This is a genomic window from Arthrobacter stackebrandtii, assembly GCF_017876675.1.
Lineage (GTDB): Bacteria > Actinomycetota > Actinomycetes > Actinomycetales > Micrococcaceae > Specibacter > Specibacter stackebrandtii.
The window spans coordinates 3,322,920-3,380,437 of sequence record NZ_JAGIOI010000001.1; the positions used below are offsets into that span (position 1 = coordinate 3,322,920).

Annotated in this window: 54 protein-coding genes (1 of these 54 only partly in view); 43 read left to right on the forward strand and 11 right to left on the reverse strand. The window is 67.1% G+C overall.

What is annotated here, in order from left to right:
- Positions 1-55 precede the first annotated feature (55 nt).
- From JOF48_RS14445 to JOF48_RS14475, 7 genes are all read left to right on the forward strand, one after another.
- Positions 56-706: a class I SAM-dependent DNA methyltransferase gene (locus tag JOF48_RS14445; protein WP_209681766.1), complete on the forward strand. Its 651-nt coding sequence runs from the start codon at positions 56-58 to the stop codon at positions 704-706.
- 58 nt (positions 707-764) lie between these two features.
- The gene (locus tag JOF48_RS14450) at positions 765-1,781 is read left to right on the forward strand and encodes a thiamine-phosphate kinase (protein WP_209681767.1); all 1,017 of its coding nucleotides are present in this window, start codon (positions 765-767) and stop codon (positions 1,779-1,781) included.
- A 40-nt stretch (positions 1,782-1,821) separates the two neighbouring features.
- Positions 1,822-2,760, forward strand: coding sequence for a DAK2 domain-containing protein (locus tag JOF48_RS14455; RefSeq protein WP_209681769.1), 939 nt, complete (start codon positions 1,822-1,824; stop codon positions 2,758-2,760).
- Positions 2,750-5,080 carry an ATP-dependent DNA helicase RecG gene (locus tag JOF48_RS14460; protein WP_209681775.1) on the forward strand — a complete coding sequence of 777 codons (2,331 nt, stop codon included), beginning with the start codon at positions 2,750-2,752 and terminating at the stop codon, positions 5,078-5,080. Before JOF48_RS14455 ends, JOF48_RS14460 begins: the two co-directional genes overlap by 11 nt.
- A 90-nt stretch (positions 5,081-5,170) precedes the next feature.
- A complete protein-coding gene (rsmD, locus tag JOF48_RS14465) occupies positions 5,171-5,767 on the forward strand; it encodes a 16S rRNA (guanine(966)-N(2))-methyltransferase RsmD (protein WP_209681782.1) in 597 nt (198 codons plus the stop codon).
- Between the two features lie 423 nt (positions 5,768-6,190).
- Positions 6,191-7,615, forward strand: a complete 1,425-nt coding sequence (locus tag JOF48_RS14470) for a flotillin family protein (RefSeq protein ID WP_209681783.1) — start codon at positions 6,191-6,193, stop codon at positions 7,613-7,615.
- On the forward strand, positions 7,608-7,898 hold the full coding sequence (locus JOF48_RS14475; RefSeq protein WP_209681785.1) for a hypothetical protein: 291 nt from the start codon (positions 7,608-7,610) through the stop codon (positions 7,896-7,898). The genes JOF48_RS14470 and JOF48_RS14475 overlap by 8 nt, the downstream gene beginning before the upstream one ends.
- 43 nt (positions 7,899-7,941) lie before the next feature.
- Here the strand turns inward: JOF48_RS14475 and JOF48_RS14480 are convergent, their stop codons facing one another.
- Positions 7,942-8,793, reverse strand: coding sequence for a phytanoyl-CoA dioxygenase family protein (locus JOF48_RS14480; RefSeq protein WP_209681787.1), 852 nt, complete (start codon positions 8,791-8,793; stop codon positions 7,942-7,944).
- A gap of 85 nt (positions 8,794-8,878) precedes the next feature.
- On the opposite strand from JOF48_RS14480, the gene JOF48_RS14485 reads away from it, so the two are divergent.
- The 4 genes from JOF48_RS14485 (at position 8,879) to JOF48_RS14500 (ending at position 12,756) form a co-directional block, all read left to right on the forward strand.
- Positions 8,879-9,697: a helix-turn-helix domain-containing protein gene (locus JOF48_RS14485; protein ID WP_209681789.1), complete on the forward strand. Its 819-nt coding sequence runs from the start codon at positions 8,879-8,881 to the stop codon at positions 9,695-9,697.
- An 84-nt stretch (positions 9,698-9,781) separates the two neighbouring features.
- Positions 9,782-10,789 (forward strand): Gfo/Idh/MocA family protein, encoded by a 1,008-nt coding sequence (locus JOF48_RS14490; RefSeq protein WP_209681790.1) that lies wholly within the window; start codon positions 9,782-9,784, stop codon positions 10,787-10,789.
- Between the two features lie 65 nt (positions 10,790-10,854).
- Positions 10,855-11,595 (forward strand): hypothetical protein, encoded by a 741-nt coding sequence (locus JOF48_RS14495; RefSeq protein WP_209681792.1) that lies wholly within the window; start codon positions 10,855-10,857, stop codon positions 11,593-11,595.
- 258 nt (positions 11,596-11,853) lie between these two features.
- Entirely contained in the window at positions 11,854-12,756 is a 903-nt protein-coding gene (locus JOF48_RS14500) for a hypothetical protein (protein ID WP_209681793.1), read from the forward strand.
- A gap of 56 nt (positions 12,757-12,812) precedes the next feature.
- Here JOF48_RS14500 and JOF48_RS14505 read toward each other — a convergent pair whose 3' ends face one another.
- Together JOF48_RS14505 and JOF48_RS14510 are read right to left on the reverse strand one after the other, a co-directional pair.
- Positions 12,813-13,586: a spermidine synthase gene (locus JOF48_RS14505; RefSeq protein WP_209681796.1), complete on the reverse strand. Its 774-nt coding sequence runs from the start codon at positions 13,584-13,586 to the stop codon at positions 12,813-12,815.
- The gene (locus JOF48_RS14510; RefSeq protein ID WP_209681797.1) at positions 13,586-14,782 is read right to left on the reverse strand and encodes an aminotransferase class I/II-fold pyridoxal phosphate-dependent enzyme; all 1,197 of its coding nucleotides are present in this window, start codon (positions 14,780-14,782) and stop codon (positions 13,586-13,588) included. Before JOF48_RS14510 ends, JOF48_RS14505 begins: the two co-directional genes overlap by 1 nt.
- A 149-nt stretch (positions 14,783-14,931) precedes the next feature.
- On the opposite strand from JOF48_RS14510, the gene coaD reads away from it, so the two are divergent.
- On the forward strand, positions 14,932-15,447 hold the full coding sequence (gene coaD / locus JOF48_RS14515; RefSeq protein WP_209681799.1) for a pantetheine-phosphate adenylyltransferase: 516 nt from the start codon (positions 14,932-14,934) through the stop codon (positions 15,445-15,447).
- 72 nt (positions 15,448-15,519) lie between these two features.
- On the opposite strand, the gene JOF48_RS14520 is transcribed toward coaD, so the two are convergent.
- Positions 15,520-16,152 (reverse strand): hypothetical protein, encoded by a 633-nt coding sequence (locus tag JOF48_RS14520; protein ID WP_209681800.1) that lies wholly within the window; start codon positions 16,150-16,152, stop codon positions 15,520-15,522.
- Positions 16,153-16,518: 366 nt separating this feature from the next.
- On the opposite strand from JOF48_RS14520, the gene JOF48_RS14525 reads away from it, so the two are divergent.
- From JOF48_RS14525 to mutM, 4 genes are read left to right on the forward strand one after another with little or no spacing between them, the layout of a single operon-like run.
- Positions 16,519-16,998, forward strand: a complete 480-nt coding sequence (locus tag JOF48_RS14525; RefSeq protein WP_245346986.1) for a YceD family protein — start codon at positions 16,519-16,521, stop codon at positions 16,996-16,998.
- Positions 16,999-17,056: 58 nt separating this feature from the next.
- A complete protein-coding gene (gene rpmF, locus JOF48_RS14530; protein WP_044579357.1) occupies positions 17,057-17,260 on the forward strand; it encodes a 50S ribosomal protein L32 in 204 nt (67 codons plus the stop codon).
- Between the two features lie 60 nt (positions 17,261-17,320).
- Entirely contained in the window at positions 17,321-18,169 is an 849-nt protein-coding gene (gene rnc, locus JOF48_RS14535; RefSeq protein WP_209681804.1) for a ribonuclease III, read from the forward strand.
- Positions 18,170-19,132, forward strand: a complete 963-nt coding sequence (gene mutM, locus JOF48_RS14540; RefSeq protein ID WP_209681806.1) for a bifunctional DNA-formamidopyrimidine glycosylase/DNA-(apurinic or apyrimidinic site) lyase — start codon at positions 18,170-18,172, stop codon at positions 19,130-19,132.
- A gap of 164 nt (positions 19,133-19,296) precedes the next feature.
- Here mutM and JOF48_RS14545 read toward each other — a convergent pair whose 3' ends face one another.
- Entirely contained in the window at positions 19,297-19,959 is a 663-nt protein-coding gene (locus tag JOF48_RS14545; RefSeq protein ID WP_209681807.1) for a FadR/GntR family transcriptional regulator, read from the reverse strand.
- Between the two features lie 244 nt (positions 19,960-20,203).
- Between JOF48_RS14545 and JOF48_RS14550 the strand changes: the two genes are divergently transcribed.
- On the forward strand, positions 20,204-21,406 hold the full coding sequence (locus JOF48_RS14550; RefSeq protein WP_209681809.1) for an MFS transporter: 1,203 nt from the start codon (positions 20,204-20,206) through the stop codon (positions 21,404-21,406).
- Positions 21,399-22,193: an ABC transporter ATP-binding protein gene (locus JOF48_RS14555; RefSeq protein WP_209681811.1), complete on the forward strand. Its 795-nt coding sequence runs from the start codon at positions 21,399-21,401 to the stop codon at positions 22,191-22,193. The genes JOF48_RS14550 and JOF48_RS14555 overlap by 8 nt, the downstream gene beginning before the upstream one ends.
- A gap of 101 nt (positions 22,194-22,294) precedes the next feature.
- Here the strand turns inward: JOF48_RS14555 and JOF48_RS14560 are convergent, their stop codons facing one another.
- From JOF48_RS14560 to JOF48_RS14570, 3 genes are read right to left on the reverse strand one after another with little or no spacing between them, the layout of a single operon-like run.
- Entirely contained in the window at positions 22,295-23,332 is a 1,038-nt protein-coding gene (locus tag JOF48_RS14560; protein WP_342591253.1) for an NAD-dependent epimerase/dehydratase family protein, read from the reverse strand.
- On the reverse strand, positions 23,329-26,019 hold the full coding sequence (locus JOF48_RS14565) for an alpha/beta fold hydrolase (RefSeq protein ID WP_342591254.1): 2,691 nt from the start codon (positions 26,017-26,019) through the stop codon (positions 23,329-23,331). Before JOF48_RS14565 ends, JOF48_RS14560 begins: the two co-directional genes overlap by 4 nt.
- Positions 26,013-27,038, reverse strand: a complete 1,026-nt coding sequence (locus tag JOF48_RS14570) for a 3-oxoacyl-ACP synthase III (RefSeq protein WP_209681813.1) — start codon at positions 27,036-27,038, stop codon at positions 26,013-26,015. Before JOF48_RS14570 ends, JOF48_RS14565 begins: the two co-directional genes overlap by 7 nt.
- A 253-nt stretch (positions 27,039-27,291) precedes the next feature.
- On the opposite strand from JOF48_RS14570, the gene JOF48_RS14575 reads away from it, so the two are divergent.
- Positions 27,292-30,972: an AAA family ATPase gene (locus tag JOF48_RS14575; RefSeq protein WP_209681814.1), complete on the forward strand. Its 3,681-nt coding sequence runs from the start codon at positions 27,292-27,294 to the stop codon at positions 30,970-30,972.
- Positions 30,973-31,331: 359 nt separating this feature from the next.
- On the opposite strand, the gene JOF48_RS14580 is transcribed toward JOF48_RS14575, so the two are convergent.
- Together JOF48_RS14580 and JOF48_RS14585 are read right to left on the reverse strand one after the other, a co-directional pair.
- Positions 31,332-32,708 carry a sugar porter family MFS transporter gene (locus JOF48_RS14580; protein WP_209681815.1) on the reverse strand — a complete coding sequence of 459 codons (1,377 nt, stop codon included), beginning with the start codon at positions 32,706-32,708 and terminating at the stop codon, positions 31,332-31,334.
- A gap of 601 nt (positions 32,709-33,309) precedes the next feature.
- Positions 33,310-34,560, reverse strand: coding sequence for an MFS transporter (locus tag JOF48_RS14585; protein WP_209681816.1), 1,251 nt, complete (start codon positions 34,558-34,560; stop codon positions 33,310-33,312).
- Positions 34,561-34,654: 94 nt separating this feature from the next.
- On the opposite strand from JOF48_RS14585, the gene ftsY reads away from it, so the two are divergent.
- From ftsY to JOF48_RS14605, 4 genes are all read left to right on the forward strand, one after another.
- On the forward strand, positions 34,655-35,848 hold the full coding sequence (gene ftsY, locus JOF48_RS14590; protein WP_209681817.1) for a signal recognition particle-docking protein FtsY: 1,194 nt from the start codon (positions 34,655-34,657) through the stop codon (positions 35,846-35,848).
- Positions 35,849-36,380: 532 nt separating this feature from the next.
- Entirely contained in the window at positions 36,381-37,046 is a 666-nt protein-coding gene (locus tag JOF48_RS14595; protein WP_209681818.1) for a response regulator transcription factor, read from the forward strand.
- Between the two features lie 316 nt (positions 37,047-37,362).
- The gene (locus JOF48_RS14600) at positions 37,363-38,718 is read left to right on the forward strand and encodes an ammonium transporter (protein ID WP_209681819.1); all 1,356 of its coding nucleotides are present in this window, start codon (positions 37,363-37,365) and stop codon (positions 38,716-38,718) included.
- The gene (locus JOF48_RS14605; protein ID WP_209681820.1) at positions 38,715-39,053 is read left to right on the forward strand and encodes a P-II family nitrogen regulator; all 339 of its coding nucleotides are present in this window, start codon (positions 38,715-38,717) and stop codon (positions 39,051-39,053) included. The genes JOF48_RS14600 and JOF48_RS14605 overlap by 4 nt, the downstream gene beginning before the upstream one ends.
- Positions 39,054-39,267: 214 nt before the next feature.
- On the opposite strand, the gene JOF48_RS14610 is transcribed toward JOF48_RS14605, so the two are convergent.
- Positions 39,268-40,758, reverse strand: a complete 1,491-nt coding sequence (locus JOF48_RS14610; protein ID WP_425353722.1) for a glucose-6-phosphate dehydrogenase — start codon at positions 40,756-40,758, stop codon at positions 39,268-39,270.
- A gap of 302 nt (positions 40,759-41,060) precedes the next feature.
- Between JOF48_RS14610 and ffh the strand changes: the two genes are divergently transcribed.
- From ffh to JOF48_RS14710, 20 genes are all read left to right on the forward strand, one after another.
- Positions 41,061-42,632, forward strand: a complete 1,572-nt coding sequence (ffh, locus tag JOF48_RS14615) for a signal recognition particle protein (protein ID WP_209681822.1) — start codon at positions 41,061-41,063, stop codon at positions 42,630-42,632.
- 169 nt (positions 42,633-42,801) lie between these two features.
- The gene (locus JOF48_RS14620) at positions 42,802-43,497 is read left to right on the forward strand and encodes an alpha/beta fold hydrolase (RefSeq protein ID WP_209681824.1); all 696 of its coding nucleotides are present in this window, start codon (positions 42,802-42,804) and stop codon (positions 43,495-43,497) included.
- Between the two features lie 29 nt (positions 43,498-43,526).
- Complete coding sequence (locus JOF48_RS14625) at positions 43,527-44,087, forward strand: GNAT family N-acetyltransferase (RefSeq protein ID WP_209681825.1); 561 nt, start codon at positions 43,527-43,529, stop codon at positions 44,085-44,087.
- A gap of 131 nt (positions 44,088-44,218) precedes the next feature.
- A complete protein-coding gene (locus JOF48_RS14630; RefSeq protein ID WP_209681827.1) occupies positions 44,219-45,106 on the forward strand; it encodes a VOC family protein in 888 nt (295 codons plus the stop codon).
- 49 nt (positions 45,107-45,155) lie between these two features.
- The gene (locus JOF48_RS14635) at positions 45,156-45,608 is read left to right on the forward strand and encodes a hypothetical protein (protein ID WP_209681829.1); all 453 of its coding nucleotides are present in this window, start codon (positions 45,156-45,158) and stop codon (positions 45,606-45,608) included.
- Between the two features lie 540 nt (positions 45,609-46,148).
- A complete protein-coding gene (gene rpsP, locus JOF48_RS14640) occupies positions 46,149-46,556 on the forward strand; it encodes a 30S ribosomal protein S16 (RefSeq protein ID WP_209681831.1) in 408 nt (135 codons plus the stop codon).
- Position 46,557: 1 nt separating this feature from the next.
- Positions 46,558-46,800: an RNA-binding protein gene (locus JOF48_RS14645; RefSeq protein WP_038463025.1), complete on the forward strand. Its 243-nt coding sequence runs from the start codon at positions 46,558-46,560 to the stop codon at positions 46,798-46,800.
- A 127-nt stretch (positions 46,801-46,927) separates the two neighbouring features.
- Positions 46,928-47,533 carry a ribosome maturation factor RimM gene (gene rimM / locus JOF48_RS14650; RefSeq protein WP_209681833.1) on the forward strand — a complete coding sequence of 202 codons (606 nt, stop codon included), beginning with the start codon at positions 46,928-46,930 and terminating at the stop codon, positions 47,531-47,533.
- A complete protein-coding gene (gene trmD, locus JOF48_RS14655; RefSeq protein WP_209681834.1) occupies positions 47,533-48,339 on the forward strand; it encodes a tRNA (guanosine(37)-N1)-methyltransferase TrmD in 807 nt (268 codons plus the stop codon). Before rimM ends, trmD begins: the two co-directional genes overlap by 1 nt.
- Positions 48,340-48,549: 210 nt before the next feature.
- Entirely contained in the window at positions 48,550-48,909 is a 360-nt protein-coding gene (gene rplS, locus JOF48_RS14660) for a 50S ribosomal protein L19 (protein WP_209681835.1), read from the forward strand.
- Between the two features lie 13 nt (positions 48,910-48,922).
- Positions 48,923-49,573 (forward strand): signal peptidase I, encoded by a 651-nt coding sequence (gene lepB, locus JOF48_RS14665; protein ID WP_209681837.1) that lies wholly within the window; start codon positions 48,923-48,925, stop codon positions 49,571-49,573.
- Positions 49,574-49,605: 32 nt separating this feature from the next.
- Positions 49,606-50,460: a signal peptidase I gene (gene lepB / locus JOF48_RS14670; RefSeq protein WP_209681838.1), complete on the forward strand. Its 855-nt coding sequence runs from the start codon at positions 49,606-49,608 to the stop codon at positions 50,458-50,460.
- A complete protein-coding gene (locus JOF48_RS14675; protein ID WP_209681840.1) occupies positions 50,460-51,134 on the forward strand; it encodes a ribonuclease HII in 675 nt (224 codons plus the stop codon). The genes lepB (JOF48_RS14670) and JOF48_RS14675 overlap by 1 nt, the downstream gene beginning before the upstream one ends.
- Before the next feature lie 56 nt (positions 51,135-51,190).
- The gene (locus tag JOF48_RS14680) at positions 51,191-51,523 is read left to right on the forward strand and encodes a DUF2469 domain-containing protein (protein WP_203313411.1); all 333 of its coding nucleotides are present in this window, start codon (positions 51,191-51,193) and stop codon (positions 51,521-51,523) included.
- A 221-nt stretch (positions 51,524-51,744) separates the two neighbouring features.
- Positions 51,745-52,101, forward strand: a complete 357-nt coding sequence (locus tag JOF48_RS14685; protein ID WP_209681842.1) for a YraN family protein — start codon at positions 51,745-51,747, stop codon at positions 52,099-52,101.
- On the forward strand, positions 52,101-53,648 hold the full coding sequence (locus JOF48_RS14690; RefSeq protein WP_209681843.1) for a YifB family Mg chelatase-like AAA ATPase: 1,548 nt from the start codon (positions 52,101-52,103) through the stop codon (positions 53,646-53,648). Before JOF48_RS14685 ends, JOF48_RS14690 begins: the two co-directional genes overlap by 1 nt.
- A gap of 133 nt (positions 53,649-53,781) precedes the next feature.
- Positions 53,782-54,942 carry a DNA-processing protein DprA gene (gene dprA / locus JOF48_RS14695; RefSeq protein ID WP_209684589.1) on the forward strand — a complete coding sequence of 387 codons (1,161 nt, stop codon included), beginning with the start codon at positions 53,782-53,784 and terminating at the stop codon, positions 54,940-54,942.
- 104 nt (positions 54,943-55,046) lie between these two features.
- Positions 55,047-56,081 (forward strand): LCP family protein, encoded by a 1,035-nt coding sequence (locus tag JOF48_RS14700; protein WP_209681845.1) that lies wholly within the window; start codon positions 55,047-55,049, stop codon positions 56,079-56,081.
- 63 nt (positions 56,082-56,144) lie between these two features.
- Positions 56,145-57,080 carry a tyrosine recombinase XerC gene (locus tag JOF48_RS14705; RefSeq protein WP_209681846.1) on the forward strand — a complete coding sequence of 312 codons (936 nt, stop codon included), beginning with the start codon at positions 56,145-56,147 and terminating at the stop codon, positions 57,078-57,080.
- A 204-nt stretch (positions 57,081-57,284) separates the two neighbouring features.
- Positions 57,285-57,518: the beginning of a DUF3145 domain-containing protein gene (locus JOF48_RS14710; protein WP_209681847.1), read on the forward strand. 270 nt of this gene lie beyond the right edge of the window; the window shows 234 of its 504 coding nt (coding positions 1-234); its start codon is at positions 57,285-57,287; its stop codon lies off the right edge, out of view.

Consider the following 57,518-nt stretch of genomic DNA (forward strand, 5'->3'; position numbering starts at 1 on the left):
TTGGGTAGGTAGACCAGTCTACCTATCTTTGCGGGCGGTGGCTAGGATTGCCGGCATGGGTGAACCTCTTGACGTTTCCGAGACCAGGGCCGCGTATGACAGTGTTGCCGCCAGCTACGGCCGGATGCTGCGGGGGCTCATGGCGGAGAAGCCGTACGACCGCGCCATGCTGGGCTCGTTTGCCGAACAGGTCATGGCCACGGGCAACCGGGCCGTGCTGGACGCGGGCTGCGGCACGGGCAGGATCGCCGGGCACCTGGCCGCGCTGGGACTGGAGGTGGCCGGCGTCGACCTCTCTGCCGGGATGGTCGAGGTGGCGCGGGCGGAGCATCCGGGCCTTGAGTTTTCAGTCGGGTCGCTGGAGGAACTGGACCTGGCAGCCGGAACCCTGGGCGGCATCGTGGCGTGGTATTCGCTCATCCACACGCCCCCGGAACGGCTTGCGCCCGTCCTGGCCTCCCTCGCCGGGACCCTGGCCCCGGGCGGCCTCCTCCTGCTGGCCTTCCAGGCCGGGAACGGGCGCCGGCACATCGGGCACGCCTACGGCCACGACGTCAGCATGCACGCGTTCCTCATGGATCCGGACGCCGTGGCGGCCCGGCTCGAGGAGGCCGGGCTGGCGGTGGAGGCCCGGCTGCTCAGGGCGCCGGACGCCGACGAGCGGACACCGCAGGCGTACTTGATGGCGCGAAAACCCCGGGGGTAGGCTGCCCGGCCTCCGGCGCGAAGCCAGCAATGTCGGCCCCCTCCGCTACGGTTAATCCATGACCCTCACCGTGGCGCAACTTTCCGAATCCGAGCTCCTGGCCCGCATCTTCCCGCGCCTCCATGCCGGCACCACCACGCTGCTCGGCCCCGGCGACGACGCCGCCATCATCGCCGCCCCCGACGCCCGCACGGTCATCTCCATCGACACCCAGGTCCAGGACAAGGACTTCCGCCTCGCCTGGCCCAACGGCACCGCCTCCACCGGCTTCGACGTCGGCTGGAAGGCCGCCGCACAGAACCTCAGCGACATCAACGCCATGGGCGCCAGCGCCACCGCCATGGTCGTCAGCCTCACCCTGCCAGGCACGACGCCGGTGGGCTGGGTTGAGGACTTTGCCGACGGCCTGAGTGCCGCGATCGTTGCGCTCGGGGCGCCCCAGTGCTCGGTCGCCGGCGGGGACCTCTCCGGCGGCAGTGAAATTGTTGTCACCGTGGCCGTCACGGGCTCCCTTGAAGGGCGCGACCCCGTCCTGCGCAGCGGCGCCAAGGTGGGGGACCAGGTGGCTGTCTGCGGCAACATGGGGTTCGCCGCGGCCGGCTGGGCCCTGTACGAGAGTTCAATTCTCCCGTCCGGGCACACCGGCGCCATGGCCGATGCCGCCACGCTCTTCGCCCGGCCGGTCCCGCCCCTGGCTGCCGGCCCCGCGGCCGCCATGGCCGGTGCCACGGCCATGATGGACATTTCCGACGGCCTCCTGCGCGACTCCCAGCGCCTGGCCGCAGCGAGCGGGGTCTGCCTGGACCTCGACTCCGCCGTGCTTGCGGCCCAGGCACGCAAACTGGAGGAAACCGCCGTCGTGCTTGGAGAAAACCCGCTCCACTGGGTGCTGACGGGAGGCGAAGACCACTCCCTGTTGTCCACATTTCCGGACGGCTACAGCCTCCCGGACGGCTTCGTTAGGATAGGCTCGGTAGTGTCCATGGGCGCGCCGGAAGCGGCCGTGACCGTGGACGGACAGAATTTTGAAGGCGCCGCGTCAGGCGCCCTGGGATGGGATCATTTTGCAGTCTAAGATCACCGCAACTGCACCCGTAGTCCGCCGTTGGCTGGCCATGGCGGAACAAACACTGGCAAACCACAGCGACCGGCTCAACGCCATCAACATTTACCCGGTGGCGGACGCTGACACCGGCACCAACCTGTACCTGACCATTCGGGCGGCGTCGCAGGCCGTGGCCGAATCGGAGCCTGCAGACGTCGGGGCAACCCTCGCCATCGCCGGGCGCGGGGCCATGGAACAAGCCCGGGGCAACTCGGGGACCTTGATCGCGGTGTCGATCTCCGCCATGGCCGAGCCCCTGCTCGGTGCCCAGCGCATGAGCGGTCCGCTGCTTGCCGCCGCCTTGCACCGCGCGCAGCTGCGGGCGTGGAGCGCCTTGAGCGAACCCATGCCGGGAACCATCCTCTCGGTGCTGGAGGCAGCCGCGAAGGGCGCCACCTCCGCTGAATCCGCACTCAACGGTGACGAGTCCAACCAGGCCCTCGCGGAGACCATCAACGGCGCTGTCTGGGCCGCCCGGGCCGCCGTTGAACTGACAGAATCCCAGCTGGACCCGCTGACCCGGGCCGGCGTTGTCGACGCCGGGGGAGTCGGGCTGCTGCTCATCCTCGACTGCCTGCGCGCCGTGATCTTGGGTGAATTCCTGCAGGAGGACCTGCTCGACGGGCTCTCCGGCTACAAGGTCCAGGACCCCAACATTGCACTGGAAATGCCTGAGCAGGAGGGCGTCGAGGTCATGTGCACCATCTCGCTGACGCCGCTTGCCGCAGCCGGGCTCCGGCTCGAGCTGGACGGTCTGGGTGATTCCGTCATCATGAGCGCGGTCACCGAGGAGGCGGATCCCACGGGGGCCTACCCGTGGCGGCTGCACGTCCACGTGCCCTCCGCCGCGGTCGCCCTTGACGCCATCCACGCTGTGGGTGATCCAAGCAATGTGAGCATTTCTGCGTTGACCGCCTCGGTTTCCGAAGATCTCCACGATGTCCTCTGAACCAGCCTTCGACCCGCCGCCCGGGCCGCGACCCGTCCCCTACGCGGACCTGCGCCTGGAACTGTCGCGGCTGGTGGGAGCGCCGTCGGCCAAACCGGTCGCCAAGGCACTGGACATCCACACCGTGGGACAGATGCTCCACCAGTTCCCGCGGCGCTACATCCCGCGTGGTGAGCTGACACAGTTGAACCTGCTGGACCTGGACGACTACGCCACCATCCTGGCCCGCGTGGTTGACCAGAACACACGCAAGATGCAGACCCGCAAGGGCTACATCACCGACGTCTACATCACCGACAACTCCGGCGCCGGAACCACCATGACCATCAGCTTCTTCAACGGCTTCAAGGCCCAAAAGGAACTGCTGCCCGGCGTGCTGGCGTTGTTCTCCGGAAAGGTCTCCTCCTACAGGGAGAAGCTGGTCCTGACCAACCCCGAATACGACATGCTGCCGGACCACGAGCTGACAGAGCATGAGGCCGAGCTGCAGGCCGCGCGGCCCATTCCCGTCTACCCGGCCACGGCCAAGTTCCCCAGCTGGAAGACCCGGCTGGTCATTGAGGCGCTGCTGCCCACACTCGACCTCACCCGCATCCCGGACCCTGTCCCGGCTGCCATTGCCCGGCGGGAGAGGCTCATGCCCCTGGCCGAGGCCTACGAGCAAATCCACCAGCCGTCCTCCATCGAGTCCTGGCCGCGCGCCCGCAAGCGCTTCCGCTTCCAGGAGGCCCTGGCCCTGCAGACCTCCCTCGCGCAGAAGCGCCACGAGGCATCCCAGCAGGATGCCACCGGCAGGCCCCGCATCACCGGCGGCCTCCTTGACGCCTTCGACGCCCAGCTGCCCTACACGCTGACTGCCGGGCAGGCGGACATCGGCGGGCTCATCTCCGACGAAATTGCCGGCGCCCACCCCATGCACCGGCTGCTCCAGGGCGAGGTCGGCTCCGGCAAGACCGTCATCGCCCTGCGCGCCATGCTGCAGGTGATCGACGCCGGAGGGCAGGCCGCGTTTCTGGCCCCCACCGAGGTGCTCGCCGCCCAACACCTGCATTCCATCCAGGCACTCCTCGGCTCCCTCGGCGAAGGCCGCCTGCTGGGCGGTCCGGTCGCCACCCAAGTGACGCTGTTGACCGGCTCCATGCCCACGGCGGCACGCAAAAGGTCGCTGCTGGCGGCCGTCTCCGGGGAGGCCGGGATCGTCATCGGCACCCACGCCCTGTTGTCCGACAACGTGCACTTCGCCGACCTTGGCCTCATCGTCGTGGACGAGCAGCACCGCTTCGGCGTGGAGCAGCGTGACGCCCTGCGCTCCAAGGCCCTCAAGCCCCCGCACCTGCTGGTCATGACGGCCACCCCCATTCCGCGCACCGTGGCCATGACAGTTTTTGGCGACCTCGAGGTTTCCGAACTGACAGAGCTGCCTGCCGGCCGCGCACCCATCAAGACGCACCTGGCCCCGCTTGCCGAGCGCCCGCAGTGGTTCAACCGGGTCTGGGAGAGGTCCCGGGAGGAGATCGACCGCGGCCACCAGGTCTATGTGGTGTGCCCCAAGATTGGCGACGGCGACGAGCAGTTGTTCGAAGGCGGATCGGCACTGGGCGGGCCGGGCGAGGGCGGCACCCTGTTCGGCACTGACGACGGGAGCGTGCTGTTCGGTCCGGATGACTCGTACGCGGAGTCTGCCGGCGGCGACGGCGACACACGCCCCATGGCCGGGGTGCTTGACGTCGTGCAGATGCTGCGGGGCCTGCCGGTGCTGGCGGACAAGCGGATCGAGCCGCTGCACGGCCGGCTGGACTCGGCCCTCAAGCAGGGCACCATGGCGGCGTTTGCGGCTGGCGAGATCGACGTGCTTGTCTCCACCACCGTGATTGAGGTGGGCGTGGACGTGCACAACGCCACGCTGATGGTGATCATGGATGCCGACCGCTTCGGCATGTCGCAGCTCCACCAGCTGCGCGGGAGGGTGGGGCGCGGAGGCCACGACGGCACCTGCCTGCTCGTCACAAACCTGGAGCCCGGACACCCCAGCCGCAAGCGCCTCGAAGCCGTGGCCGCCACCACCGACGGATTCGTGCTGGCCAGGGAGGACCTTGAGCTGCGCCGCGAAGGCGACATCCTCGGCGCCAAACAGTCCGGCGGCAGCAGCGGCCTGCGCATGCTCAGCGTGCTGCGCGATGAAGACTTGATCGACCGTGCGCGCGAGGATGCCACCGCGATCGTGGCGGAAGATCCCCTGCTGGAGCGGCATCCTGCCTTGAAACTTGAAATTGAGATGTACCTGACCGAACAGAATGAGGCCTTCCTTGAACGTGGCTAAGAACTTGCGTACGGCCCTCCATGCCGGCGCATCCGGAACGCGGCAGTGCGCTGCCCTGCCGGCACGGACCCAGCCCGAAGGGCGAGGCGCATGAGCCGCATCATTGCCGGCGCCGCCGGCGGCAGCCCGCTCGTGTCCGTGCCCGGCGACGGCACCCGGCCCACCACGGACCGCGTCAAGGAAGCACTGTTCTCCCGCCTGGAAGCCATGAACATGCTCTCCGACACCCGCGTCCTGGACCTCTATGCAGGGTCCGGTTCACTCGGTGTTGAAAGCGCCAGCCGGGGTGCCAAGTCGGTTGAGCTCGTCGAGTTCAACGACAAGGCCGCCGCCGTGTGCCAGCGCAACGCCGAGCTCGTCAACAAGGTGGCGGGTTCCAAGGTCGTCACCGTGCAGCGCTCACGCGTGGAGTCCTTTCTGGCGCGCGTGGCAGAGGCCGGCGTCGACCAATGGGATCTTGTGTTCATCGACCCGCCCTACCCGCTCACTGAAATCGAGCTTGCGCTCGTGCTGGAACTGCTGGCACCCCGGCTGAGCCCGTTCGCCGTGGTGGTGGTGGAACGCTCGGCCCGCACGCCGCAGCCCACATGGCCGGCCGGCCTGGCACTGTTCGCCGACAAGAAGTACGGCGAAACCCGGCTCTGGTTCGCCGAGCCGGCAGGGGACCCAACCAACCCCAGCGTCTGAGATCCCCGCCCCACGTCTGGGCTCCATCATCGTTCAGAGCAGTCAGGGCTCCATCATCGTCCGGGGCCGTCCTGGCGGCACTCAACCTCCTCCGGCTTCGTCGCGGCTTCCTCTGCCGCCCCTCTCGGTCTATGACGCAGTAGGTGCAGCAAAAGTGCCGAAGAAAGCGCTTTCCACTGCAACAACTGCGTCATGGATGAGCCGGCGGAGTCGCTGACGGCATGGACCTGGGGCCTCGCGGAATCTGACACAAAAATGCACGGCCCATGCCAAGGAATGGCGAGTATTTTGGTGGTAGGAACTTCGCACGTCGCAGCTCCTGCCACAGCGTGGCCCACAACTGAATATTCAGGCCGTTGAGATCGTCCCGGGATGGGGAAGATGCATCGCTGCGACCATTCCCCCTTGGAAAGGACCGGGGTCATGCAATTTCTTCTCCCATATTTACCGCTTGCCGTCCTGATCGTTGTTGTGGCCTTCGTGGTCCTGGTGGTCCGCGGCGCAGTGAAATTGATGTGGCAGGTGGCTGAACCCAACGAAGCACTCATCATTTCCGGCTTCACCCGCGGCAGCGCCGGCACCACGGACGGCATGGACTTCAAGATTGTCACCGGCAAGGGGGCGTTCGTCATCCCCGGCCTGCAAACCGTGCGGACCCTGTCGCTGACCCTGAACGAGACCGAGCTGCAGGTCAACTGCGTCACCTCCCAGGGCATCCAGGTGGTGGTGCAGGGTGTGGTGATCTTCAAGATTGGGGATTCGACGCCGTTCATCGCCAATGCCGCCCGGCGCTTCCTGGGCCAGCAGCCCAAAATGGAGAGCCAGGTCTACAACGTCTTCGAGGGCCACCTGCGCTCCATCATCGGCAGCATGACCATGGAGGAGATCATCCGGGAGCGCGACAAGCTTGCCTCCCAGGTGCGCAGCGCCAGCGGCGTTGAAATGGAAAAGCTGGGCCTGGTGGTTGACTCCCTGCAGATCAAGGACCTGGAAGACCCCACCGGATACATCCAAAACCTGGCCAAGCCGCACATCGCGCAGGTCCAGATGGAGGCGAGGATCGCCGAAGCCACCCGGAACAGGGAGGCGTCCGAGAAGGAAGCCGAAGCGGCGTCCATGATCGCCGACGCGCAGAGCATCTCCGCCATCAAGCAGTCCGCGGCCCAGGCCAACGCCGAAACGGCCAGGGCCAACGCCGCCCAGGCCGGTCCGTTGGCCGACGCCACGGCACGCCAGAAAGTGGTGGTCCAGGAAACCGAGGTGGCCAAGCTCGAGGCGGACCGGGAGGAACAGAAACTGCAGACCACCGTCCGGAAGCCTGCCGACGCCAAGGCATACGCCCAGCGCACCGAGGCCGAGGCGCAGAAGGCGGCTGACATCAGTGCTGCAGAGGCCCGTGCCCGGAAGACCGAGCTGGAAGCACAGGCCAACGCGACGGCCGCGGCAGCCACGGCAGGCGCCACGCGCGTCACGGGCGAGGCCGAAGCGGCGGCGACGAAGGCGCGCGGGGAGGCAGCGGCGTCGTCCATCAAGGCGAAGGCCCTGGCCGAGGCCGACGGCATCAAGGCCCGCGCCGAGGCGTTGGGGGCAAACCAGGAAGCTGTCATCTCGCAGCAGCTGGCCGAGAACATGCCGGCGATCGTGGCGGCGGCCGCCGAGCCGTTTGCGCACGTGGGCCAGATGACGGTGCTTAACGGGGGAGAGGGCATCAACAAGATGGTGGGCGGCGTCCTGTCCCAAGTGGGCAGCTACCTGCCGGCCCTGACGTCCGCGCTCCGGGACGGCAAGGCCAAGGGCGGGGCGGCCGGGGCCGGGAAGGCTGCGCCACAGGAGCCGCCGCATGCATAGGGGCGCGGACAGGAGCCTGACCGGGAAGATCGGCCGGGTCACCGGGGCGGTCGGTCCCGGCACGCTGGGCGAAGTGATGCTGGAGGTTCGGGGCGGGACGGCGGCGTACTTCGCGCGCCCGTACGACGGCGCGAGCACCTTCCCTGTCGGCGCACGGGTCCTGGTGATGTACCTGGACCCGCCGCAGACCGTCTACGTCGAACAGCTGCCCGGATTCCTGCAGGATCATGCTGGGGATGCTGGGGAAGCCGGCGCGGGCAGTGCGGACGCAGGCACCCCCTGACCCCGCCAACCCGACGCGGCATCACTTTTCCGGGTTGTCCGGCTCAGAGCCCGTCGTCGAAATTCCAGTGCTCCTGCCAGCGCCAGTCGATGGGTTCGGTCTTGCGCTGGTACCGGATGTCGGTGGACAGGCGCAGTTTGTTGGCAGGGTCCACGTTGTCGGTGGAGGCGTGGACTATGTGGGCCGAGTGGACCACAACGTCCCCTGCCTCGTAGTCGGTGACGAGCCAGCGGGTGTTGTGTGTGTCCGCCAGGCCGGGCAGGTCCGCTGTGATGGAGACGGCCGGGCGCTGCAGCGTGCCCTCCCGTTCCTGCGCCATGACCCAGTGGTGGCTGTTCTCCAGGTAGGCCAGGCCGCCGCGCTCCAAGGGGCAGTCGCCGAGCGGGATCCACATGGACAGGACCTTGTCGCTGCCTTCCCGCAGGTAAACGAGGTCGTAATGGGCCTGGGTGGCAGTGCCGATGCCTGCCTCGCCGGGCTTGGTGTGCCGGATGATCTTGCGCCGGTGCAGGTGGACGTCGTCCTCGAGGAACCATGCGAACCAGTCGGCGATGGCGGGGTGTTCGCACAGCTGCTGGTATTCGGGCCCTGGGACGACCGTGCCGAACAGTGCCTCCCGCATGGAGGCGCGGTCCACTGCCTCCGGGGTGCTGATGCCCAGCCCCGGATCCGTGCCTGGCTCCGTGACGTTGGCGCCGTCCAGGGACTGGAAGTAGTAGCCCCGGAATCCGTTGACGGTTTCGGGGGAGAGATGGCCCTTCAGGTATAGGTAGCCGTCGCGGCGCAGACGGGCCCAGAGGGCGTTGCGGTCGTGGCGTTCGCCGTCCGGAACCGGCTCCAACAAGCCCAGGCGCCGCTCGTTTTCTTCCAGGACGTAGCCGTTTGAGGTGATCATGAATCCATCCTGCCCATTGCAGCTCGCATTTCCCATGGACTCCGGTAATGTCTATTTGGACTTTTTGCACACGGATCGGAGGGCGATGGAATCCTGGGCGAGGTACCGCGGCGCAGCACAAGCACTGCGCAACCTGGGCATGGCATGTGTCGGCGCGGGCGAACAGGAAGGCGCCCTGACGCCCTTTGAAAACAGGAAACTCAATGTCCATGCACTGGTGCTCGTGTCGGAGGGGAACGGCTGGTTGAAGTACGCCGGCAAGCGGCGGGCAGTCCGTGCCCCTGCGCTAATTTGGATTTTTCCGGGCGTGGAACACGGCTACGGGCCGGATGCCGGCGGCTGGTGTGAGCACTGGGTACTGTTCACCGGAAGCGGGGCCCGGGCCTTTGAGGAAATGGGCTGCTTCAGCAAGGACATCCCCTTGGTGGCGGCGGACGGGCAGCTTGACCTGGCACAGTTCCCGGTGCTTCGGACGGCGTTGGAGGAAGGGGGTCCGCACGGGGACCTTGCCGCCTCGGCCGCTGTGCAACAGCTGTTGGTGGAGGCCGGGCGGCACGGGCGCCACCACGTCGTGGACGGCGGGGAATCCGTGGCGGAACGGCTTCGGGGGATCGCCTGCCTCCCGCTGGGACTGGCCGAACAGGCCCGGCAGCTGGGATGCACGCCGGCCGAGCTGCGCCGCCACGTGAGGCGGGAGGCCGGTGTCAGCCCCAAGGAACTCGTGCTGCAACACCGGATTTCGAGGGCGCAGGCGCTGCTCGCCGGAACCGACCATCCGGTGGAACGCGTGGGCCGGATGGTGGGCTATGACGACGGCGCCTACTTCAGCCGGCTGTTCTCGCAAAAGGTGGGCCAGGCGCCGTCGCACTTCCGGGCGGCACACAGGCGGGCCGGGGAAGCATAGGTGAGTGCCGGCGTCGTGCGCAAAAATGTGCGGCGGCCCACAGTAGGGTGGAGGCAGCGAATTCCCACGGTGAAGGATGGTTTTGTGACGCAGCTGCGAATTGGTCTCATTGGTGCCGGCGGAATTGCTGGTGTGCACATTGCCGGTTGGCAGGCCTTGGGCGCCCACGTCACCATTTATTCGCGATCCGGGGCGGCAGGGTTGGTCGCCGATCATGGGATCGATGAGGTTCTCACGCTTGCTGAGCTGCTCGAGGCGTCGGATGTGGTGAGTATTTTGACGCCCACACCCTCGCACCATGAGTACGCCATGGCTGCCATCGCTGCGGGCAAGGACGTCATGTGCGAGAAGCCGCTCGCAGAGACCGCCGTCCGGGCAGCGGAGATTGCCAATGCTGCGGGCGCGGCCGGAGTTCGGCTGTTTCCGGCCCACGTAGTGCGGTTTTTCCCGGAATATGCCCAGGCTCGCAAGACGCTGGACGACGCAGGGACTGCACCAGCCGAGCTGCATCTGAGCCGTGCCAGCGCTGGCCCGGCCGATGGTTCCTGGTTCTATAATGAGGCGCTGGGTGGTGGCATCATCCGCGACCAGATGATTCACGACATCGACCAGGCCCGCTGGCTCGCAGGTGAGGTGGCCCGGGTGTCGGCGGTTCAAGACCCGCCCAGCGTTGATGGCATCGTGCCCCGCCCTGTGCGCGCCACCGTTTCCCTGACGCATGAAAACGGGGCCGTCAGCCACCTGTCGGGGGAGTGGGGGCCGGACGGCCAGGCATTCAGCACCACCTTGGACATCGCTGCCGCGGACGGCAACACAATTTTCTACTGGCCCCAGTACGGTGCTCCCAGCCCGGCCAATGAGCCCGGGGATTACCTGCCCGTCCAGGACGTTGCGACAAGTCCGTACACCCTTCAAATTGCCGAGTTTGCGGCGGCCCGTTCCTCCGGGGGTCCTGCCCGTGTTTCCGCGTACGACGGCGTCATGGCAGTTGCGCTGGCAGAGGCCGCCTATGCGTCGCTCGCCACGGGTGCACCGGTGGAATTCTCAGCTGCAGCGGTGCAGGCCCTGCTTCCGGACGCCGGTCCGCGCTAAGCGGCCGAGTAGGGCTGGGGGTGCGCGGGGCTGGGCTGGGTTGGGCGGGGGGCAGAATATAGGGCATGAGAAATTACGGAACGGGACGAGAGTACGGCAGGACGGCGCGCTACGAATCGTACCGCCACCGATTGTTGGCTGAAGCCGAGGGAACAGGGCGGCTCAGCGCGGTTGACCAACGCGCCGCCGAGGGCGACCAGGAACTTATCACGAAGCACCTGATGACCGGCGAGTACGACGTTCTGCTGGACGACGGACAGTTGGAACAGTGGCCGGCGGCCCTGGGCCGGCTGTCGGAAGCCGTTTCCGAGGAAATCTTCTACCAAGGAAAGATCGACGGTCGCGTGTTGCGCCGCCAAGTTGGTTTGCAGTTGCAGTTGAAATTTGGGCTCAGGCCGCATGCAGATTTAGGGAGCCGGGACTATCTGCGTTTCCGGGATTACATTCAGGCCTGTGGTGAGTTGGGAGATCTTGGTTGGTGGCGGGACCACAGGGCCGCAAACGTAGGAAAGGCAATGGCTGTCTTCCGTTCGGAACGGGGGTCGCGGACGCTCAGCCTGCATTGGAAACTGCAGCACATGCATGCCACGTTCTTGGTTGGCGGCCGAGGGGTGCCCTCGCGAGCCGTTCTCTTTACGCTCTCCACGCAAGGTGCCTTGGTGGCGGTTGACGGGCCGCTTCCTGACGGCTTTGCTCTCAGCCGGAACGAATGGGATGCGTTGGGGCGCATTCTGGTGGCGATGGTCGGGTTGCAGACTGATTTTCAACAGCAGGCCTATCAAATGGCCATGGACAAAAGCCATTGAGCAAGTGGCCGCCAACATAGGAACCGCAGGGCCTGCGGGAATCGTATAGGTTGCTCCTCCAACAGTTCGGCGCTGCGCATTCTCAGGTCACCGCGGACCTCGACGTGGAACACGAAAAGATACTCCCATCCCAGCTCAACTCGCCGGTTAAGGAGTGGCCGGGATGTTCTGCGGTTGCGAAGAAGAGTTCGTTGACAGTGCCGTACCCACAGCATAAGTTCAGAGAACTGCACTCTCGCCGACCCTAAGGCTGGAATCATGCGCACCAGGACCATCCCCTGTCTACTGGCACTCAGTTCACTTCTTTTGGCGGGCTGCGGCGGGGAGGCTCCGATTGCATCCACCACGGATTCTCCCAGCACCCAGAAAGCCTTGTCCGAGACGGTGTCACCCGAGACCGTGCCATCCCCCGAAGCGCCTGCGGCGGCGGACATACGGGTGGTGGACCTGGGGGCGGCGGAGTGGCTCTATTCAGCCGGAGGCTTTGATCTTCCTGTAGCGGTAAAGCTGGCGGGAGGAACGGCAACAGCCGAAGTCGACGGCCTCCCCGTCACTTACACCCTGGGAGAGGTGAGTTATGGAGATGTCGATGCGGACGGCGATGACGACGCGGTGGCACGCATCGACCGTGCACAGGACATGGGCTTTGAAGGCCTCTGGTACGTATGGCTTGCCGAAGGTGAAACGGCGGTTCAGCTGAAATATCCCATTGCCCGGACCAGCCGGTGCGGCACCTACGTGGAGTCCGTCGTCGTTGGTGCAGGTGCGGTCGACCTCACCGAATATCATCGGATTCCGGGACTCGACGATGCCATACCGTGTTCTGATCCTGGGACGGGCTTGAAACAGCGCACGATTGCAGTCCACGCCGAAGCCGAGGAGGCGTGGCCGGTCCAGACAGCACCACTTCCCGCATGGGGTGGGCTCTGTTCGGGGCCCAAATGGCCGGATTCGGCACCCGGACTGGTCGGTTTGTTGGCAGCCCCTGCCGACAACGCTCCGGTTGTTGCAGGTCCATCACCCGATGGTGGTGCCATTTTCGAGCAGAAGGACGCCCCGCTCACGCAACGGAACGGCTGGGCGCTGGTTGGATTCCGCATCTTTGGTGTCGAATCGGATCTTGGCGGTGCCGACATGTCCTGCGCCTGGGCACGGAACTGATACGGCGCCGGGATTGCGGGCGCCACCGGTGATACGGCGTCGGGTTGGTGGGGAAGTCAGCCGGTGAGGTCGTCCAGCTCTACACCCGTCAGGACAGTCGCCGGGTGCGGGCCGGCCGCCACGAGCGACTGCGCCCAACCCTCAGGCCACGGCGTGTTCTTGCCCATCAGAATGATGTTGCCGGGATAACGACGACTAAATAGCATGCTCGTGCCATATGCCGCCACGCTGTCCATGGCCTCCTGCAGTGCCTTCGTCTGGCTCGTGACCAGCGTGAAGCCGGGCTCGTCGCCCACGTTGACCGCCAGGATTCCTCCCGGTGCCAGCACCGCCGCGGCCTCGCGATAAAAGTCCGCGCAGGCCAGGTGTGCCGGCGCTTCTGGCCCGCTGAAAATGTCCAGGATGACCACGTCGAACTTTAGTCCGTCGGGAAGCGCCGCCAGTTCCTCGCGGGCGTCGCCAACATGGCTGGTCAGGTCGGTGCCCGCGGGAAGCGGCAGCTGCTCCAGCACAAAGTCCAGCAGTTCACGCTCCAGCTCCACGGCGTGCTGCACGGAACCGGGCCGGGTGGCCTGAATGTAGCGGGCCAGGGTCAGCGCCCCGGCGCCCAGGTGCAGTGCCGTGACCGGCTCGCCGGCGGGCTTGAGAAGATCGATCGCATTGGCAATGCGGCGCAGGTACTCGTAGAACACCTCCTGCGGCTCGGCCAGGTTCACGTGTGACTGCTCGGCATTGTCGATGCTCAGGACAAAGGCGTTGGCGTGCCAAGGATCAGGTTCGATGGTTGCGTGGACGCCGCTGGTCCGCAGGTAGCGGCTGCGCACCGCCATTAGAGCCTGCCCTGAAGCGTGGCGAGGCGTTCTGCGGCCTGCTCCAGCAGTGGCACCTGCTTGCAGAACGCGAAGCGCAGCAGCGAGCGGGTGCGCCGGGCGCCGTCGGGATGGCAAAACACCGGCACCGGTATGGCCGCCACGCCCACCAGTTCGGGCAGGCGGCGGGCCAGCGCAGTGGCGTCGGTGATGCCCAGTGCGGAGGTGTCGGCGTTGATGAAGTAGGTGCCCTGCGGCAGGTAGACGTCCATGCCCGCGGCGCGCAGGCCGTCGGCGAGGATGTCGCGCTTGTGAGCCAGGGTGTTGGCGGCGTCGGTGAAGAAGGAGTCGTCCATCCGCAGGCCGGCGGCGATGGCGCTCTGGAACGGCGTTCCGGAGGAGTAGCTCAGGAACTGCTTGACGGTGCGTGCGGCGGCCACGAGCTCCGCCGGGCCCGACAGCCAGCCGATCTTCCAGCCTGTGAAGGAGAACGTCTTCCCGGCCGAGGAAATGGTGAGCGTGCGGTCCGCGGCGCCCGGAAGCGTGGCCACGGGTATGTGCCGGGGACCAAACGTGAGGTGCTCGTAGACCTCATCGGTGAGGATGACGGCGTCGTACTTGATGGCGAGGCGTACCACCTCGGCGAGCACCTCCACCGGGAACATGGCGCCCGTGGGGTTGTGCGGGTTGTTGATGATGACCATTTTGGTGCGCGGGCTAAAGCTCTCCTCGAGCGTGGCCAGGTCCGGCATGAAGTCCGGCGCCAGCAGCGCGGCGGTGGTGTGCGTGGCGCCGGTGAGGCCGATCATGGCGCCGTAGGAGTCGTAGAACGGCTCGAAGGTGAGGACCTCATCGCCCGGGCCGGTCAGTGCCAGGACCGCGGCGGCGATGGCTTCGGTGGCGCCGGTGGTGATGATGACCTCGTGTTCCGGGTCCAGCTCGAGGCCGTAAAAGCGCTGCTGGTGCTCGGCCACGGCCTGGCGCAGGTCAAGGATGCCCTTGCCCGGCGCGTACTGGTTGTTCCCGCTGGCGATGGCCTCCCGGGCGAGGCGGCTGAGCTCGGCCGGGCCGTCCTCGTCGGGGAAGCCCTGGCCCAGGTTGATGGCCCCGTGGCGGCCCGCGAGGGTGGTGATCTCCTCGAAGATGGTCACGCCGAGGGATCCGTCGGGGCCCAACAGGTTGGCGCCTTGCGCGGTACGGTGCCAGGGCGTGCTCATGGTTGCTCCTTATGTAGTGCGGGTTCCCCCGCAACGTTACCGGCGAAGGCGCCCCCACCCCAACGCCTGCCGGCCGGTGGCCCGGAAACACGGGGCAAAACGGGCCGCGGTGGTGGCAACGGTGCATGGAAGTCGGTACATTCATGGGTATGCGACGCGCCGTATGCCCCGGATCCTTTGACCCCATCCACAAGGGCCACATTGAGGTGATCGCCCGCGCTTCGGCCCTCTTCGACGAGGTCATCGTCGCCGTCTCCACCAACTACGCCAAGAACTACCGCTTTACGCTCAACGAGCGCCTCGACATGGCCCGCACCACGTTCTCGGCGCTGTCCGGCATTGTGGTGGAACCCATGGGGGAGGGCCTGCTCTCCGACTACTGCCACGCCCGCGGTGCCTCCGCCATCGTGAAGGGCCTGCGCTCCTCCTCGGACTTCGACTACGAACTCCCCATGGCCACCATGAACCGCCAGCTCTCCGGCGTCGAAACCGTGTTCCTGCCCGGCGACAGCCGCTACCTGCACCTCTCCTCCACGCTCATCAAGGAGGTCCACACGCTCGGCGGCGACGTGGCCGACTACGTCCCCCGCGCCGTCCTGCGCCGCCTCCAGGGCGATGTTGGCCCCGACACCCGCCCCGTCACGATCGTCCCGCCCAGGCAGTAGACCGGCGCTCCGGTCAGGCGTGCCCCGGATGCTGAGGTGTGGCCCCGGATGGTGAGGCACGACGCCGGACAGTCACCTTTGCGCATTTGGCCCTCCTTTTGCAGGCCTGCTTTGTGTATGCGCAAGAGTCGGGTGGCAGCACGCGCACAGGCAAAGTTCTTTGGCGTATGCGCCGGGTTTGGGATCAACGTTGCGCATGTCCCAATCTGACTTTGCGTATGCGCATGGTCGCCCGGTCAATAGTGCGCCAGTCGAAGAGCTGCGCCACTTAGGGGCCCGTATCGTGCGCACGGCCAAAGTGTGTTTGCCTATGCGCATGGTCCGGCAGTAATGGTGCGCATAGGCTGCATTTGGCGCACGTGCCCTATTTTCCGGCTCAGACTCAGGATCGGCATATGGATCCGGCAGGGGAGTGCTGCTGGGATCCAACACGGTTCCCGACAGCGGGGCGTAGGCAAAAAAGCTGCCGCCATCCTCCCTTACGAATGCCTCGAGCCGCGCCAGTTCCGCCTCCTCGCGTCCCGTAATGCCGTGGAATGCGATCGCAGCAGCGGTGGTATCCCGGCCAAAGCTGCCATAGCCCGTTCCCGGTTCCCTGGTGTCGGTGTGAACAAGAAGGACGTGGCTAAACGCCATGCCAACCACAATCCGCTCGATGTCCCCGTTGCCTGTTTGCCAGTCCGATACGTAAACAGGAATGATCAAGATGACTGAATATGCCGCAGGCGGCGTCCGGAAGGCAGCCCTGAACGGGCCGGCGCAACACGCCAAACCCAGCCATCCGGCGTCGTGCAATACGGCGTGAAGCAGGGCAAACGGCAGCACCGCAGGCCTGAGAGTTACATCACGCCGCCAGGTTCGCCGCAACGGGCGGGGCTGTCGTAGACTGGATAAGGCCAATTTGGTCTGGTTCGCCCCGTTTTGATGCCCGCGTAATTTCGGGCTAAGATGGTGCGTCGGTCATATGTTTTTACAGGAGTTCTCATTAGCGAAACCACGTTGGGCAGCAAGTCCAACCATGGCACGCCCCTCACCATTGGTGTCAGGGAGCTTGGGCGAAGCCCGGGCAGCATGTGGAAGTTCCAGGAACGTGTACCTGTGCCGGAGGATTTTGGCACCCCGCTCATCAGCGTGACGCCCGGAACCGATTTGGATCTGGAACTCCGCTTTGAGGCCGTCCATGAAGGAATTCTGGTGTCGGGCAATGTGCTTGTCGATGTGACAGGCCAGTGCTCCCGGTGCCTGGAGAACTTCGAGGATGACCTTGAAGTTGATGTGCAGGAACTTTTCTTCTACGAGGAGCCGTCCGCGGACCACCTTGCGGAAGAGGAAGATGAGCAACGTTGGGTCGAGCACGATTCTATCGATCTTGAACCGGTGTTGCGGGACGCAGTGGTAACCGCCCTGCCGTTCCAGCCGGTGTGCCGGGAAGACTGTGAGGGTCTGTGTTCCGAATGTGGAATACACCTTGCAGATGAGCCGGGGCACCATCACGAGGTAGTTGATCCTCGGTGGGCTGCCCTACAGGGCTTTACCGGCGAAGAAAACTAGCAAAAAAGTTTTACTTTCGGACATGAGTCCGTGAGTTATCGAGAGAAAAGAGTTTGCCGTGGCTGTTCCCAAGCGGAAGATGTCCCGTGCCAATACGCGCGCACGCCGTTCCCAGTGGAAGGCCACCGCGCCTGCTCTGGTCAAGACCATCGAAAACGGCCAGGTTGTTTACAGCCTCCCGCACCAGGCCAAGGTCGTCACCGACTCGGCCGGCACCGCGCTGTTCCTTGAATACAAGGGCCGCAAGGTAGCCGACGTCTAAAGACGTCCGTGCGGCCAACAGGTCCGTATCGATTCTGAATAATACTTAGCAGGAGTGGCCATGTCCGCAGATCTTCCATCACCGGAGCTCACGGACGGACACAAACTGCTTATGAAGCGTCTCGGTGTCAGTATTGATGCCGGGACGCTTCGTCTTGCCCTCACTCATCGCTCCTATGCGTATGAGAACGGCGGCATCCCCACCAACGAGCGCCTCGAGTTCCTCGGCGACTCCATCCTTGGCTTCTCCGTCACGGACGCCCTGTACCGCGACAACCCCACCCTTCCCGAGGGAGACCTGGCCAAGCGCCGCTCCTCCGTGGTCTCCACCCGCGCCCTCGCCTCGATCGCCCGTGACCTGGGCGTCGGCGAATTCATCTACCTCGGCCACGGCGAACGCATTACCAAGGGCCGCAACAAGTCCTCCATCCTGGCCGACACCATGGAAGCGCTCATCGGCGCCACGTACCTTACGCACGGCATCGAGACCGCCCGCGAGCTCGTGATGCGCCTGGTGGGGCCGCTCCTCGCGGATGCGGATGTCCTCGGCGCCGGCACCGACTGGAAGACCAACATCCAGGAAATCTCCGCCGCCCGCCACCTCGGCACCATCGTCTATGACATCACCGGCACCGGCCCCGACCACGCCCGCAGCTTTTCCGCCGCCTTGGTCATCGGCGGGCGCCACTACGGCACCGGCACCGGCCCCTCCAAGAAGGAGGCCGAGCGTTCTGCCGCGGCCGCCGGGTGGATTGAGCTGCAAAAGAAGTACGGCCCGGGTGAAGATGCGTCTGCGGCCACTGCTGCCAAGCACGACGGCGCGCCCTCCTCCGCGGCAGGCTCACCCGCCGTTTCTTCCGCGGCTTCCGGCGCGAACGCCGCCCGTTCCGGCGCCAAGCAAGCGAAGTAAATGCCCGAGCTGCCCGAAGTTGAGGTCGTTCGCCGCGGTCTTGAGCGCTGGGTTGCCGGACGCCGCATCTCTTCCGTCGCTGTGCCCGACCCCCGCTCCATCCGCCGCCACGCCCTGGGCGTTGAAGACTTTCGCGGCAACCTCGAAGGCGCCACGGTGAGTTCCGTGGTCCGCCGCGGCAAGTTCCTGTGGATGCCGCTGAGCGACTCGTCCCTGCCCGGTGCCGGCACGGACTCCGGGGATGCCGGCCCCGAAGCCGTCCCACACACGGCACTGGTGGCCCACCTTGGCATGAGCGGGCAGCTGCTGGTGGAATCGCCTGAACAGCCCCACGAAAAGCACCTCAAGGTGAGGCTGTCACTGGAACCCAGGGGCGATGAGCCCGAGGAACTGCGCTTCGTGGACCAGCGCATCTTCGGCGGCCTGTTCGTCACCTCCCTGCAACCCACCGCGGACCACATGCCGGGCGGGGCCGGCTCAGCATGGGACCTCATCCCGGACGAGGCCGCACACATTGGCCGGGACCCTCTGGACCCCCACTTCGACCTTGAAGCACTGCACCAGAAACTGCGGTCACGCAAAACTGGTTTGAAGCGTGCCTTGCTGGACCAGTCCCTGGTCTCCGGCATCGGCAACATCTACGCCGACGAGGCCCTGTGGGCGGCAAGGATGCACTACGCCCGCCCCACGGACACCATGCGCCGCCCGGACACCGAACGGATCATTCACGCCGCGCGCGACGTCATTGCCCGGGCCCTCGACGCCGGCGGCACCAGCTTCGACTCCCTGTACGTCAACGTCAACGGCGCCTCCGGCTACTTCGCCCGCTCGTTGAACGCATACGGCCGCGAAGGCGAGCCCTGCCCGCGCTGCGGAACCATGATCCGGCGGGACACTTTCATGAACCGCTCGTCCTACAGCTGCCCCGTCTGCCAGATGAAGCCGCGCAACGCACGGATGTAGTTGGCACGTTGTCCCTCGACATGCAGGGCGGTTGCCGAGTCCAGTGGAATCCCCGTTGAGGCATCCGACAGCGTCACGGCTGCGTAGAATGCCGGGCCGTGAAAGAGCCCATTTGCAGCCAGCCGCGTCAATGCGGAACGTCGGCAGGGTATTGGGGCCTTTCTTTAGCCCATCTTGAGGGTGCTCAGGTGCTCCCTGGCAAGCACGGCGGCTGCCGGTCCATCGCGGTCGGCGATCGCATCGACGATGCGGGTGTGTGCGTGCTGGTCAGCGTCGCTCCCGAATTCGCCTTGCAGGCGCAGAAGGTCGATCATCGCTTGGCGGCTGCGTGGGGTGAAGCTGTCGAACAGGTCGACAAGGATGGGGTTGTGCGCCGCGGCCACAATGGCACGGTGGAAGGCAATGTCTGCGTCAACGTGCGCTTCGATGTCGGATCGCGCAGCGTCGCGCTGGTCCCCCGCTCTCCTGATTGCACGCAGCTCGGTGGGGGATCGTCGCTCGGCTGCAAGCGCGGCGGCCTCGACCTCGATGGCGATGCGTGCCTCGATCACCGAGTTAATGTCGGCCTGCAGAAGTGCGGCACTCCAGTCTTCGACAATGTCCAGCGAGGCCACGAAGACGCCGGCACCTTGCCTGGTCGCCAGCACTCCTTGTCCTGCAAGGCTGCGGATGGCCTCACGCACCGTCGATCTGCCCACTCCGAGTTGGGGGCCGAGCGTGTTCTCGCCCGGGAGTTTCGATCCCAGCGGCCACTCGCCTGCGCGGACGCGCTCGAGAAGAAGGTCTGCTGCCTGCTCTGCCAGCGAGGTTCGTTTCACCTGTGCCATGAAGTCTCCACTTCGCTACTTGTCTGAGAAGTTGTGTATAGTCTACCGCATGCCTCAGCAACTCCTCCTTTGCTGCCGCAGCAGGTGCTGACCCGACCGGCGGGCCTGTTCGCGGTGTGACCTACCGTGCCGGTCTCCCCACCATTGCGTCCCGGATGCCTGTGGCCTTGTGCCGTGGGCACTCCCTGGCGCACGGCACCGAAAGAAGCCCATGAACACGTCCTTACCCCACACTCGAAATCGGTTGGGCCTTTGGGCCCTGACGGCAACCCACGCGGCAAACGACTTCTATACCGGCGCGGTCGCGGCGTTGCTGCCGTTCTTCGTGCTGCATGCACAGTACTCCTATGCGGCTGTTGCAGGGATCACGCTCGCTGCGACTGCATTGTCGAGCGTCGCCCAGCCGATGTTCGGATTTCTCAGCGACCGCTTCGGGATGCGCTGGATGAGCCTCGCCGGGCTGCTCGCGGCCGGTGCAGGCATCGCCCTCAGCGGCATCGTCGCCGACTCCTACGCCGCCGTTTGGGCCGTCGTGGCGATCTCGGGCATCGGTGTCGCTGCCTACCATCCGGCAGCGACGATGGAGGCCCGCGAGCTTGGCGGCGGCACCAGTGGTTCCATGAGCCTGTTCTCCGTGGGCGGGAACGTGGGTGTGGCGCTGGCCCCCTCTGCCGTGATCCTCGTGGTTGGCCTGTTCGGACTGTCCGGCTCAGCCCTGCTCATCATCCCTGCTGTGGTGCTCGGGGCGGTGTATGCCGTGGTCTCACGGCGGCACCTGTTCTCACGCGCAGCGCCCGTCGAGCGGGCGGCTGCCGCACCCAAGGCCTCCATCCCCGACGACTGGAGGGCTTTCACGTGGCTCACCGCCGTATTGGCCACCTGGTCTGTCGCCTACGTCGGCACCTCCACCTTCATCTCCCTGTACTCGATCCAGAAGTTCGACGTTGGCGCCGGTTTTGCCTCGATTGCGCTGTCCGTCTTTCCCGCTGCCGGTGCGGTCGGGACCCTCACCGGGGGCTGGCTCTCTGACCGCTTGGGGCGGCTGCGCGTCGTCCGCGCGGGATATCTGCTGGCGGCGGCGGCCACGGTCGCGATCGCATTTGCCCCTACGCCCGCGGCGGTCATCGCCGCGACGGCGGCCCTGGGGACAGGCTTGTTCCTGCCGTTCGCCGCGCAGATCACCCTGTCGCACTCCTATCTGCCGAACCGGATCGGCATGGCGAGCGGCGTCACCTTGGGACTGACCCTCTCGCTCGGAGGCCTGGTGAGTCCGCTGCTGGGATCCATCGCGGACCGGGCAAGCATCCAATCGGTCTTCATGATCGTCGCCGCACTCCTCATGGCGGGCTTCGCACTTTCGTTCGTCCTCAAGGAACGCCGGCCCGGCTCCCCGCAGATTCCCGAACCACAAATTCAGGCGACAGAACTGGACCGCATTCATGAATGACAGAGAAATCCTTCGCCTAGAGAACGTTGACTTCGTGCGAGAATCCCGGCAGATCCTCACAGACATCAACCTGACAGTGGCAGCGGGGGAGCGCTGGGCGCTGATCGGTCCCAATGGAGCCGGCAAGAGCACCATCCTGAGCATGTGTGGCGCGGTGAAACACCCCACGCGCGGCAGCGTGCACGTCCTCGGCCGCAAGCTCGGCCGTGTCGACATCCGGGAACTGCGAGAGTCCATCGGCCACGTCAATCCGCGCCACTCGCCGGGCTCCCCGCTCACCGCGCGCCAGGTCATTCTCACTGGTTCGACGGGCACGACCGAGCCCATGCCTCGCTGGAAGCCCGACGCCGCCACCCGGGCCCGGGCAGACGGGCTGATCGAGATGCTCGGAATCGCCGGGCTTGAGGCTGCAAGATGGCCGACACTGTCCCAAGGCGAACGAGGACGCGTTCTCATCGCGCGTGCACTGCTGCCCGACCCTCCGCTCCTGCTGCTGGACGAGCCCTCCACAGGACTCGATGTGGCGGCGCGCGAGAAGTTCCTGGCCACCATCGACGAGCTGCACCGGGCACGGCCAAGCCTCGCCACCATCCTGGTGACGCATCATCTGGAGGAGCTTCCGACGACAACGTCACATGCGATGCTGATCAAGGACGGCCGTCGACATGCGTCAGGGCTGGCCAGTGGGGTGCTGACGACTGAATTGGTGAGCGAATGCTTCGACCACCCGATCAAGATCGAGCACCGTGGCGGCCGCTGGCAGGCACGGGCGCATGTGGGCAACTGACGGGTTGGGTTTCAGTTTCCTGCTTCGTCGGCGGGCAGCACCGGCATGCACCCGTGGGGCAGGCCCGGCGCAGTAGGCGCATTGCGGGAAGGAAGGTGGAGTCAGCGGTTCCGGTAGTACTCGGCCAGGCGTTCCAGTCCCTGGTCCAGCGAAACGGACGGCGTCCAGTCGAGGACGGCCTGAGTGTGCCGCTGGTCGAACCAGTGGGCGGTGGACAACTGTTCGGCCAGGAAGCGGGTCATGGGCGGTTCGTCGTGCACCCAGCCTCGGGTGCCTGCAGCAGTCCACGCCTTCTCAATCACGGATCCGGCGCCGCGCGCCAGCCAGCCAGGCACGGAGTAGCCCGGCGCCGGGACACCTGCCGCGGAGCAGATGCCGGCAATCAGCTCGCCCACGGGCCGCGGCTCGCCGTTGGTCACCACGAGGGCCTGGCCGTGCGCGTGGTCCATGCGTTCGAGCCCGCGGACAATGGCCTCGGCCGCGTTGTCAACGTACGTGGTGTCAATGAGCGCCCGGCCACCGTCCAGCAGGGGAAGCCTGCCGGCCCGTGCCCTCTCCACCACTCGCTCCACGAGCTGGGTGTCGCCGGGGCCCCACACAATGTGCGGCCGGATGGCCGTGACACGGAAGGCGGGGGAGTCCTCGGCCAGGGCGATCTCTTCCGCCGCAGCCTTGGACCTGGCGTAGTGGCCGCGGGCCCGGTCGGGATCGGCCGTCCCCGCCTGTGCGCCCACAATGGAAGACCCAAAGTGCGCCACCGACGGCGAGGAGACAAAGACGAAGTCGCGCAGGCCCTCACGCTGGGCGGCCGTGATCAGCTGGCGGGTGCCCACGATGTTCGTTGCCACGAAATCGTCCCAGTCGCCGGTGAAGGACACCTTCGCCGCAAGATGCACGACGGCGTCCATGCCCGCCACCGCCTGTGCGGCAACGTCGGGGTCCACCACGGAGCCCTGGACTGATTCCCAGGGTGCCTCGACGGCCCCGCGCTGCAGCGTCCGCACCGTGTAGCCTCGGTCAAACAGCAGCTGCGCCACGGCCCGGCCCAGCATGCCGCTGGTTCCAGTCACGAGGACGCGGCGCGGTCCGGATCCCGCGGGAGCGGGGGGCACGGGCGCAGCGCCAGGTTCCCCGCTCACGGGCGCCCGGCCTTGTCGCCGGCAAGCATCCGGGCCGCCCAGCGGGACAGCGCCGCACGGTCGATCTTGGAGTTGTGCCGCACGTCCGTGGGCATGGTGTCAATCACCAGCACAGCCGAGAGCGGCAGGTCCACGCCGGCAGCGGAGACGGCAGCACGCACCGCCGCGGCCAGCCAAAACGGTGCCAGCCCGGAACGCCGTGCAGCAGGGACCGTCTCCACGATCGCCACTGCCGCCTGCGTCCCGGCGGGCCCGACGCCCACCACTGCGGCGCGGGCCACGGAGGGAAGCTGTTCGGCGGCCTGCTCGGCTGCCACCGGGGTCCGCACGCCGGAGGGGGTGGCCAGGATGTGCTCCATGCGCCCCTCAACCCACAGCCTGCCCCCGGCATCCAGGTGCCCGACGTCGCCCGTGCGGTGCCAGCCCGGAATGGAGATGCTGTGCTGCTCGGTGACCCACAGGCGGTCATAGCGGGCCTTGACATGCGGCGCACGCACCAGCACCTCGCCCGTCACGCCGGCATCAAACGAGGGCTGAAGCGCCACGGATCCGTCGGCCGCCACCGGCGCAATCGCCACGGTGGCACCGCTGACGGGCCGCCCCACGCACACGCCGTTGCCCGCGCCCGCGGCACGGATGCCCGGCAGGTCGATGTCCGTCACCGGCAGCGCCTCGGTCATGCCGTACGGGGTGTGCAGGGCGGCGTTCGGAGCCAGCGCTTGGACCTTTTCCAGCAGCGGGATGCCCAGCGGCGCCCCAGCCGAGAGGACAAGTTCGACGGCGGCCAGCGCCTTGGCCTGTCCAGCGGACAGTTGCGCTGCGGTCGCCACAACGTTGACGAGCGCGGCCGGCGAGGCAAACACCACGGTGGCGTCGATCGCGGCGGCGGCCGCCGCCAGCGCGGAAGCCGTCAGTGTGCGGGGCGCGGTGACATCCATGTCCGGGGTGACGGTGGTTGCGCCCAGGGCGGGGCCCAGCAGCGCAAACGGGGCAAAGCCCGCAACCAGCGAGGTCCCGGCGGCCAGGTTGTACGTGGCCTTGAGCGTGTCCCGCATCGCCGCGAGCTTCCGGTTGGTGTACACCACGCCCTTGGCCGGACCGGTGGAGCCGGAGGTGAACAGCACGGCGGCATCGGCGTCGGCATCCGGTGCGGTGAAGGAGGCGGCATGCCCGGCCAGGCGCATGACGCGTCCGTTGGCCATGAGCTGCGGGACCGTGGCGGCACAGCCCAGCAGCGCCATCCTGGCCGAGGCAGTGGACGGGGTGAAGTCCTCAGCAGCAATCTTCACTCCGGGCCAGCTGTACAGCCGGGCCCCCGCCAGGGCGCGTTCGATCCCCACCAGGAAGTCGGGGCGGGCGCCCTTGATGGCGCGGCTCATGCCCTTGGTGCCCAGCCCGGCGTCGGCCACAACAATCACGGCGCCCAGGCGCAGGCAGGCATAAATCAGGGTGGTCAGGTTGATGCCCGGGGGCACCAGCAGGCTGACCCGGTGCCCGGCGCGCACGCCGAGGTCGGCCAGGCCGGCGGCGAGGTCGTCCACGTCAACGGCCAGCTGCGCCCAGGACAGCTCGCGGGTGCGGCCGTCCGGCAGCATGTCCACGATCGCCGTGCCGGTGTCGCCGCGGCGGGCATCCACCTCGGCCAGCATGGGGACGTATGAACCAGCGTCCGGGGCAGCGTCCGAGGTGGACCCGCTGCCGGCATCCGGGCCGTCGGCACGGCGGGCAACGTTGCGCCCCAGCCACTCAAACGTGGGCGCGGCAATGTCCCGGTCCTCCTGGACCAGGTGGCTTGCACCCTCAAAACGGTGCACGTCGGCGTGCGGCAGCCGGGTGATGAGGTCGTTGAGGTAGCGGTCCGAGAACACGGGGTCCTTGGGCCCCCACATCATCAGCGCAGGCACCTCCAGGCTGCGGATGCCCTCCGCCACTCCCTCCAGCGCTTCCCACGACGGGTGTCCCGGGGCCGCCGGAATGTCGGCCACAAAGTTGCCCACGCCGGCACGCCGCTCCACGGAGCGGTAGGGGGCCATGAAGGCCTTGGCCACGTCGTCCGCCAAGGCGGGCTGCGCCAAACCGTGCGTCACCTTCAAAAAGGCGGGGGTCGTCGTCGTGCCCCATTGGTGCACGGCCGGGTGCAGGGCCAGCTTCAGGGCCGGCGGCAGCGCATGGCCGGCCGGGTGGACGGCCGTGTTGGTGAGCACGACGGCGGCCAGCTGGCTTGGGTGCGCCAGGGCCCAGCCGAGGGAGATGACCCCGCCCCAGTCGTGGCCCACGCTGACCACCGGGCCGGTGAGGCCCAGCTCGGCGGTGAAGTCGGAGAGGTCGGTGATGCGGTCGGGCAGGCGGCGGAAGGTTCCGGTCCGTTCGGAGAAGCCCATGTCCAGCTGGTCCACGGCGATGACGCGCCACGGTCCGCCGCCGGCGATGGCTGCGGGGGAGGTGGCGCCGGCCAGGAGCGTGCGCCACAGGTAGGACCAGGTGGGGTTGCCGTGCACGCACAGCAGGGTGCCCGCAGGTTCCATGCCGGTGGCGGCGACGTCGGACTCATTGTCCAGGTAGTGCCACTGGCGCAGGGTGCCGGGGGCGTCAACGGAGGCGGTGGACGGGACGGAGAGGGTGCGGCGCCACTGCGCGTCAACACCGGGCCAGGGCGTGGCAGTGTCCTGCGAAAGCACTGCTACCACGCAATTTCCATCATCGCGGTGTTCAGCCCGGAACCCACGCCCATGCACAGCACGCGGTCGCCGGGGCTCAGGGTCTGGGCTTCCTGCGCCAGCGTCATGGGCAGGGATGCCGGCCCCACGTTGCCCCACTTGGGGAACGTGATCGGGACCCGACCCTTGACCAGGTTGACCGCCTTGATGATGGCGTTGGTATAGGAATTCGAGACCTGGTGGGTGACGTAGCGGTCCATGGAGCGCCAGTTCCAGCCGTCGGTGTGGGCCTCATGCCAGGCGTTGGTGACAAGTTCCAGGCCGTTGTCCAGCAGGCCCTTGGTGTCTGTGAACATGCCGTCCGGACCGCCCACGCACAACTCGTGGTGTTCGGTGCCGGCACGTGAGACGCCGCCCAGAATGCGGTGCCCGCCGGGGTGCTTGTCAGCCGGGCCCATGACGGCCGCGGCGGCGCCGGAGCCCAGGGTCAGGGTGGCAAACTCGCGCAGGTAGTCGTCGCGCGTGGACGTCTCGGCGTTGAGCCGGTTGAACGTGGTTTCCTGCGTGGCCTGGGCGTCCTCGCCGGCCACGATCAGGGCGTACTGGATCTGACCGGAGTCGATCATGTTCGCGGCCAGCGTCATGCCGTTGACGAATCCGAGGCACGCGTTGGCCACGTCAAAGTTCATGGCGGAAGACGGCAGGCCCAGCCCGTTGTGCACCTTGACGGCGACGGACGGCTCCAGGTTGCGGCGCGTCACGGACGTGTTGATGAGCAGGCCCACCTGGCCGGCCTCGATCCCGGCCTCGGCCAGCGCCTTGGCACCGGCCTCAATGGCAGCGTCGTCAAAGGACGTTCCCGGCGCCCACCAGCGGCGCTCCTCCACGCCGGCCACGCGCTCCAGAAGGCGCTTGGACAGGCGGAGCCGTTTCAGGCTGGGTGCGAGGCGGGCATCAAAGTCACTGGACTTGACCACCACGGGGGCTTCCACGCTTGAGACAGCGAGCAAGGCGGTGTTGTGGTGACGAAACGTAGCGTTGCCGATCAAGTTCCAGCCTTTTTCTTGAGGTATTGTGCAAGTCATTGGGCACCGGAAAACCGGCACCCCTGCCTTGAAATACGCGGAAACAGCCTAAAACGGTCCCCCGCGGTTCAAGACCCACCCTTAACTATGCACCTTGTACCGCTGATCGTGCACATACGCCACAGTGCATATGCCCACATCCGCACCGCTCGCCCGCAGGCAATTCACGGTAGATTGGCTACTTGAGAAACAGCCCGCCGCAGGAGAAGAAACCAGTTTGCATCTAAAGAGCCTGTCCGTGCGCGGATTCAAGTCCTTCGCCTCGGCCACCACTTTCGACTTTGAGCCGGGCGTCACCGCGGTGGTGGGCCCCAACGGCTCCGGCAAGTCCAACGTGGTGGACGCCCTCGCCTGGGTCATGGGCGAGCAGGGCGCCAAGACGCTCCGCGGCGGCAAAATGGAGGACGTCATCTTCGCGGGCACCGCCGGGCGCCCCGCCCTGGGCCGCGCCCACGTGGCCCTGACCATTGACAATGCCGACGGCGCCCTGCCGATCGAATACTCCGAGGTCACCATCTCCCGCACGCTGTTCCGCGCAGGCGGTTCAGAGTACGCCATCAACGGCACTTCCTGCCGGCTCCTGGACATCCAGGAACTGCTCTCCGACTCCGGCCTGGGCCGGGAAATGCACGTCATCGTGGGCCAGGGCCAGCTGGACAAGGTGCTGCACGCCACCCCGGAGGACCGCCGCGGCTTCATTGAGGAGGCCGCAGGCATCCTCAAGCACCGCCGCCGCAAGGAAAAAACGCTGCGCAAGCTGGACGCCATGGGTGCCAACCTGGCCCGGCTCACCGACCTGACCGGGGAGATCCGCCGCCAGCTGACCCCGCTGGGCAAGCAGGCCGCCGTGGCCCGCCGCGCCCAGGCCGTCCAATTCGACGTCCGCGACGCCCGCGCCCGCCTGCTGGCCGATGAAATCGTGACCCTCTCCACCGCCGTCGAGCGGGACGAGGCGGCGGAACTGGCCCTCAAGCGCCGGCGCGAGGAGGTGGATGCGTCGCTGCAGGCGGGCCGGACCCGCCAGGCCGACCTGGAACAGGCGGCGGCCGCGGCCACCCCCGTCCTCAACGCCGCCCGCGACAACTGGTACCAGCTCAACGCCGCCCGCGAAAAGTTCAAGGCCCTGGGCGTGCTCGCCGCTGAACGCCAACGCCACCTGGGCAGCACCGACGACGTCCCCGACCCCAGCCGCGACCCGGACCGGCTGGCCCAGCAGGCCGCACGGCTCCGTGCCGAGGAAGCCGAGCTGGACCTGGCGCTGGAGGAAAAGCGGTACGGGCTCGAGACGGCCATGGAGATCAAGGATGACGCCGAGGCCGCCGTCCGTGACGAGGAACAGCGGGTCCGCGAGCAGATGCGCGCCACGGCCGACCGCCGCGAGGGCCTGGCCCGGCTGGCGGGCAAGGTGGCCTCGGCCCGGTCGCGGGTGGAGTCGGCGGAGGCCGAGATTGGACGCCTGCACCAGAGCCGGGCCGCCGGAGCCGACCGGCACAGCGCCGCGGCCGAGGAATTTGCCGCGCTGGAGTCGCAGGTGGCCGGAATCGAGGCCGGCGAGCAGCGCCTCGACGCCGGCTACGAGGAGGCCGCCGCCGCCCTTGCGGAGGTTGATGCGGCGCTCGAGGCCGCCTCGGCGGCACAACTGGCCGCCGAGCGGGAGCGCGATTCACTGACCGCCCGCCGCGACGCCCTCGCCACCGGCCTGCTCCGCAAGGACGCCGGCGCACACCTGCTCGATGCCCGCCCCGACGGCGTCATGGCCTCCATGGCCCAGCTCGTCCAGGTGGCCCCCGGCCACGAAACCGCCGTCGCCGCCGCACTGCACGCCGCGGCCGAGGGCGTGGCCGTCACCGACTTTCCCTCCGCCCTCGCCGCGCTGGAACTCATCAAGGAGCACGACGGCGGACGGGTCACCCTGGTCCTGGCCGGCGCCGGCGCCGGGGCTGCTGCGCCGGACGGCGCCGCAGGAACGGGCAGTGCCGGGCCGGCAGCTGCCGGCCCCCGGGACGCCGCCGGGCTGGCGTCATTGCAGCAGGCCGCGCAAGCTGCGGCGTGCGCGGTGCCAGGTGCCGCCGTCGCCCGTTCACAGGTGACCGGGCCGGAGGAGCTGGGGGACACCCTCGATGCACTCCTGGCCGGCGTCGTGCTGGTGCCGGATGCCGCTGCCGCACAGGATGTCCTGGCCCGCGGTGCGCAGCTGACCGCAGTGACGGCTGCCGGCGACGTTTTCACACAGTGGTGGGTGCAGGGCGGCTCGGCCGTGGCGCCGTCGCTGCTGGAGCTGCAGGCCGCCGTGGACGAGACCGAGGCCGCCCTGGCAGAGGCCGTGGCGCGCGGCGAACAGCAGCGCTTTGCCGTGGCAGGGCTCCAGGCCCGGCGCGGCCCGTTGGCACAGGAGGAAGAGGACGCCCTCGCCGCGCTGCACGAGTCCGACGCCCGGCTGGCGGCCGTGGCGGAGCGACTCGGCACCCTGGGCGCCACGCTGCGCTCCGCAGCGGGGGAGTCGGAGCGGCACGCCCAGTCGGTCGAGGCGGCCACCGCCAACCTGGGGCGCGAACAGGCGGCTCTCGAGGAGGTGGCTGGGAGGCTGGCCAAGGCGCAGGAGGCGCCGGCCGACCTCGAGCCTTCCATGGACGAGCGCGACGCACTGTCCGCTGCGGCCGTGGCGGCGCGGGCCGTCGAAATGGAGACGCGGCTGGCACTGCGCAGCACCGAGGAGGCGCTGAACACGGCGCGGACCCGGGCGGCGGCGCTGGAGCGGGCGGCCGCCACGGAGAAGCTGGCACGGGAACAGGCGGCGCAGCGGGCCAGGCGCCGGCTGTTCCAGGCGAAGAAGGCGGCCGCCGTGGCGCTGGCTGTGGAGCACATTCTGGTCCATGTCGAGGCGTCGATCGAGCTGGCCGAGCATGTCCGCGACGAGGCGGAGGAGCAGCGGGCGGGGCGCGAGGTGGAACTCATGGCGGTCCGCGGAGAGACAGCGGAGGCCGAGAAGGAACTGGCGCGGCTGACCGATTCCGTGCACCGGGACGAGATGGCCCGCACCGCCCAGAAGCTGCGCATTGAGACGCTGGAGAACAAGTCGATCGAGGAGCTGGGGCTCAGCGTCGACCACCTTCTTAAGGAGTACGGCCCTGACACGCTGGTGCCGCTGGGGCCGGGCGAGGTCACGGACAAGTGGGCTGCGCTGCGCGTGGCGGTGGACGAGTCCGGCGAGGAAGTCCGCGAGGGCACGCCGTTTGTGCGCGAGGAGCAGGAAAAGCGGCTCAAGCGCGCCGAACGCGACCTCGCCGCACTGGGCAAGGTCAACCCCCTCGCCCTGGAGGAATTTGCCGCGCTCGAGGAACGCCATCAGTTCCTGTCCTCGCAGCTTGAGGACCTCAAGGCCAGCCGCAAGGACCTGCTGGAGATCATCAAGGAGGTGGACCAGCGGGTGGAGGAGGTGTTCACGGCCGCCTACGCCGACACCGCCGCCCAGTTTGAACGCGTCTTTGGCCGCCTGTTCCCGGGCGGCGAGGGCCGGCTGGTCCTGACCGACCCCTCCGACATGCTGACCACCGGCATCGAGGTCGAGGCGCGCCCGGCCGGGAAGAAGATCAAGCGGCTTTCGCTGCTTTCCGGCGGCGAGCGGTCGCTGACTGCCGTGGCCCTGCTCGTGGCCATCTTCAAGGCCAGGCCCTCGCCGTTCTACGTCATGGACGAGGTGGAGGCGGCGCTGGATGACACCAACCTGGGCCGGCTCATCACCATCTTCGAGGAGCTGCGCGAATCCAGCCAGCTGATCATCATCACCCACCAGAAGCGCACCATGGAAGTGGCCGACGCCCTGTACGGGGTGTCCATGCGGGGCGACGGCGTCTCCACCGTCATCAGCCAGCGCCTGGACCGCGTCGCAAGCGTCTAGCAACGCCCTCCCCGACGCCGCATCAGATAATTCGGGTGGGGGCAGATAATTCCGGGCCGGGGGCAGATATCGTAATCCGCCCCCTGTCTACCTGGGGCGGATTACGATATCTGCCCCCGGCGTGAGTGGCGGGTGTGCGGAACGGCAGCAGATCGCAACTTCTGCCCCCGTCACTGAAAATGTGCCGTCACCCGCCCCGCGCGCCGTCACCCACCCCCCGCACCGCCCAAGGCGCCGGGACAGCGGAGGCCGGTACCGCCATCGTGCTTAAAAACCAACCCCGCAGTTGTGGTTGCAAAATCAGCCGCAACGGCCTGTTTGCAACCACAACCGCGGGGTCGGCTGGAAAAGCAGGAAGGCTACTTCCGGCGGGCGGCCTCACGGCTGCGCCAGTAGGCCTCGATTTCCTCGAGCGACTTGCCGGATGTCTCGGGCACGCGGCGGATCACGTAGAAGAACGCAATGGCGGAGAGCAGGGCGAACACCAGGAACACCAGCGGGCCGAACTTCTCCATGGCGGACGGGAAGGCCTGGGCGAAGATGGCGTTGAAGAGGTACTGGGTGAAGGTGATGACGCCCATGCCGATGGCACGCATGCGCAGGGGCAGCGCCTCGGGGACGTAGAGCCAGAAGACGGGGCCCAAGCCAAAGCCGAAGGAGAAGGTGTAGGCGAAAACGGCCGCGATGGTCAGGTAGCCGGACTCCGGGAACATCCACAGCACCACCATGGACACGGCCTGGCCTGCCATGCTGATGGCGAGCATTTTCACGCGGCCCAGCTTGTCGATCAGGGGCAGGGACGCGGCGGTGGAGACCACCAGGGCAATGCCCACGCCGTAGTTGGCGACCATGCCGGGGTTGGAGCCCAGCGAGGGGACGTCGGCGAAGATGATGGGTGCGTAGTAGACCACGGCGTTGATGCCCGTGAACACCTGGAAGAACGTCAGGATGAACAGCACTGACATGGCCGGGCGGGCCGACTTGAACAGGGCCGAGATGCCGGCTTCCTGCTGCTTGAGGCTGTTCTCGATGTCCTGGACTTCGGCGTTGGCGATCTCGTCCGTGGCGCGCAACTTGCGCAGCACCTTCAGTGCCTCGTCGTGGCGGCCGCGCATGATCAGCCAGCGCGGGCTCGGCGGGCTCAGCAGCATGCCCACGAAGAAGATGACGGCCGGGATGACACCGGCGCCGAGGATCCAGTTCCATGCCCCGGCGTCGTGCAGGGCGTCGCCCACAATGTAGGCGCACAGGATGCCCACGTTGACGGAGAGCTGGTACAGGGCGGTCAGCAGGCCGCGGATGCGGGTGGGCGCCAGCTCGGAGAGATAGATCAGCCCGAACATGTTGGCGATGCCCACGGCCAGGCCCAGGAAGAACCGGGCAAACATGAGCAGCGGGATGTCGGTGGCGAACAGGCAGATCAGCGAGCCGACGATGAAGATGACTGCCGCAACCAGCAGCAGGTGCCGGCGGTCGTAGCGCTTCGCGGCAAGCGTGGAGCCGATGATGGCCGGCAGGGCGCCCCACAGCAGGAGCGAGGTGATCAGGCCCTGGGCCCCGGCGTCGATGCCGAAGTCGTTGATCAGCAGCGGCAGTGCGCCGGAGATCGCCCCGGAATCGTAGCCGTACAGGAGGCCGGAGAAGCCTGCCAGGATGGCGATCAGGATGACCACCCGGGGGATGGCTTCGGTGCTGTGGTCACGCGGCTTTGTGACCTCGTTGGTGCTTTGCGTCATTGCTTCCAATTTCTGTGGCTGTTCTTGGTCAGCAAGCAGCACGGATGGGTGCGGCTGGCTGGGGCTACGGTGCCCGGGCGGCACTCCGGTGCCGGTTGGCGCGCAGTGCGTGACTGCGCCGGGCGGAGGTGCCCATGATCCATGGCTGATGCGCGTCTTCCGCGGCCGACGGCGTGCCGGTGTCCTCTGCGGAGCGGCGCCATTCGTGACCAGGACGTGCGGAACAGGGCCGACACTCGGTCACCTGGCAATTCCGGCCCTGGCAGCTGGATGTTTAGTGATTTCAGTCTAGACATCGGATGCATTAAGTGCCAACCGACACATTCCGGCGCATGGAACTGTTGTTCAGCTCACAAACATCTGATGTTATGCGTGTTGGTGCCGCGGCCACCCTTCCTGAAGCACGACGGCGCGTGCCCGGCTTTCGGCGTCCGGCCCACCCGCTGCCGGCCTGCTTTCGGATGTGCCCGCTCGATGCCTCGTTGGATACCTGCGGGCTGCGATGGCGTTGGGGAAAATTCAGCCATTGCTGCGATGGCGTCGAAGACGGAAGAGGGGAGAGGGAAGGGGGAAAGAGGGGAGGCGGGAAGAGGGGTGCCTGCTAGTGCAGGAGGTGCCGGGTGTCCTTGGCCGGCAGCCAGAACAGGAAGCTGAGGAAGGCAACGGCGGTTGCCATCAGGAATGCTGGCCCGTAGGAGAAGGCGTCGACCAGGAATCCGGCGGCAATGGGTCCGATGATGGCGCCAAAGTCCGAGGACATTTGGAAGGTGGCCAGGACCTTGCCGCCGGAACGGTCGTTGCCGATGACATCGGCCACTGCCGCCTGCTGGCCCGGCCCCATGAGGCCGCTGCCAAATCCGGCAATCGCGGAGACCAGGAAGAACCAGAATTCATTGCCGGTGAAGCCCAGCACGCCCATGGCGATGCCGTTGACCGCCAGGCCGGAGAGGATCATGGGCTTGCGCCCCCAGGTGTCGGCCAGCTTGCCGGAGAACGTCAGGGCCATGCCCGTTCCGACAGCGAACACCGCCAGCGAAATTCCCGCCACCTCCGGCCCGGCGCCGAGTGCGGCAGTGGCAAAGAGGGGAACCAGGGCCATGCGGATGCCAAACGCCGACCAGCCGTTGGCGAAACCGGAGGTCAGCACGGCCCTGTAGGCGGGGATGCCCAGTGCCTGGCGCAACGGCAGGGCATCCTTTTTCGCGGCGGGTGCGCCGGCCCCGCCGGCAGCTGAACCGGCAACACCGGATCCGGCGACAGGCTTCACGGCATGCAGCTGGGTGGCAACAAGCAGCGCCACCAGCACCAGGGCGCCGGCGTAGACGAGGAACGGCAGCTGCATGCCAAATCCGGCCAGCAGCCCGCCCACGGCGGGGCCGGCGATGTTGCCCAACAGGAAGGATCCGGCGTACAGGCTGGAGATGCGGCCCCGGGCCTCCGGCGGGGCCAGCCGGATGAGCAGGCCCATGGCGGCGACGGTGAACATGGTGGAGCCGATCCCGCCCAGGCCACGGTAGATCAGCAGCTGCCAATAGTCCTGGGCAAAGGCGCAGGCGGCGGAGGAGGCGGCGACGATCAGGATGCCCAGGATGTAGGTCCGGCGCTCGCCCATGCGCTCCACGAGCACGCCGCTCAGCGGGGCAAACACCAGCCGGGTGAACGCGAAGGCGCTGACCACCACGGCCGCGGCGGTCACGCTGACGTCGAAACTCTGGGCGAACTGCGGCAGCACGGGCGCCACGATGCCGAAGCCGATCGCGATCAGGAAGGCGGCGGCAATGAGCACCTTGATCTCACGCGGCAGCTTCACGGGTGCCGGATCAATGGCTTTCTTGGGGGCGGGGCTGGTCATGGGCATCAGCTAAGAGTTTGTCACATGCGCGCAAAACGGGCCCGGCCCGGCCCGTGGACCCGGCCCCGGCCGCCCCACATGAGAGACTGGGGGAGTGAATGAACTTCTCCCCATCATCCTGTCCATTGTTGTTGGGCTCGCCGTCATTGGCGGTCTCATCCCCGTCTTCATCAAGGCCCGGCGCAACAGCCAGAACTACACCGGCCCCCGCGACGCCAATGACCCCGCCCCCCTGGATCCATCCACAACCGGCGCCCAGGGCGGCGGCACCTTGGTGGAGGAGCGCCCCGAAACCCAGGTTCCGCCGTCGGACCTGGAAACCCTTGAGCCGGAAGCCCCTGCGGCACCGGCACTTGAGACCCCACTGCCCGTCGAGGGCCGCCTGGTGCGCCTGCGCGCGCGGCTGTCGAAGTCGAACAATGCGCTGGGCAAGGGCCTGCTGGCGCTGCTTTCCCGCGACACCATCGATGAGGATGTCTGGGAGGAAGTCGAGGAGACGCTGCTGCTGGCGGACATCGGCACTGATTCCACCATGGAGCTTGTGGACAAGCTGCGCGAGCGTGTGAAGGTGCTTGGCGTCCGCAGCCCCGAGCACGTCCAGGCCATGCTGCGCGAGGAGCTCATCGCCCTGGTGGATCCCTCCATGGACCGCAGCCTGAACATCACCCGCCATGACGACCGCCCGGCCGTGCTCATGGTGGTGGGCGTCAACGGCGTCGGCAAGACCACCACTGTTGGCAAGCTGGCGCGCGTGCTCGTGGCCGAGGAGAAGGACGTGCTGCTCGGTGCAGCCGACACCTTCCGCGCCGCCGCCGCCGAGCAGCTGGCCACCTGGGGCGCGCGCGTGGGTGTTCCCACCGTGAAGTCCGACGTCGATGGCGCGGACCCTGCCTCCGTCGCCTTTGAAGCGGTGAAGGCAGGCATCGAGCAGGAAGTCGATGTTGTCATGATCGACACCGCCGGGCGCCTGCAGAACAAGGTGGGCCTCATGGACGAGCTCGGCAAGGTCAAGCGCGTCATTGAAAAACAGGCAACCGTGGATGAGGTGCTGCTGGTGCTGGATGCGACGACCGGCCAGAACGGGCTCACCCAGGCGAAGGTGTTTGCCGAAGTTGTGAACATCACCGGCATCGTGCTGACCAAGCTCGACGGCACGGCCAAGGGCGGCATTGTCGTGGCCATCCAGAACACGCTCGGCGTGCCGGTGAAGCTGGTAGGCCTCGGCGAAGGTGCAGATGACCTGGCGCCATTCGAGGCAGCGAGCTTTGTTGACGCCCTGCTGAACTAGTTTTACCCGGCGCCGGCCGGTCCGCAGGGCCCGGCCGCCGTGGTGCCAACGCTTAGTTCCACCGCGAACGGACATCGGTAAAGAGGGATTGCCCGCTTCGGCGGCCAGTCCCTCTTTATGGTTAACGGGTTGTTCGGAAGCAGCGGTTGGCTCCGCCCGGTGGCCATGTGGGCGTTTGACGTCAGCTGACGTTGGGCGCGAGCTGCCGGCCCAACACCACATTCAAGCCTTGGGCAAGAACGCCCTCGACCATCGGCTAAAACGTACGCCCGGAAGAAAAGTAGCATGAACTTGGCAAGATTAATGCCGGGGTGCCACGTCCCGGCTGCACCTGCCTGGATGGCTGAACCGCCCAAAGACTAGCCGTTTGGACAGGGTTTTTAGTCCATTGTCCAACGCCGGTGAGATAAGATTATGACGCCTTGGGGGTGAAAGCGGGGGGTTAATATTCCATCCGCCGGTCCCGTTTGCACGGATGCCGGAAGGCGACCCTAATACGATCTTTAGCCTGAAGGAATTTGGTGGCAACACGTTGAATGCAGGAATCGCAGAGAAGACCGGCAACCTGCGCATGGCCGTCGTGGGAAGCGACTACATAACGGGACTGGGCCTCACCCAGCTCCTGGACCAGGCGCCGTTCATCACGAATGTCGGCAGTGTTGCCACCGCCGGCCAGGTGCTGGCCATGGCGGACGAGTGGCCCGTGGACCTCGTCCTGGTCGATGCAGCCATTCAGGGACAGGACCTGGCGGCAGCCTGCCGCAGCCTCATCGAGTCGGAGAATCCACCCACCGTGGTGGTCATGGGCGAGGTTCCCTTCAACGTGGCCGAGTCCCTGGTGCTGTGCGGCGTGACCGCCTTCCTTAATCCCGGACTGGTCGCCGAGGACCTGCCCGTGGCGCTGCGCCTGATCCAGCGCGGCGGTGCCATCCTGCTCAGCGATGCGGCCCGCGAGGCGCTCGTTGCCCGCGGCAGGTCCTTCGACACTGCCCACCGGAGCCGCTACGAAACCCTCAATGCCAGGGAAAAAGTCGTGGCCGAGGGCGTGGCCGAGGGCAAGACCAACCTGGAGCTCGCCGCCGACATGCATGTCAGCGAGGCCACCGTGAAGCTGCTCGTTTCCAACGTGATGAACAAGCTGGGCGTCTGCAACCGAGTCCAGGTCGCCGTCATTGCAACCAAGGCCCGCATCATCTAGGCAGGCGACCTCAGCCTCCCGATTACGACGGCGGCCGCCAGCTTGGCTGCCGCCGGCGGATCCTGTCAGAGTGGGCTCCGACCCCGGCCGTAGACCACCGGCGGTGGCGCCGCGCACCAGGGGCGGCCGCTCCGCCGTCGGCCCGAAACATGGCGGAAACATGCCCGACCCGTCAATTTAACACCGCAGCCGGCATCCGTAACTTCGCGGAAACTTCTCCCGTGCGGATGTGAAACATGGGTCGACCAGCATTGCAAGAGTACAAAGTGCACCGCACCGGCGGGCACCACACCTCCTGCAATGAAAGGCCGGTCCAATGAACACTGGCGACACGGCATGGGTCCTGATCTCGGCAGCCCTGGTGCTGCTCATGACTCCGGGACTTGCCTTCTTCTACGGCGGCATGACCCGCGCGAAGGCCGTCCTGAACATGATGATGATGAGCTTCGGCGCCATCGGCATAGTCGCGGTCCTGTGGGTCATGTTTGGCTACTCGGCAGCCTTCGGCACCGACCTTGGCGGCGGGCTGCTCGGCAACCCGCTGCAGAAGCTGGGCCTGCAGGGCGTCCTTGACACCGGCGACGGCGCCCCGCTTGTGGGCACCATCCCCGAAATCGTCTTCGTGGGATTCCAGGCAGTCTTTGCCATCATCACCGTTGCCCTCATCACCGGGGCCATCGCCGACCGTGCCAAGTTCGGCGCCTGGATGACCTTCGCCGCCGTCTGGGTCTCGCTGGTCTACTTCCCTGTTGCGCACTGGGTGTTCTCCTTCACGGAGGACGCCGACGGCAACCCGACGGGCGGCTGGATCGGCCAGGGCCTGGGGGCCATCGACTTTGCCGGCGGCACGGCCGTGCACATCAACGCCGGCGCCGCGGCCCTGGCCCTGGCCCTGATCCTCGGCAAGCGGAAGGGCTTCGGGAAGGACCCCAGCCACCGGCCGCACAACCTGCCGTTCGTCATGCTCGGTGCAGGCCTGCTCTGGTTCGGCTGGTTCGGCTTCAATGCGGGGTCGGCCCTGGGTGCCAACGCCGTGGCCGGCTACGCCTGGATCAACACCCTCGCCGCCCCGGCCGCCGCCATCCTGGGCTGGCTCGTGGTGGAGAGGCTGCGCGACGGTCACGCCACCTCGCTGGGAGCCGCATCGGGCGCCGTCGCCGGCCTGGTGGCCATCACGCCGGCCTGCTCCGCCTTGACACCCATGTGGTCCATCGTGCTGGGCGTGCTGGCCGGGGCCCTGTGTGCCTGGGCAGTTGGCCTGAAGTACCGCCTGGGCATCGATGACTCGCTCGACGTCGTTGGCGTCCACCTGGTGGGCGGCATCGTCGGAACCTTGTTCATCGGACTTGCCGCGGACCCCAACTCACCCGCAGCAGGAACGGGCCTCTTCTATGGCGGCGGGCTGGAATTGCTGGGCAAGCAGGGCATCGCCGCCGGCGCCGTCATGGTCTACTCCTTCGCCATGGCCTACGCGATCGGCTGGATCATCAACAAGACCATGGGCTTCCGGATCTCCGGGGCGCATGAATCCGCCGGGATCGACGTCTCCGTCCACGCCGAATCGGCCTACGACATCGGCGGACGCACCTCCGGCAGCTTCCACCCGATGGGCGGGCAGCCCGCCGCACACCCCAGCACCGACCGCTCCAGCGAAGAAAAGGTTGACGCATGAAACTCATCACGGCCATCATCCGGCCCGAACAGCTCGACGACGTCCGCAACGCCCTGGAGAGTTTCGGGGTCCAGGGGCTGACCGTCAGCAGCGCCCACGGCTACGGGCGCCAGCGCGGCCACACCGAAATCTACCGGGGTGCCGAATACACCGTGGACCTGCACGCCAAGGTGCGCATCGAGGTCCTCGCGACCGACGAACAGGCGTGGGACCTCGTGGACATTATCGTGGCCAGTTCCAATACCGGCAGCGCCGGCGACGGCAAGGTCTGGATGGTGGAGGTTTACGAGGCTGTCCGCGTCCGCACGGGGGAACGCGGAGTCTCCGCCATCTGAACCGCCAGGTTCCCTCCGGTTCCACACGTTGCGGAGTGACATGGCGATGCGGCGTCCTTGATAAGGAGTGGCATGGCGATGCAACGCCCCTTGAGATATGAGAAAACCCCAACGTTGATTGGGGTTTTCTCATGTCTCAACGCTGTGCCTGCATTGTTTTCTCGCATCCAAACATAGTGGGGGCGTTGTGTGCCCGCACCTCAACATTGGAGGACTATTCCTCTTGGGACGTGGTCCAGCCTTCGGGCCCCGGTGAGCCTGCGGGGTAGTCCGCCATGGGCACCTCATCGGCCTTCCACGCGGCGAACGCCGGTTCCACAATGCGCCAGCATTCCTCGGCCGTGTCCCCGCGCACGGACAACAGCGGGTCCGCCGCCAGGACGCCGTCGAGCACTTCACCGTAGGGCAGCACGGGGTTGCTGGCCAGCTCCGCCTCCAGCTGGACGCGGTCCAGGGTGAACAGGTTGCCGGGGCCGTTGACGTCAAAGTCAAGGGTCAGGGTGTCGGGGCCGAACCCGATGTGCAGGCGGGTGGGGGAGTCGGCGCCCTTGAAGCCGACCGGCAGGTGCGGGACGGGCCGGAACGTGACCACAGCCTCCTTGCGGGTCCGGCCGAGGGCCTTGCCGGATCGGAGGATGAACGGCACTCCGGCCCAGCGCCAGTTGTTGACGTACACCTCCACCTCGGCGAGGGTCTCGGTGCCGTTGGCGGGGTCCACGCCCTCTTCGTCGAGGTAGTTCGGAACCTTGCGGTCCCCGATCTCCCCGGCCGTGTACCTTGCCCGGCGGGTGTGGGCGGTGAAGTCCGACGTCCCCTGCGGGCCGATGGTGCTGGCACGCAACACGGCCGCAATGTTGGAGCGGACGTCGTTTTCACCCAGGGTGGCCGGCGGGTCCATGGCCATGATCGCCATGATCTGGAGCAGGTGGCTCTGGATCATGTCCCGCCCGGCACCGGCGTGGTCGTAGTACCGGGCCCGGTTTTCCAGGGTCAGCGACTCGTCAAAGATGATCTCCACCTTTTCAATGTGCGCGCTGTCCCACGAGTGCTCCAGCAACCGGTTGGCAAAGCGCAGCCCCATGATGTTCAGCACCGTGGACTTGCCCAGGAAGTGGTCCACCCGGTGGATGTGGTCCTCGTGCACCAGCCTGGCCAGGATCGCGTTGAGCCGCTTGGCGGAGGCGGCGCTGGAGCCGAACGGCTTCTCCATGACCAGCCGCGTGCCAGGCGGCAGCTCCTTCTTCAGCACCACCTTGCACGCCTCCTCGCTGATGGCCGGCGGCAGCGCGAAGTACAGGGCCACGGGGCCCTCCACGGTCTTGAGGAGTTCGCCCAGCGCACCCTTCGCCGTGACGTCGACCTGTTGGTAGCGACTGGCCTTCTTCATGCGGAGCAGCTCGGCGCGGCCCTCCTTGGTGGCGGCGGGGTCGTCGGTGAGGGCCTCGGCGAAGCTCTTGTCCAGGCGCTCCTGCCAGCGGGCGGCGGTCCAGTCGTCGCTGCCGGCACCCACCAGCGAGAGGCCGGACGCCCTGCCCGAGGCGATCAGGCGCGCAACCCCGGGCAGCAGGAGCCGGCCGGTCAGGTCGCCCGAGGCACCCAAAATCACCAGGGTCTTGATCCGCCCGCCGGAGCCGGGCGCGGCTGCCGGGGACCCGGCGTCGTGCGTGGAAGGGACAGGGGCGGAGGGCGCAGTGGTCTTGGTCACTTTTCCAGCATGCCACGGCTGCGGCGTGTTTTTGTGGACACAGGCCCATAAGCTCGGTAGGTTTTGTGGCAGGACAATCTATGGGCCGCGCAACTGGCAGAGCTGGGTGCCATGTGCAGCGAAGGGGCCGCGCAGTTGATACCCTTGATAGTTGAGTCCCTCAGGAAAGGGAGTGGGACGGCCCCAAAGCCGCCCGCCGGTCTCATCCTGATTAACGTATATTGCCGCGTCACGTGCGCGGCCAGGCCCATGGTCTGGCCGCGCCGGCGTTGGTGATTCCTGACGAAAGAAGTGCGCGGCGCGTGTTCAACTCCCTATCTGATCGCCTGACAGCAACTTTTAAGAATCTGCGCGGCAAGGGTCGGCTGAGCGAGGCCGACGTCGATGCAACAGTCCGCGAGATCCGCCGCGCCCTGCTGGATGCCGACGTTGCCGTGCCCGTGGTCCGCGAATTCACCGCCAAGGTCCGCGAACGCGCCCTGGGTGCCGAGGTCAACGAGGCGCTGAACCCGGCACAGCAGATCGTCAAGATCGTCAACGAGGAACTCGTCGCCATCCTGGGCGGGGAAACCCGCCGCATCAACCTGGCCAAGAACCCGCCCACCGTCATCATGCTGGCCGGCCTCCAGGGTGCAGGAAAGACCACGCTCGCCGGAAAGCTGTCCAAGTGGCTCAAGGGCCAGGGCCACAGCCCGCTGCTGGTCGCCGCCGACCTCCAGCGCCCCAACGCCGTCAAGCAGCTGCAGGTCAACGGTGAGCGCGCCGGCGTCCCCGTCTTCGCCCCGCACCCGGGCGTGTCCAGTGAATTTGAATCCGCCACCGGCGATCCAGTTGCCGTTGCCATGGCCGGCCTGGCCGAGGCCAAGTCCAAGCTCCACGACGTGGTCATCGTTGACACCGCCGGCCGCCTCGGCATCGACGCCGAACTGATGAAGCAGGCCGCGGACATCCGCGCCGCCATCAACCCCGACGAGGTCCTCTTCGTCATCGACGCCATGATCGGCCAGGACGCCGTCAACACGGCCCAGGCCTTCAACGAGGGCGTCAACTTCACCGGCGTTGTCCTGACCAAGCTCGACGGCGACGCCCGCGGTGGTGCTGCCCTCTCGGTTGCCTCGATCACCGGCAAGCCCGTCATGTTCGCCTCCACCGGCGAATCCCTGGACGACTTCGAGCTGTTCCACCCGGACCGCATGGCCAGCCGCATCCTCGACATGGGCGACGTCCTCACGCTCATCGAGCAGGCCGAGAAGAACTGGGACAAGGGCGAAGCCGAGCGCATGGCGCAGAAGTTCGCCGACCAGGAAGACTTCACCCTGGACGACTTCCTCGCCCAGATGCAGCAGATCCGCAAAATGGGCTCCATGAAGAAGATGCTCATGATGATGCCCGGCGCCGCCAACATGCGCCAGCAGCTGGAGAACTTTGACGAGCGCGAGATCGACCGCGTCGAGGCCATCGTCCGCTCCATGACCCCGCACGAGCGCGTCGCCCCGAAGATCATCAACGGCTCCCGCCGCGCCCGCATCGCCCGCGGTTCCGGCGTGCACGTCTCCGAGGTCAACGGCCTGCTGGAGCGCTTCGGCCAGGCCCAGAAGATGATGAAGAAGCTTGCCCAGGGCGGCGGCATCCCCGGCATGCCCGGCGTCGCAGGCCCCGGCGGCTTCAAGAGCTCACGCAAGGGCAAGCAGGCACCCAAGAAGAAGGCCCGCTCCGGCAACCCCGCCAAGGCCGCCGCCGAGCTCAAGGCCGCCCAGGAAAAGGCCAACACCCCGGCCCTGCCCACCGGCGCCGCCTTCGGTGCCGGCGCCGAGGACTTCGACCCCACCAGCCTGAACCTGCCCAAGGGATTTGAGAAATTCCTGGGCAAGTAGCCATCCCAAGGTGGGCCCCGTTTGGCGTTGAATCACGACGCCGGACGGGGCCTTTCGCTTGCCCGGTGCCTCCCGCCGGGCTGCTGGGGCAGCGCCGCCTGCGGTCGGTCCCGGCGCTTGGCCGTGACACACACGCGGAAATGATGGTGCCAACCGGTAGCCTGAATAGATGAGCAAAACCCGGATTGTGTTTGTCCACGGCATGGACGGCTACGGCGCGGCCGCTTGGCCCGCCCAGCACCTCCTGGCCGGGACCTACGACTGCCTTTTCCTCAAGCGCACGGGGTTTGACGCAGTTGAGCCACCCGTGGCCACGGACTTTGCCGCCGATGCCGCCTCCATTGTTGCGGCGCTGGGCCGCGGCGGCCACGTGGTGGCGCATGCCCAGGGTGCCCCGGCTGCCATGATGGCCGCCGTGGAGCGCCCGGACCTGGTGGCGTCGCTGGTGCTTATTGAGCCGATGCTGGCCTCGCTCACGGCGGAACTGCCCGCCACCGCCGCCTATTCCCAGAGGGTGGAGGAGCTGTATGCCCGCGCACCGGAGCTGGACGATGCCGCCTTCCTGCGTGAGTTCAACACGCTGCTGGCCATTCCTGCCGGCGGGTCACCCGAGTCCGAGGCCCGCCGGGCCGCCCGCGCCCGGCTGCAGCGCGCCACCACGGAGGCGCCGCTGCACATCATTCCCGGGGTCCCCACCATGGTGCTGACCGGGGGATGGGAACCGCTGTATGAAGAAGTGGCAGGCTTCCTGGCGAGCACCGGCGCGCACCACGCCGCCCTGCGCAGCGGCCCCCGCCCACAGGACAGCCCCGAGGGTGCCGAGATCATTGAGGCGTTTATTGACAATTCGGCACAGGGCGGCTGATTGTCGGTTCCGGGGGATAGGCTTTTCCCATGTGGGAGATCCGGCCGGCGGCCCTGAGTGAATTTGCGCTGCTGCCCGCCATCGAGGCCGAGGCGGACGAGGCCTTTGAAGCGCTCACCCCGGCCATCAGCACCGCCCGCTTCCCTCCTCCGGGCGATGCCGCCGAGTACGCCGCCGCGTTCCACATCATGGTGGCGGGGCGCCCGCCGGTGGGGTTTGTGCGTCTTGAAATTGTCGACGGCGGGGCCCACCTTGAGCAGCTGGCCGTCAGTCCGGACTATGCGGGGCAGGGGATTGGCCGTGCACTCGTCACCGCCGCCAAGGCGTGGGCGCGGGAAGCAGGATTCCGCCACATGACTTTGTGCACTTTCCGCGATGTTCCCTTCAACGCCCCGTTCTACGCCAGCTGCGGCTTCGTTGAGATGCGCGCGCAGGACCTGGGGGAGGAACTGCGGCAATTGCGCCAACATGAGGCCGGGCTGGGAATGGATGCCCTCGGGGTGCGGGTTGCCATGGAGGCAGTGCTCACCCAAGGCCGCGACTGGCAGGATCCGGCAGAACAACGCCTCCGCCCCCGGGGAATGGGATGACAACGCACCGCACCCGTTGAAATGGGAGAACACAGCGCACCTGTTGAGGCATGCGGGAGCGAGACCTTCAGAATAACTTGAAGCTTCAAGTAGTTTGCTATGATATGACTACAACGAACCTTGGAGAAAACATGACTGCCACCCAGGACCTGCTGTCCGCCGACCTCACCATGGGCACCGTGATGCTCAAGGTCGGAAACATGAAGACCATGTCCGACTACTACCAAACGGCGCTTGGCCTGGACATCGTGGCCGAGGCGGACGGCGGCCAGTACCTGGGCCGCGGCACCACCCCGCTGGTCCACCTCCAGCCGGCCGGCGGGCTGCACCTTCCCGGCCGCGGGGAAGCCGGCCTGTTCCATACCGCACTGCTCTTCCAGGACCAGGCCTCCCTGGCTGCCACCGTCGCCACCGCCGCACAGTACAACCCGCAGGCCTTCGCCGGATCCGCCGACCACCTCGTCTCCGAGGCCTTCTACTTCACGGACCCCGAGGGCAACGGCATCGAGCTGTACTGGGACCGCCCCCGCGCCGCATGGAGCTGGAAGGACGGCGGCGTGGAGATGGCGTCCCTCTCGCTCCCGCCCCAGCGCTACCTCGAAACCCACCTGAGTGAAGCGTCGGTGGCGGGGCAGCGGCAGGCGGCGGCCGACGTCGGGCACGTCCACCTGCAGGTCGGCGACGTCGCCACGGCGGAAAAGTTCTACGTGGACACGCTCGGCTTTGAGAAGACTGCCGGCTGGCACGGCCAGGCCCTTTTCGTCGCGGCCGGCGGCTACCACCACCACATGGCCATGAACGTCTGGAACAGCCGCGGCGCCGGCCCCCGCAAGGACACCCTGGGCCTCGGCGAGGTGCTGATCCAGCTGCCCAAGCTTGACGACGTCGGAGCCCTCCGCGAGCGTTTGGCGCGCCACCGCATCGCCGTCGCCGACACCGGGGAAGAGATTGGCTTCGACGATCCGTGGAACAACAGGATCCGCGTTACTGTTGAAGCTGTACAGTCCGAGCAGCCGTAGCCGGACCCGGGGCGCTGCCTCCGGACCCACAAAAACGAAAGGCTTATGCGTGGCCAATTACTCAGAGTTCTTCATTGCCGACCACCACCAGGCCGTGGCCCGTGCCAAGGCCCGCATTGCGGGAAAATCCCCGGCCGTGGACGTGCCCGTCCTGCCCACGCCGGGCCTGAGCGACTTTGAGATCGAAGTTCTTGGCGAATTTGCCGTCAAGAAGGTGCACGCCACCGGAGTCGCGGCCGAGCTAAGCCTGGTCGACATCGAGCTGGACACGCTGTTTGCCGTGCCGGATGCGCTGCTTGAGGTGTTTGCCGAGCTGGACGCGCCCGAGGATCCCGAGGAAGTTTCCGAGCTCGCCGCCGAGTGGGCCGCCGCCGAGGAGATGGAATCGACCCCCGAGGTGACGGAGCCGCTGCTGCGTGCCCTGACCGCCATGGCAGCCTCGGCCCTCTCGGCGGCCGAAGACAACGCCAAGATGGGCCTGTTCTTCTACTCTGCCGAGTAGTACCGGACTGCCACCCAGCCTCGTGCCCGGCCCCTCGGGGCGTGGCCGCCCCGTGCCTGATGAATCCACTGCTCCTGCGTACGGTCAAGTCCCCATGGTGCGCAACTCTTGGAGTTGCGCATAGTTCGGAATTAACGGTGCGCAGGAGCAGTGGGCCGCGTCCGGATTTCCGCCCCCAGCGGCGAAGTGCACTGTTCTGCGCAGCGTCACCCCTCGACCTGACGCACAACACTGTTCTGCGTCACGCCCGCACCAAACACTGCGCAGAACAGCACGCTCACCCCGCAAGAACCAGCCAGGCGCCCCGCCGCGGCCTGGTCTTGGACCCCACCATGGCGGCAACGTGGGAGAGCTCACAAACGGCGCCGTCCGGAAGGCGTCGCGCGGCTTGGGGATCTTCTGGCATAATGGACAGGTACTCGATCCGCATGGCCCCTCTCTCCGTGTGATGATCCTGTCCTTAGAAGTCCGCAGCACGGCCCGCCCCACGGGAGCGTAAAACGGATTTCGCCCCTTTTCGAACCAGGAGTAACCACAAAAGTGGCCGTAAAGATTCGCCTTAAGCGCTTTGGTAAGATGCGCGCCCCGTTCTACCGCGTCGTCGTCATGGATTCACGCGCCAAGCGTGATGGCCGTGCCATCGAGGAGATCGGCAAGTACCACCCCACCGAGCAGCCCTCGTTCATCGAGATCAACTCGGACCGTGCACAGTACTGGCTCAGCGTCGGCGCACAGCCGTCCGAGCAGGTCTTCAAGCTCTTGAAGATCACCGGTGACTGGCAGAAGTTCAAGGGCATCAAGGGCGCCGAAGGCACCTTGAAGACCAAGGCCGAGAAGGTTGCCTTCGTGGCACCGGAAGCCAAGAACGTCGTTGTCAAGGAAGCCATCACCCCGAAGGCCAAGAAGGCTGAAGAGGCAGAGGCCCCCGAGAGCACCGAGGCTGAGTAGCTTGTTGGCTGAAGCGCTGGAGCACCTGGTCCGCGGGATTGTTGACTCTCCCGAGGACGTGAAGGTGAGCGTCAAGAACAACCGCCGCGGGGAATCCCTCGAGGTGCGTGTTCACCAGGACGATCTGGGCCGGGTTATTGGCCGCCAGGGCCGCACCGCCCGTGCCTTGCGCACAGTGGTTGCCGCGCTGGCCCACGGCGAACCGGTGCGTGTTGACGTTGTTGACACGGACCGCCGCCGCTAACCTGCCCGGAGCCTGCCGCGGCCGCAAGGAAGCAGCAGGCATTCAGCAGTAAAGCCAAACGTTTGGCCCCGGCACCATCACGGTGACGGGGCCAAACTTTTTCCCACCAACATCTTTAGGAGTTCCCATGCAGGTCCAGGTTGCCCGGATTGGCAAGCCCCACGGCATCAAGGGCGAGGTCACCGTGCTGGTCCTCACCGACGCCCCCGAGTCCCGCTTTGCCGTCGGCGCCGAGTTCATTGTTGAACCGGCCAAGCTCGGCACGCTCACCGTGCGGAGCTCGCGCTGGAACAAGGACATCCTCCTGCTGGGCTTTGAGGGCACCAATACCCGAAACGACGCCGAACTGCTCCGCGGCGCAACCCTCTTCTTCGAATCCGACGACGACGAGGACGACGACGCCTGGTACGAGCACGAGCTGCTGGACCTTGAAGTCCGGGTCGGCAAGACCGTGGTTGGCAAAGTGGCCGGGCTGCGCACCCAGGCGGTGCAGGACCTGCTGATCGTCAAGGATGCCGACGGCGACGAGGTCCTGGTGCCGTTTGTTGACGAGATAGTCCCCGAGGTCAACATCGAGGAAGGCTATGTGCTGCTGACCCCGCCGGCCGGCCTGTTCACCGTCAACAAGGAGCCCTCCGAGAATGACGAGTCCGGCGAACCTGCGGACGTCCCCGGCGCCGTGATCGTGGACAGCGAAGACGGCGGCGACGAAGCGGAAGGCGCCGGCAAGTAATGCGCTTTGACGTCGTCAGCATCTTCCCCGAATACCTGGCACCCCTGGACCTGAGCCTGATCGGCAAGGCCCGCAAGGACGGCCTGCTGGAACTGGCCGTCCACGACCTGCGCAGTTACACGCAGGACCGCCACCGCACGGTGGATGACACCCCGTACGGCGGCGGCGCCGGCATGGTCATGAAGCCGGAACCCTGGGCGCAGGCCCTCACCGACATTGCGGAAAAGTCCCCCAAGTCCGACGGCGCCCGGCCCACCTTGATCGTTCCCTCGCCTGCGGGGGAGGTGTTCAACCAGAAGCTTGCCTACGAGCTGGCGGAGGAGGAGCACCTGGTCTTCGCGTGCGGACGCTACGAAGGCATTGACGAACGCGTCCTGGAATGGGCGGCGGACAGCTACACCGTCCGGCCCGTCAGCCTCGGCGACTATGTCCTGAACGGCGGCGAAGTTGCCGTCCTGGCCATGGTCGAGGCCATCGGCCGCCTCGTGCCCGGTGTCGTGGGCAACCCGGAGTCACTCGTTGAGGAGTCCCACTCGGACGGCCTCCTCGAATACCCCGTCTACACCAAGCCCTCCACGTGGCGCGAACGCGACATCCCCGAGGTGCTGCTCAGCGGCAACCACGCCAAGATCGCCAAGTTCCGCCGGGAATTGCAGCTGCGGCGCACCGCCGCCCGCCGCCCCGACCTCATTGAGGCGCTGGACGCCGCCGCGCTGAGCAAAACCGAACGCAACGTGCTCTGGGAACTGGGGTACGCCGTCGAGCATGGAAAAGTCCACAAGCGCCCCGAAACCGGCGCCAATTAGCGCCATCGCCGCGCATATGGCAAAATAAATAGATGTGCCTGCTGGGCGCGTTCCTGCCACAGGGGGAGCGTTTGTCAACAGCGCGGCACACCGGTGGTCCATTCAGGGCAGCCGGTCCAATTTCTTTCGCACTCCATGACTGGCCCCGCGCCGTCCATGGTGTGCGTGACACAAAGTAAATGACCTGTGGCGTTTACCTGGAGTGAGAACATGCATCTTCTCGATTCCGTTGACGCAGCCAGCCTGCGCAGCGACATCCCCGCCTTCCGTGCCGGCGACACCCTCAACGTCCACGTGAACATCATTGAAGGCTCACGCTCACGTGTGCAGGTCTTCAAGGGCTTCGTGTTGGGCCGCCAGGGCGACGGCGTCCGCGAGACCTTCACGGTCCGCAAGATCTCCTTCGGCGTCGGCGTCGAGCGCACCTTCCCGGTGCACTCCCCGGTCCTGGAAAAGATCGAGGTTGTCACCAAGGGTGACGTCCGCCGCGCCAAGCTGTACTACATGCGCAGCCTGCGCGGCAAGGCTGCCAAGATCAAGGAAAAGCGCGACGCCGTTCCTGCCAAGTAACGGAACAAGCACTTTGACTTACGCGAAACGCCAGTCCAGGAAACTGGGCTGGCGTTTTGTTGTTGTGGCGGTTCTTGCGCTGTTCCTGGTCCTGGCGCTGGTCCGCAACCTGTTCATGGACCTGTACTACATTCCGTCCGAATCCATGGAGCCGCTGCTGCTCACGGGCGACCGGGTTCTCGTCTCGCGCACGGCCTTCGCCAACGCACCCATCCAACGCGGCGACGTCGTGGTGTTTGACGGGCGGGGATCCTTCACACCCTGGAAGTCCGGCGCCGGACCCGTGGCGGACGGCATTGTGGCCGCCGGGCAGTGGCTGGGTGTCGTGCCCAATGACAACATTTACGTCAAGCGCGTCCTGGGGGTCGCCGGCGACACCGTCAAATGTTGTTCGGCGGAGGGGCTGCTGGAAATCAACGGCGTCCCCGTGACGGAAAGTTACCTCTTCCCCGGCGACGCGCCCAGCGATTTGGTGTTCGAGGTCACGGTGCCGCAGGGTAAGTTGTGGCTTATGGGCGACCACCGCAGCGTGTCCCTGGATTCACGGTCGCTGCTGGGGGCACCCGGCGGCGGGCTGATCTCCACCGACAAGGTCATCGGCGCGCCCGTGGCCAACATCTGGCCGCCGGCCCGGATCCACGCGATCCACGGCGACCAGCGCTGACTTTTACTCTGACTTTGCTAAGGAACCGACCCGTGAACCACCACAGTGAGCCGCAAGAGCCCGGCACCGGCACACCCACACAGTCCGGCGACGGGGCCTTGCGGCCGTGGGACCGGTCTGCCCGCCGGGCTGCGGGCACCCGGGCCGGCAAGGACGACGGCGGAACTCCCGGCTCGCGTGCGGCCCACCAGGCCTGGGCGTGGGGGAAGGAAATCCTGACCATCATCGCCATCGCCGTGGTGCTGTCCTTCCTGATCAAGACCTTCCTGTTCCGTGCCTTCTTCATCCCCTCCGGCTCCATGGAAAACACGCTGCAGATCGATGACAGGATCTTCGTGAACCTGCTGGTGCCCAAGCCGATCGCGATTGAGCGCGGCGACGTGGTGGTCTTCAAGGACACCCAGGGCTGGCTGGCCCCCGTGGACCAGGCACCCGCCAACTGGCTCACGGAAGCCGGGACGTTCATCGGCCTGCTGCCCGATTCCTCCCAGCAGCACCTGGTGAAGCGGGTCATCGGCCTGCCGGGCGACCGGATCATCTGCTGCAATGCCGAGGGCAAGCTGACCATCAACGGCGAGCCCATCACCGAACCGTACCTCTACCCGGGCGCCAGCCCGTCGGACACCCCCTTTGACGTGACGGTCCCGGCCGGCCACCTGTGGGTCATGGGCGACCACCGCAACAACTCCCAGGACTCCCGCTACCACTACGCGTCCAACAACACCGGCTTCGTGCCGATCGAGGACGTCGAGGGCCGTGCCGTTGTCATCGCCTGGCCGCTCTCACACTGGGGCGTCCTGGGCAACTACCCCGACGTCTTTGACAGCGTGCCCGATCCGAAGAGCGCCAGCGTGTCCTCCCCGCTGCCCGCCCCCGCCGCAAAGTAATGGCAGCCTCGCCCACCCTGGACTGGGAACGCGAGCTGGCAGGCCGGGGCTTCGCCGTCGTGGCCGGCTGCGACGAGGTGGGCCGCGGCTCCCTGGCCGGCCCCGTCAGCGTGGGAGTTGTCATCATTGACGCCGCCACCGCCGCCGAGCTGCCGGGCGTGAAGGACAGCAAGCTGCTGCGCACCACGGTGCGGGAGTCCCTCGTCCCGGCCATCAAGGACTGGGCGCAGGCAAGCGCCGTCGGGCATGCCTCCGCCGGCGAAATCGATGAATTCGGCCTCGTGGCTGCGCTGCGGCTGGCCGGCACCCGCGCACTGGCGCAGGCAGCCGCCGTCGTGCGCCCCGACTTTGTCATACTGGACGGCAACCAGGACTGGCTGTCGGAACCGGAACCCGACCTTTTCTCGGTGCTGGCCGACGGCCCCGGGCGCGGGGGACCCGAGGCGCAGTGGCGCATCCAGACCCGCATCAAGGCCGACATGACGTGCCTGTCCGTCGCTGCGGCCAGCGTCCTGGCCAAGGTGGAACGCGACGGCATCATGGCCGGGCTTGCCGAAAAATTCCCCGAGTTCGGTTGGGAGGCCAACATGGGCTACGGCACGGCCGCACACCGCGAAGCCATCGGCAGGCTCGGCGCCACGGACCACCACCGCCGGAGCTGGCGCCTGACATAGGCCCGCCGCGCCGCGCCCGTTGGGCAACCGGGCCCCAAGTGATGGATGATGGAACCATGAGCGCTGAGGATCTGGAAAACTACGAAACAGACATGGAACTGCAGCTTTACCGCGAGTACCGCGACGTGGTGAACCTGTTCAGCTATGTTGTTGAGACCGAACGCCGCTTCTACCTCGCCAACCATGTGGACCTGCAGGCCCGATCGGCCGACGGCGAGGTCTACTTTGACCTGACCCTCCAGGACGCCTGGGTGTGGGACGTCTACCGCACCGCCCGCTTCGTGAAAAACGTCCGGGTCATCACTTTCAAGGACGTCAATGTCGAGGAACTCATGAAGTCCGACGACCTCCAGATTCCCAAGGACGGCCAGCTCGGCACGCTGGGCTGACCGCCCGCGGCTGCCCCGGCGCCGCACACCAGCCACAACCTGAAGGACGACGGCGGAGCGCAGCTTCCGCCGTCGTCCTTCCCTGTGTGCCGGGCCGGCCGGGCCGCGCAGCCGCCGATGAATTCCTCCACAGGCGGGGCGGCCGGGCAGGCTGTCCACAATTTGGCTTTTCGTCCTTTTGCCCGTCCCCGCCCTCCGCAAGGCTGGTGGTGGAGGCAGCGATGAGAGCAAAAGATGTGTTGGGGCAGGCCGGTGAATGGATCGCCGCGGACTTCCTGGAGGACCGCGGCATCCGCGTCATTGACAGCAACTGGCGGTGCCGCGAAGGTGAAATCGACATTGTGGCGATTGACGGCCAGGAGTTGGTCATTGTCGAGGTCAAGACGAGGCGGTCGCGGCGCTACGGCGACCCCCTGGAGGCGCTGACCCGGGCCAAGCTGCGCCGGCTGCGCACGCTGGCGGTGCTGTGGGCGAGGGCGCACGGGCACGTGTACGGCAGCATCCGGATTGACGCCGTCGGCATCATCATGGACGGGGACTCCCCGCCCGCCATCGATCATCTCAAGGGGGTGGCCTGATGGGGGTGGGGCGGGCCCTTGCGGTGGCGCTCGTGGGGCTGAACGGCCATGTGATCGAGGTGGAGGCGGACATAGGGCAGACCCTGCCCAGCTTCATCCTGCTGGGCCTGCCCGATGCGTCCCTGTCCGAGGCGCGGGAGCGGATCCGCTCGGCCGCGCAGAATTCCGGGATCCCGCTGAGCCGGCGCAAGATCACCGTCAACCTGGTTCCGGCGTCGCTGCCCAAGCGCGGCTCCGGATTTGACCTGGCCATTGTCATGGCGGCCCTCAACGCGGCCGGGGACCTGCGCGGGACAGGAGGGACCGTGTTCATTGCGGAGCTGGGCCTGGACGGGCGGCTTCGACCGGTCCGAGGGGTGCTGCCCGCCGTGCTGGCGGCCCTGGCCGCGGGTTGGCGGGACGTGGTGGTGGCGCCGGCCAACGAGGCCGAGGCACGGCTCGTCAAGGGCGCACGGGTTCGTTCCTTCTCCTGCCTGGCGGAGGTGGCCTATGCCTTCAATGCCGACCCCAAGGAGCTGGTTCGCGTGGCCGGCGAACGGGAGCCTGAACCTGAGGCGGCCGCTGCCGAACCGGGTTCGGCCGAGCCCCCTGCGGACCTGTCCGAGGTGGCGGGGCAGCCCGTGGCCCGGCTGGCCCTGGAAATTGCCGCAGCCGGCGGGCACCACCTGATGATGGTGGGCCCGCCGGGATCCGGCAAGACCATGCTGGCCGAACGGCTGCCCGGGCTGTTGCCGGACCTTGCCGACGGGGATGCCATGGAGGTTACGGCCATCCATTCCCTCGAGCACAGGGCATCGGGGCCGCTGGAACTGGTGCGCCGGCCCCCGTTTGAGCATCCGCACCACTCAGCCAGCACGGCCGCGATCATCGGCGGAGGCAGCGGCATCCCGCGCCCTGGCGCCGCCTCACGGGCCCACAGGGGCGTGTTGTTCCTGGATGAGGCGCCCGAGTTCGACAAGCGGGTGCTTGACGCCCTGCGCCAGCCCCTGGAGAGCGGGGAGCTGGTGCTCCACCGCTCGGCCGGAACGGCCGCCTATCCGGCGCGGTTCCAGCTGGTGCTGGCAGCGAACCCCTGCCCTTGCGGCAAGGTCACCGGCAAGGGCGTCGACTGCGAATGCACGCCTATGGCGAGGCGGCGTTACTTTGGCCGCCTGTCCGGGCCGCTGCTGGACCGGGTCGACATCCAACTCCAGGTCAACAAGGTCCAGCTGTCCCAACTGGCCGGCACCGGGCCCGGGGAATCCACGGCCGACGTCGCCCAACGGGTGCAGTTGGCCCGGAGCGTGGCCAGAGAGCGGCTGGACCGGTGGGGACTGGTGCACAATGCGGAACTGACCGGACGGATACTGCGCGGACCCCTGCGGCTGGACGGCCACCGCACCGCACTGCTTGACCGGGCCATGGGCACGGGAGTGCTCAGCGCCCGGGGATACGACCGCGTCCTGCGGCTCGCCTGGACCGTGGCGGACCTGCACGGCAGGGACCTGCCGGACAGCGACGACGTCGGCCTGGCACTGACGCTGCGCCAGCGGGGCGAAGGACTGTGAAGCGAGGAGAGGGATTGTGAACAGCAACAATAGCGATGCAGGCAGCAGCGGCAACAGCCACGACGGCGGCGGCAACAGCGGGCGGGACGGGTGCACCACCTTGCTGCTCGCTCGGGCGGCGCTGACCCGGCTCATGGAACCCTCCGACCTCCCGGGGCTGGCCCTCATCAGGCTGCTGGGACCCGAGGAAGCGCTGGGCTTCATCCGCAGCAGCAACACCACCAATCCGGGGGTGGAACAAGAAATGACCGAAGTCCTGCAGGACTCCGGCACCCCGCGGTGGGACGGGTTGGCCGCGGCTCTGGAACGGTGGCGCCCCCGCCTGGCGGACCTCGCACCCGAACGGGACCTGGCCACTGTGGACCGGCTGGGCGGTCGGCTGCTGGTGCCTGAGGACCCCCAATGGCCGCAGGGGCTGGCGGACCTGGAGCTGGCAGCGCCCATTGCCCTGTGGTGCCGGGGCACGGCCCCGGCCATTCCGGCGCAGGAACGCTGCATCGCCGTCGTCGGCTCGCGCGACAGCACCAGCTACGGCGCCAACGTCACGGCAGAGATCACCCATTCCCTGGTGCAGCGCGGCTATACCGTCGTCAGCGGCGGCGCCTACGGCATAGACGCCAACGCCCACCGCGGTGCGCTGAGCGCCACCGCCGGCGGCACCCCGGCCGGCCCCGGCACGCCGCAGCCGGCCACCATCGCCGTCATGGCCGGAGGAGTGGACAGGTTCTACCCTTCAGGCAACGACGAGCTGCTGCGAACCATCGCCGGGCGCGGACTCGTGGTGGCAGAGGTGCCGCCTGGAACCAACCCGACGCGCTACCGCTTTTTGCAGCGGAACAGGCTGATCGCAGCCTTGTGCCAGGTGACGGTGGTTGTTGAGGCCCGCTGGCGATCGGGTGCATTGAACACCGCCCGCCACGCCGAGATGCTCAGCCGGATGGTCGGCGCCGTGCCGGGCTCCGTCTATTCCGCCAACTCGGCCGGCTGCCACCGGCTGCTGCGTGACGGCGCCGCCATCTGTGTAACCGACGCCGCGGACGTGGCCGAGCTCGCCGGCGGTGCGGGGGAGAACCTGGGCACCGAGCAGCCCGTCGAAGCAGCCCTGTACGACGGGCTGGGCACATCCGACCTCCTGCTCCTGGACGCCCTTCCGCTGCGGACCGCCACCACCTTGGAGAAGTTGTGCGTGGTGGCAGGCCTGAGCCCGGCCACCGTCCTGTCCGGGCTGGGCCGCCTTGAATCGCTCGGGCTGGCGCAGCCCGGCAGCGGCGGCTGGAAGCGGAAGGGACAGTAGACCCGGCGCCCGGCCCGCGGGCCTGCCGGCGCCTGCCTGCGGGCTTGCTGGGAGAGTGCCACAAACGGCAGACAAAAGCGGCAGGGCGGTGGCAGGATGGGCACATGGGCATCGATGAGCTTCCAGCTGTTCCGCTGCGCAGGCGGAGAAACCGCCGGCGCACGGTCCTGCTGTCCGCGCTGGGGCTGGTCCTGGTTGCGGTGCTCATCGCCGTGGCGTACCTGGCCAGCCTGGCACGCAGCTTTGACTCACAGACCGTGAAGATCCCCAGCGCGTTCCCGGCAGAAACGCTTCGGCCGGAAAAACCCACGGCCGGCCCGGCCGCCAATGCCATGAACATCCTGCTTCTTGGCAGTGACAGCCGAGGCGACTCCGTCAACATTGCCGAACAGGGCGGCGCCTCGAACCAGCGCTCGGACACCATGCTGTGGGTCCACATCCCTGCGGACCGGAAGAACATTTACATGATGTCCGTCATGCGCGACACCTGGGTGGACATCCCGGGCGTGGGACCTGCCAAGATCAATGCGGCCATGGCCTATGGCGGCATCCCTCTCGTGGTGCAGACGCTTGAGGGCATGTTCGGCAGCAGGATCGACCACGTGGCCATCGTTGACTTCGAGGGGTTCAAGGCCATCACGGATGCCCTCGGCGGGGTTGAGGTGGACGTGCCGCTGGCCTTCACCTCCATGGACGGATCCCACAGCTTTGCCGCGGGCCCGCAGAAGCTGAACGGGGACCAGGCCCTTGCCTTTGTCCGCGAACGCTACGCCTTTTCCGACGGCGACTACCAACGAGTGAAAGACCAGCAGATTTTCCTCAAGGCCGTCCTCAACACGGTCCTGACGCCGGCCACCCTGGCCAACCCCCTCAAGATCAGCGACCTGGTGGGCAAGGTTTCCCCCTACATCAGCGTGGACCGGGGGCTCGACGCCGCCGCCGTGGCGGAGCTGGCCGTAAGCCTCAACGGCGTGCGGGGCAGTGATGTCCACTCCTTCACCCTGCCCACCCTGGGCACCGGTACGAGTGCCGACGGGCAGTCAATAGTGCTCCGTGACGACGCCGCCATCGCCGCCATCAGCAAGGCACTGAAGGATGACACCCTCGGCACGTACCTGGCCACGGCCGGGCCCGGCTAGCAAATACCCGCACGTCCGGCGGGGCAGCTTGCCCTCGCACCGTCCGCACCGCACAGTTGAAGGGTGGATGAAGAAGAACGCAGCGCCCTGCCCCCTGCACTGGCCCGGGCCGTCGACGGATATGAACGCTACCTGCGGGCCGAACGCGGCCGGTCCGAGCACACCATCCGCGCCTACCGGGGCGACCTGGACACCCTGCTCATCCACATGGTGGCCGACGGCGCCACGGACTGGTCACAGCTGGACCTGGCCTCCATGCGCCGCTGGCTGGGTGAACAAAACACCGCAGGGCTGGCCCGGGCCACGCTTTCCAGGCGGGCCAGCGTAGCCCGGAACTTCACCGCCTGGGCCGAACGCGAAGGCATCATCTCCCTGGACCCGGCCCTCAGGCTTAAGGCACCCAAGCTGGAAAAGACACTGCCGGCCGTCCTGCAACAGCAGCAGCTCACCCGGCTGCTCGATGGGATGGCGGCGGCAGCCCGCGACCTGGACCCAGTAGCGCTGCGGGACCTGGCCGTCGTTGAACTGCTCTATGCCACCGGCATTCGAGTGGGGGAGTTGGCGGGCCTGGACATCGACGGCGTCAACCGGGAACGCCGCACAGTCACCGTCCTGGGCAAGGGCGACAAGGAGCGGGCCGTGCCCTTCGGGGTGCCGGCCGACACGGCGTTGGGGCGTTGGCTGGCGCACGGCCGGGGGAAACTGCTCCAGCCCCACAGCGGTGCCGCCCTGTTCCTCGGCATGCGCGGCGGGCGCATCGACCCGCGCACCGTGCGGAAGTTCGTCGACAGGGGCCTCGCCTCGCTGGGGGACACCTCGGCCACAGGCCCGCACGCGCTGCGGCACTCGGCCGCGACACACTTGCTGGACGGCGGGGCGGACCTGCGAGCCGTGCAGGAAATCCTTGGGCACAGTTCGCTGGCCACGACACAGCTTTACACTCATGTGTCGGTGGAGCGGCTGCGTGAGGGCTACCGTTCGGCGCATCCGCGCGCATAATTCACCCAAAAGCGGTGATTTCGGGATGTTGCGGTGGCGCAATCGCCCTTGCTACGGCACAATGAGAGTCAGTCAACGCATTAGAACTAGGGGACGGACGATTAGTCCGGACAATTGGGGGCCTGTTTTACGGTTCCGCGCCTGCATAATTTCATCCAGGAGAAGGTCGTTGGGGAAGACGCACCTACTGCAATGGAGGATGGAATGAAGGTAGAAACCACGCGCGGTGTCCTGTATGTACACTCAGCCCCTGCTGTCATGTGCCCACATATCGAGTCATCCATTGCCGGGGTGATGGATCAGCGCACGGACCTGCAGTGGACTGCACAGCCCGCTGCGCCCAATGTGCTGCGCACGGAGTACGCTTGGCGCGGCCCGGCCGGAACAGGTGCACGGCTGGCATCCGCCCTCCGAGGCTGGGCCAATGTGCGCTACGAG

Bases quoted from the DNA above. Each gene is read 5' to 3' on its own strand.
- JOF48_RS14455 (WP_209681769.1), top strand. From the start codon at position 1,822: ATGGCGGAACAAACACTGGCAAACCACAGCGACCGGCTCAACGCCATC.
- JOF48_RS14675 (WP_209681840.1), top strand. From the start codon at position 50,460: ATGGCAGCCTCGCCCACCCTGGACTGGGAACGCGAGCTGGCAGGCCGG.
- JOF48_RS14545 (WP_209681807.1), bottom strand. From the start codon at position 19,959: ATGGCACAGGTGAAACGAACCTCGCTGGCAGAGCAGGCAGCAGACCTT.
- rsmD (WP_209681782.1), top strand. From the start codon at position 5,171: ATGAGCCGCATCATTGCCGGCGCCGCCGGCGGCAGCCCGCTCGTGTCC.
- JOF48_RS14500 (WP_209681793.1), top strand. From the start codon at position 11,854: ATGCGCACCAGGACCATCCCCTGTCTACTGGCACTCAGTTCACTTCTT.
- JOF48_RS14680 (WP_203313411.1), top strand. From the start codon at position 51,191: ATGAGCGCTGAGGATCTGGAAAACTACGAAACAGACATGGAACTGCAG.
- rplS (WP_209681835.1), top strand. From the start codon at position 48,550: ATGCATCTTCTCGATTCCGTTGACGCAGCCAGCCTGCGCAGCGACATC.
- JOF48_RS14690 (WP_209681843.1), top strand. From the start codon at position 52,101: ATGGGGGTGGGGCGGGCCCTTGCGGTGGCGCTCGTGGGGCTGAACGGC.
- rnc (WP_209681804.1), top strand. From the start codon at position 17,321: ATGTCCGCAGATCTTCCATCACCGGAGCTCACGGACGGACACAAACTG.
- JOF48_RS14505 (WP_209681796.1), bottom strand. From the start codon at position 13,586: ATGGCGGTGCGCAGCCGCTACCTGCGGACCAGCGGCGTCCACGCAACC.
- mutM (WP_209681806.1), top strand. From the start codon at position 18,170: ATGCCCGAGCTGCCCGAAGTTGAGGTCGTTCGCCGCGGTCTTGAGCGC.
- JOF48_RS14625 (WP_209681825.1), top strand. From the start codon at position 43,527: ATGTGGGAGATCCGGCCGGCGGCCCTGAGTGAATTTGCGCTGCTGCCC.
- trmD (WP_209681834.1), top strand. From the start codon at position 47,533: ATGCGCTTTGACGTCGTCAGCATCTTCCCCGAATACCTGGCACCCCTG.
- JOF48_RS14600 (WP_209681819.1), top strand. From the start codon at position 37,363: ATGAACACTGGCGACACGGCATGGGTCCTGATCTCGGCAGCCCTGGTG.
- JOF48_RS14510 (WP_209681797.1), bottom strand. From the start codon at position 14,782: ATGAGCACGCCCTGGCACCGTACCGCGCAAGGCGCCAACCTGTTGGGC.
- JOF48_RS14700 (WP_209681845.1), top strand. From the start codon at position 55,047: ATGGGCATCGATGAGCTTCCAGCTGTTCCGCTGCGCAGGCGGAGAAAC.
- rimM (WP_209681833.1), top strand. From the start codon at position 46,928: ATGCAGGTCCAGGTTGCCCGGATTGGCAAGCCCCACGGCATCAAGGGC.
- JOF48_RS14525 (WP_245346986.1), top strand. From the start codon at position 16,519: ATGTGGAAGTTCCAGGAACGTGTACCTGTGCCGGAGGATTTTGGCACC.
- JOF48_RS14475 (WP_209681785.1), top strand. From the start codon at position 7,608: ATGCATAGGGGCGCGGACAGGAGCCTGACCGGGAAGATCGGCCGGGTC.
- dprA (WP_209684589.1), top strand. From the start codon at position 53,782: ATGGAACCCTCCGACCTCCCGGGGCTGGCCCTCATCAGGCTGCTGGGA.
- JOF48_RS14495 (WP_209681792.1), top strand. From the start codon at position 10,855: ATGAGAAATTACGGAACGGGACGAGAGTACGGCAGGACGGCGCGCTAC.
- JOF48_RS14685 (WP_209681842.1), top strand. From the start codon at position 51,745: ATGAGAGCAAAAGATGTGTTGGGGCAGGCCGGTGAATGGATCGCCGCG.
- JOF48_RS14585 (WP_209681816.1), bottom strand. From the start codon at position 34,560: ATGACCAGCCCCGCCCCCAAGAAAGCCATTGATCCGGCACCCGTGAAG.
- JOF48_RS14460 (WP_209681775.1), top strand. From the start codon at position 2,750: ATGTCCTCTGAACCAGCCTTCGACCCGCCGCCCGGGCCGCGACCCGTC.
- JOF48_RS14450 (WP_209681767.1), top strand. From the start codon at position 765: ATGACCCTCACCGTGGCGCAACTTTCCGAATCCGAGCTCCTGGCCCGC.
- JOF48_RS14485 (WP_209681789.1), top strand. From the start codon at position 8,879: ATGGAATCCTGGGCGAGGTACCGCGGCGCAGCACAAGCACTGCGCAAC.
- JOF48_RS14605 (WP_209681820.1), top strand. From the start codon at position 38,715: ATGAAACTCATCACGGCCATCATCCGGCCCGAACAGCTCGACGACGTC.
- coaD (WP_209681799.1), top strand. From the start codon at position 14,932: ATGCGACGCGCCGTATGCCCCGGATCCTTTGACCCCATCCACAAGGGC.
- JOF48_RS14580 (WP_209681815.1), bottom strand. From the start codon at position 32,708: ATGACGCAAAGCACCAACGAGGTCACAAAGCCGCGTGACCACAGCACC.
- JOF48_RS14470 (WP_209681783.1), top strand. From the start codon at position 6,191: ATGCAATTTCTTCTCCCATATTTACCGCTTGCCGTCCTGATCGTTGTT.
- JOF48_RS14480 (WP_209681787.1), bottom strand. From the start codon at position 8,793: ATGATCACCTCAAACGGCTACGTCCTGGAAGAAAACGAGCGGCGCCTG.
- JOF48_RS14445 (WP_209681766.1), top strand. From the start codon at position 56: ATGGGTGAACCTCTTGACGTTTCCGAGACCAGGGCCGCGTATGACAGT.
- JOF48_RS14555 (WP_209681811.1), top strand. From the start codon at position 21,399: ATGAATGACAGAGAAATCCTTCGCCTAGAGAACGTTGACTTCGTGCGA.
- JOF48_RS14620 (WP_209681824.1), top strand. From the start codon at position 42,802: ATGAGCAAAACCCGGATTGTGTTTGTCCACGGCATGGACGGCTACGGC.
- JOF48_RS14630 (WP_209681827.1), top strand. From the start codon at position 44,219: ATGACTGCCACCCAGGACCTGCTGTCCGCCGACCTCACCATGGGCACC.